This is a genomic window from Citrobacter sp. wls619, from assembly GCF_005281345.1.
Classification (GTDB): Bacteria; Pseudomonadota; Gammaproteobacteria; order Enterobacterales; family Enterobacteriaceae; genus Citrobacter.
In genome coordinates, this window is the sequence record NZ_SZXJ01000041.1 from 1 (window position 1) to 52,936 (window position 52,936).

Consider the following 52,936-nt stretch of genomic DNA (forward strand, 5'->3'; position numbering starts at 1 on the left):
GCCGGTGAACGTGTTAAGGGTGCTATCGCGCACCCTTAACAATCCCGGCTTCCGGCGGGAAAATTGCCGCTCCGCGGTTCCCTCCGCTTATTCCTCCAGGCTACCGGGCCGGGCGCGATGCAACATCCCTGTCGCACGCACCCTGAACCCGCATCCCTGCGGGTTCTCCCGGCCTTACGGAAACACGTCGGCAATTTTCAGCCGGACCAGCCACACCTGACCATCTGTATTTTTATTTGAATATATCTGAACAGCAAAACAGATTTTACTGGAAGTCAGAGCGTTGAAGCGATGACCCATGTCCGGCTGAAAATCGATGAGGCGTTGACGGCTGACCGGGTCTGCCCGCAGGGATGCGGGCAGAGGGGACGGCCTGCAGGGATGCAGGCTCGGCCCCGACCCGACAGGCAGACGGAATAAGACGAATAGCTCGCGCCAGATTTAACTGAAAGTCAGAGAGTTGAAGCGACACCCTGGTCCGGCTGAAAATCGATGAGGCGTTGACGGCTGACCGGGACTGCCCGCAGGGATGCGGGCAGAGGGGACGGCCTGCAGGGATGCAGGCTCGGCCCCGACCCGACAGGCAGACGGAATAAGACGAATAGCTCGCGCAGCGACGATTTTCCCGCCGGGAGCCTGGGATGCAAGGGAGGCTGATTCAAAGAAGTGATACCGTTGAAGTGAACGGAACCCCGTAGCGGAATAAAATGTTCTCCATACATGCTTAACTAACAGGCATTAGACATTCACCTTGCCGGGGTTTTTATTGTCCAAACTTTAGAAGTTGTATGTCAGGCCAACAGTATAGCGACGACCATCAAGCACGGTGTCATAGGTATCGTAATCAATCTGTTTATCCAGCACGTTATACACGCCCGCAGTAAGCAGCACATCTTTGGTCGCGTAGTAGCGCATACCGATATCGACCTGGGTATAGGAAGGGGTGCCTTGCGCCATAGAGGTACGACTCAGGTATTCTGATGTTTTGCCACGCAGATTCAAACGGCTCCAGAAACCGATATCCTGCGTAGCCTGCCAGTCCAGGGTGGTGTTAAACATATGCTTTGGCATTTTGTTTAACGGCTGACCCGAGAACTGGCCGCTTTTCTGTTCAGATTCGGTGTAGGTATAGTTCGCTGTCCAGTTGATGTCGGAGGTCATCTTCCAGCCGAAGGTGGATTCGACGCCGCGCATATTGGCTTTATCAACGTTAACCCGATCGCTGACAAAGTCGTAATGGGTGCTGCCAATAGTACAAGCCGGATCGGCACTGCTGTTACAGCGACGCACTTCGGTGATTTTGTTTTTGAAGTCGGTATTGAACAGCGTGACGCCCGCATTGAGGTCGTTGCCGTTATCCCACAGTAAACCGATCTCTTCGCTCAGGCTTTTTTCTGGTTTCAGATCCGGGTTGCCGACAATGATCCCGTTCAGACGACCGCCGCCGGTCACTTGCCCCCAGCTTGCGGATGACTGGCGCAGATCCGGCGCACGATAGCCCGCAGAAACACCGCCTTTTAAGGTCCATTGATCGCTCAGGTGCCATACGCCATAGCCGCGCGGCGTCCAGTTGTCACCGTAGTTTTCATCTTTATCCATACGCAGACCGCCGGTCAGCGTGAAAGTATCGGTAACCGCCCATTCATCTTCGGCAAACAGCGCCCAGCTCCAGCGGGTCAATTTGTTCAGACCGTCAGCTGCCTGCAGTTGGTTGCCGTTATCGCGCAGTTTTTCATAACGGTATTGCCCGCCAACTGTCAGGGTGTGAGCCCCGAGGAAGACCTGGTTCTGGTTATTGAAGATCGTATTGTAGGATTTCATCTGACGACCAGGGTTTTTGGTCTCTTCCTGCTGAACATAGCTGGTGCTGTTGAAATCGTCGTAATAACCGCTGTGGGTTAATGAATACGTTGTGTGTTCATAACGGTTGTAGCTTTTGCTGTTTGGCTTACAAACACCGTTACGGCAGTTTTCTGCCGCCATCGATTCGCCCGGCGTGCTGTTGCGATCCTGTAGTTCATGCGCGACATCGAAGTCGATGTCATTTTTATCATCCGGGGTGAAGTTAAGGGTGAGTCCGCCGTTGCGCAGGCGCTGTTCATTGTAACCATTGACTATCTTATCTTCTCCGCGATGGGAGAACAGCCCGGTCACTTTTGCGCCGAGTAGCCCGTCGATCAGTGGTCCGGACGCGTAGGCATTTGTCTGGTAAAGGTCACCGGAGTCCCGATCTTCCTGGAGGGTGGCGTCGCCATGTAGGGAGCCGGTCCAGGCTTTGGTATTCGAGACTTTTTTGGTGATCACGTTAATCACGCCGCCCATGGCATCAGAGCCGTACAGAGACGACATCGGGCCACGGATCACCTCGATACGCTCGATGGATTCCAGTGGCGGCAGCCAGCCTTGCTCAATACCCGCGTTGTCGCTGTTCGGGCGGGTACCGCGTGTACTGATACGTTTACCGTTAACCAGGAAGAGCGTGTATTGCGAGGCCATACCGCGGATGCTGATATCACTGCTGCTACCGCCGCCGGTCACAACAACACCTGGGACGTCTTTCAGGGCATCGGTGACATCGCGATACGCTTTATCTTCGATCTGCTGCTTGGTAATAACCGAAATGGAGGCGGGGGCATCCTGAATTTTTTGTTCAAACCCGGTGGCGGTGACGACCACGGTATCCTGGTCGGCGGCATAGACGAGTGATGGGAGACTCGCGACGCATACTGCGGCGGCTACAGCCTTAACGTGAGGTATAGTCATTTGTATCATTCCATTTAAATGAATCTAACTGCGTGTCATGTGAAAGGCCATGACAATTGTATGTATTTGTCTTTTAAGGACTCTTTTCAGTAAAGAAGCGGGGGGATTGTACAAAAGTATGAATTTTTGTAAACACAAATGATAATAGAAATCATTTGTGTTTGATATGAAATTTGGGTAAGTGTTTATAAAATCAATGAGATAGCGGCGAAATAAAAATGGATAAAAAGTGAAGAAAAGATGGAGAAGTAAAGAGGGTTGGCGGCAAACCAGCGCCTGAAGGCGCTTCGCTTATCAGGCCGACATCAAATTTACGCAACTTAGTGAGATGGGCAAACGCGTAGGCCGGGTAAGGCGTAGTCGCCACCCGGCATAAACACGCACCTGGACTTTGCCAGCAATCTGAGAAGGACTACTTCAGCAGATACTGGGCGTGGAAACGCAGGTGATCTTCAATAAACGATGCAATGAAGTAATAGCTATGATCATAGCCAGGCTGAATGCGTAATGTCATCGGCCATGCAGTCTGACGGGCGGTTTCGGCCAGGACTGCGGGTTGCAGCTGGTCGGCGAGAAACTGATCGCTATCCCCCTGATCAATAAGCGTTGGGATCGCATCTTCGGGTTTGCTGGCCAGCATCAGCGCACAGCTGTCCCATTCCGCCCACCGTGATTTATCCTCACCCAGGTAGGCGCTAAAGGCTTTCTCACCCCACGGTACGCGACATGGATTGACGATGGGGGCAAAGGCAGAAACGCTGGTGTATTTACCAGGGTTTTTCAGTGCCATGATCAGTGCACCATGCCCCCCCATTGAGTGCCCGCTGATGGCGCAGCGATCGCTGACGTTAAACTGTGACTGAATGAGTGCCGGTAGCTCATCACGCATATAGTCATACATGCGAAAATGTGAGGCCCACGGTTGTTGCGTGGCATTGAGATAAAATCCGGCGCCCTGGCCTAAATCGTAGCCTTCATCATTGGCGACTTGTTCCCCACGCGGGCTGGTATCAGGCATCACCAGAACGATGCCCAGTTCAGCCGCAATACGTTGCGCTCCGGCTTTAGTGGTGAAGTTTTCATCATTGCAGGTCAAACCTGACAGCCAGTACAGCACCGGAGGCGGGGTGTTATCCCGGGGTGGTGGAAGAAAAATACTGAAGGTCATGGTGCAATTTAGCGTGGTGGAGTCATGACGCCAGCGTTGCTGCCAGCCTTCAAAACAGCGGTGCTCTTCAAGCATTTCCATGCGTGGCTCCTTGTTGTGTTGAACCTGAATGTGTTTGCGAACTCACCATAATACAGATTATTCATTGCACTGTGAGTAACTTTCACTTCCGCATTGAGCAAACATACTTCATCATCTATATAACTTTACATTAACACTCGAATTCACCCGGTTGAACGACGTTTGAAATCTGTGTGCTAAAAGGCAGCACCAATTTCAATAATTATCGCGGCGAATACTGGATTATGTGCGCCGCCTCACGCACAATGTTCTGGCTGTGACACAGCCTAAAAACTTTGCCCCACGCAGGGCAGAGGCGCCCCACCTGCAGGAGAAAAAGAAATGTCATCACTCAGTAAAGAAGCGGCCCTGGTTCATGAAGCGCTGGTCGCGCGTGGTCTTGAAACACCGCTACGCCCGCCCGTGCAAGAGATGGATAATGAAACGCGCAAACGTCTTATCTCCGGTCATATGACCGAGATTATGCAATTGCTCAATCTTGATTTGAGCGATGACAGTCTGATGGAAACGCCACATCGCATCGCAAAAATGTATGTCGATGAGATTTTCTCCGGCCTCGATTACGCCAATTTCCCTAAAATCACCGTCATTGAAAATAAAATGAAGGTGGACGAGATGGTCACGGTTCGCGATATCACGCTGACCAGCACCTGCGAGCATCACTTCGTCACGATTGATGGCAAAGCGACGGTGGCCTATATTCCGAAAGATTCGGTCATCGGTCTGTCGAAGATTAACCGCATTGTGCAGTTCTTCGCTCAGCGCCCGCAGGTCCAGGAACGGCTGACTCAGCAAATTCTCACCGCGCTGCAAACGCTGCTCGGGACGAATAATGTGGCGGTGTCGATTGATGCGGTGCATTACTGCGTGAAAGCGCGTGGTATCCGTGATGCGACCAGCGCCACCACCACCACCTCGCTTGGCGGATTGTTTAAGTCCAGCCAGAATACGCGTCAGGAATTCCTGCGCGCCGTGCGTCACCACAACTGATCAGGGCAGGGGCCATGGAGCGTAATGTCACGCTGGATTTTATTCGTGGCGTCGCCATCCTCGGCATCCTGCTTCTCAATATTAGCGCCTTTGGTCTGCCAAAGGCGGCCTATCTGAATCCTGCCTGGTACGGCAGCATTACCCCGTCAGATGCCTGGACCTGGGCTGTGCTTGATCTCTTTGCGCAGGTGAAATTCCTCACGCTGTTTGCGCTGCTGTTTGGCGCGGGTTTGCAGATGCTGCTACCGCGAGGCAAACGTTGGATCCAGTCGCGACTCACTTTGCTGGTCCTGCTGGGGTTTATTCACGGTTTGCTGTTCTGGGATGGCGATATCCTGCTGGCGTATGGTCTCATCGGGCTGATTTGCTGGCGGTTGGTTCGCGATGCCCCTTCCGTCAAAAGTCTGTTTAATACCGGCGTGTTGCTCTATCTGGTGGGCGTTGGCGTGCTGTTGCTGCTGGGGTTTATCTCCGGAAGTGAGACCAGTCGGGCCTGGACACCGGATGCTTCTGCGTTGCTGTATGAGAAGTACTGGAAGATTAACGGCGGTATGGAAGCGGTCAGCAATCGCGTGGATATGCTGTCGAATAGCTTACTGGCGCTGGGCGCACAGTACGGCTGGCAGTTGGCGGGGATGATGCTGCTGGGCGCGGCATTGATGCGCAGCGGTTGGCTGAAAGGGCAGTACAGTTTGCAGCATTATCGACGTACCGGCGCGTTATTGGTCATTATTGGCATTGCGATTAACCTGCCTGCTATCGTTGCGCAGTGGCATCTGGATTGGGCATATCGCTGGTGCGCTTTTCTGTTGCAGGCCCCGCGTGAGCTGGGCGCGCCGTTTCAGACAATTGGCTATGCCGCATTGCTGTTTGGTTTCTGGCCGCAGCTGAGCCGCTTAAAAGGGGTTGTTGCGATAGCCTGCGTTGGGCGCATGGCGCTGACCAACTATCTGTTGCAAACCTTAATTTGCACCACGCTGTTTTATCAATTCGGCTTATTTATGAAATATGACCGACTGGCGCTGCTGTTATTTGTCATTCCGGTCTGGGCCGTTAACCTGCTTTTCTCCGTCATTTGGTTGCATTTTTACCGGCAAGGCCCGGTAGAATGGCTATGGCGTCAATTAACCCTGCGTGCGTCAGGGACATCATTACCGCGAACATCCAGATAACGATCTGGATCACATTCATTAACAAAATGGATGTAAGCGCTTTCATTCCTGTGACATCACTCACGCAGTCCGTTTCGTTGTGCTGACAAAATACCCAGCCTGGGGTGTCTGCGGGCAGCCGCAATCTAAAACAGGGCAGTGAATATGGTAACCATTCGTGATGTGGCACGGCAGTCTGGTGTTTCTGTAGCGACCGTTTCCCGCGTACTCAACAACAGTGCGCTGGTGAGTCCTGACACGCGTGAAGCGGTAATGAAAGCTGTGACTCAGCTCGGCTATCGCCCTAATGCCAATGCACAAGCGCTGGCGACGCAGGTGAGCGACACGATTGGGGGCGTGGTGATGGATGTATCAGATGCATTTTTTGGCGCGTTGGTCAAAGCCGTGGACCTGGTTGCCCAGCAGCATCAGAAGTACGTCCTGATTGGCAACAGCTACCACGAAGCTGAAAAAGAGCGTCATGCCATTGAGGTACTGATTCGTCAGCGTTGTAACGCACTGATTGTTCACTCGAAAGCGTTGAGCGATCGCGAGCTGGCGGAGTTTATGGATCAGATCCCCGGTATGGTGCTGATCAACCGCATTGTGCCGGGCTATGCGCATCGTTGCGTCTGTCTGGATAATATTAGCGGCGCCAAAATGGCAACCCGCATGCTGTTGAATAATGGGCATCAACGTATTGGTTACCTGGCATCAAGTCACCGCATTGAGGACGATGCAATGCGTAAAGAAGGATGGCTAAGTGCTCTGAAAGAACAGGGGATTACCCCGGCTGACAGTTGGATAGGTACCGGTTCACCGGATATGCAGGGCGGAGAGTCCGCCATGGTGGAACTGCTGGGACGTAACCTGCAACTGACGGCAGTCTTCGCTTACAACGACAATATGGCCGCTGGCGCGCTAACGGCGTTAAAAGACAACGGCATCGCCATTCCATTACATCTGTCTATCATTGGGTTCGACGATATTCCCATCGCACGTTACACCGACCCGCAGCTGACAACGGTGCGCTATCCCATTGCTTCTATGGCAAAAATGGCCACCGAGCTTGCGCTACAAGGTGCGGCGGGAACGCTGGATCCTGATGCAACACATTGCTTTATGCCGACGCTGGTGCGACGTCATTCTGTGGCTTTGCGGCAGAATGCGGCACCGATCACTAACTGATAATGTCAGGCTATGTAACCGCTTTCAATATGTGAGTAAATTCACAGTATCTTAACAATGCGATAGCTATGATGACACTGTTTGCTGCGCTGTAACTACTATGTAACGGTGAATAATCACTTTCATCGAGGTATAGGCGCCTTAAACAACAATTAAAGCCTGTTTTTGGAGCGTTGCCAGACACGGAAGAAATATTTTTAAAAGTGAGCTTCGGCGTTCAGTAACACTTCAGTAACGTTCTGCCTGCCGAGCATTTATCTCAAGTACTACCCTGCATAATAAAACCGGAGATACCATGAATAAGAAGGTGTTGACCCTGTCTGCTGTAATGGCAAGCATGTTATTCGGCGCGGCTGCGCACGCTGCTGATACCCGCATTGGTGTGACTATCTATAAATATGACGATAACTTTATGTCTGTGGTACGCAAGGCTATTGAAAAAGATGCCAAAGCGGCGCCGGATGTACAGTTGCTGATGAATGACTCGCAAAACGATCAGTCCAAACAGAACGATCAGATTGATGTGTTGTTGGCAAAAGGCGTTAAAGCACTGGCTATCAACCTGGTTGACCCGGCAGCGGCAGGCACGGTCATTGAAAAAGCACGCGGACAGAACGTACCGATTGTATTCTTCAACAAAGAACCTTCTCGTAAAGCGCTGGACAGCTATGACAAAGCGTATTACGTCGGTACTGACTCCAAAGAGTCCGGGATTATTCAGGGTGATTTGATTGCCAAGCACTGGGCCGCTAACCCGAACTGGGATCTGAACAAAGACGGCAAAATTCAGTTTGTTCTGCTGAAAGGCGAACCGGGACACCCGGATGCCGAAGCACGTACGACCTACGTGATTAAAGAGCTGAACGACAAAGGCATTAAAACTGAGCAGTTGCAGTTAGATACCGCAATGTGGGATACCGCTCAGGCGAAAGATAAAATGGATGCGTGGATGTCTGGTCCTAACGCAAACAAAATTGAAGTGGTTATCGCCAACAATGACGCCATGGCGATGGGCGCAGTTGAAGCGCTGAAAGCGCACAACAAAACCAGCGTCCCGGTATTTGGCGTCGATGCGCTGCCTGAAGCACTGGCTCTGGTGAAATCTGGCGCCATGGCCGGTACCGTGCTGAACGATGCAAACAACCAGGCGAAAGCGACCTTCGATCTGGCGAGAAACCTGGCTGATGGCAAAGGCGCGGCAGACGGCACCAACTGGAAAATTGAGAACAAAATTGTTCGCGTTCCATATGTCGGTGTCGATAAAGATAATCTGGCAGAGTTCACCAACAAATAAATACTCCGTCTGTGGGCGCAATTTCATTGCGCCCTTAATTGCGCACTCTGCAAGGCCAACAAGGTATAATTATGGTCAGCACTAATACTCAGTCGTCAGGCGAATACTTGTTGGAAATGAGCGGCATCAACAAGTCCTTTCCCGGCGTTAAGGCTCTTGATAATGTCAATTTAAAAGTCCGCCCACATTCTATTCATGCTCTGATGGGCGAGAATGGCGCTGGAAAGTCAACATTATTAAAATGTCTTTTTGGGATCTATCAAAAAGATTCCGGTAGTATTTTATTTCAGGGTAAAGAAATCGATTTTCATTCTGCTAAAGAAGCGCTTGAGAATGGTATTTCAATGGTACACCAGGAATTAAACCTGGTATTACAACGTTCTGTAATGGACAACATGTGGCTGGGGCGCTATCCCACCAAAGGCATGTTTGTCGATCAGGAAAAAATGTACCGCGATACCAAAGCGATATTCGATGAACTGGATATTGACATCGATCCGCGTGCGCGTGTCGGAACATTATCTGTTTCGCAAATGCAGATGATTGAAATTGCAAAAGCATTTTCGTATGACGCCAAAATCGTCATTATGGATGAACCGACCTCATCGTTAACCGAGAAAGAGGTTAATCATCTGTTTACCATCATCCGTAAGCTGAAAGAGCGTGGGTGCGGGATTGTGTATATTTCTCACAAAATGGAAGAGATCTTTCAACTGTGTGATGAAATTACCGTGCTGCGCGATGGTCAATGGATTGCGACCCAGCCGCTGGAAGGGCTGGACATGGATAAGATCATCGCCATGATGGTCGGACGTTCACTGAACCAACGTTTCCCGGACAAAGAGAACAAGCCGGGAGAAGTGATTCTGCAAGTGCGTAACCTGACTTCTCTGCGTCAGCCGTCGATTCGTGATATCTCTTTTGATCTCCATAAAGGGGAAATTCTCGGCATTGCCGGTCTGGTTGGCGCGAAACGCACCGACATCGTTGAAACGTTGTTTGGCATTCGTGAGAAATCATCGGGCACGATTACGCTCCACGGCAAAAAAATCAATAACCACAGCGCGAATGAAGCGATTAACCATGGTTTTGCGCTGGTCACCGAAGAGCGTCGCTCAACCGGGATTTATGCCTATCTGGACATTGGTTTTAACTCGTTAATCTCCAATATCCAGAACTATAAAAATAAAGTCGGCCTGCTGGATAATTCCCGCATGAAGAGCGATACCCAGTGGGTAATTGACTCGATGAGGGTAAAAACACCAGGGCACCGTACGCAAATTGGTTCGCTTTCTGGCGGTAATCAGCAAAAGGTGGTCATTGGCCGTTGGTTGTTAACGCAGCCGGAAATCCTGATGCTGGATGAACCGACACGCGGTATTGATGTTGGCGCGAAATTTGAGATTTATCAGTTGATTGCTGAACTGGCGAAAAAAGGAAAGGGGATCATTATTATTTCCTCTGAAATGCCAGAATTGCTAGGTATTACCGATCGTATTCTGGTGATGAGCAATGGCCTCGTCGCGGGAATTGTTGAAACCAAAACCACAACGCAAAACGAAATCCTCCGTCTTGCGTCTTTGCACCTTTAAGATTAGGGGCTCCTCATGAGTGCGTTAAATAAGAAAAGTTTTCTTACTTATCTGAAAGAAGGCGGAATTTACGTTGTTCTTTTGGTTTTGCTGGCAATTATTATTTTCCAGGATCCCACTTTCTTAAGTTTACTGAACCTGAGTAATATTCTAACGCAATCCTCGGTGCGTATTATTATCGCGCTGGGGGTTGCCGGGCTGATTGTTACGCAAGGGACGGACCTGTCAGCAGGGCGCCAGGTTGGCCTGGCGGCGGTCGTGGCGGCAACCTTGCTGCAGTCGATGGAGAACGCCAACAAGGTGTTCCCGGAAATGGCGACGATGCCCATTATTGTGGTCGTGCTGATTGTCTGCGTTATCGGTGCTGTCATCGGTCTGGTAAACGGTATCATCATTGCTTATCTGAATGTGACGCCCTTTATTACCACCCTCGGCACGATGATTATCGTCTACGGTATTAACTCCCTGTATTACGATTTTGTTGGGGCATCGCCAATTTCTGGCTTTGACAGCGGGTTCTCAACCTTTGCGCAGGGCTTTATTGCGCTGGGTAGTTTCCGACTCTCCTACATTACTTTCTATGCCTTGATTGCCGTGGCCTTTGTTTGGGTGCTGTGGAACAAGACCCGTTTTGGTAAAAATATTTTCGCTATCGGCGGTAACCCAGAAGCCGCGAAAGTATCCGGTGTAAACGTGGCGCTGAACCTGCTGATTATCTATGCGCTGTCTGGTGTGTTCTATGCCTTCGGTGGTTTGCTGGAAGCAGGGCGTATCGGTTCTGCAACCAACAACCTCGGCTTTATGTACGAGCTGGATGCCATTGCGGCATGCGTGGTTGGCGGCGTGTCGTTCAGCGGTGGCGTGGGGACGGTTTTCGGCGTGGTGACCGGTGTGATTATCTTCACCGTCATCAACTACGGTCTGACCTACATCGGCGTGAACCCTTACTGGCAGTACATTATTAAGGGCGGCATCATCATCTTCGCCGTCGCGCTGGATTCACTGAAATACGCACGTAAGAAGTAACGATTAGAACGCTAAAAGCCCGGTGCAGCGCAATCTGCACCGGGCTTTTTTGTGAGTGTCACAAGGTTAAAGCATGTGCTTTCTCGCCGGTTTTAAATTTCACCTCACCGAGATCGATACAGGCTACCGGGCAAACGTGACCGCACAGCAGGCAGCCCACGCATTTTTCCGTGTTGCAGTGAGGTGTACGGGTCTCCTCATTCCATTCCATTGCCTGGTGCCCACCGTCATAGCAGGAGATGTAGCAGCGGCCACAGCCCACACATTTTGCGAGATTGATATGCGGATAGACGATGTAGCTACGATCAAGTTCCTCTGCGGGGATGATATTGGCGTTAGCGAGACCAACCATCTCCTCCAGCGAGTCAAATCCTTGATCGGCGAGGTAATGCGATAGCCCGCTGGTCATGTCCTCCACGATTCGGTAGCCATACTGCATGACTCCGGTGGTGACCTGCAGCGTGGCAGCACCCAACAGCAGAAACTCGGCGGCGTCCTCCCAGGTTTCAATCCCCCCAATGCCGCTAATCGGAAAATCGCGCAGTTCAGGGTGCATACGCAGTTGCTGAATAAAGCGCAGAGCGATAGGCTTCACGGCCTTGCCGGAATAACCAGAAATACTGGATTTACCGTTGATGACCGGCATCCCGATTTTGCGCTTCAGGTCGATATTGGTGATGGATTTAACCGTATTGATGGTCGCGATACCGTCAGCACCTCCGCGTTTAGCCGCCAGAGCAACTTCACACATATCACCAATATTTGGTGTCATTTTAGCCAGCATTGGTAAGGTTGAGCCGCGTTTAACTGCCCGACAATACTTTTCGACCAGCTCAGGGCTTTGCCCGACATCGCTGCCCATGGCATGTGAGGTCATTTGCGGACACGAGAAGTTGCATTCGATCATGTCTGCACCCGCCTCTTCAACCAGGCGAGCCAGCTCCTGCCACTGTTCTTCGTTTTCACCCATGATCGACGCAATCAGGACCTTGTCAGGATAGTCCTGTTTCAGTCGGCGAATTGCGGCCAGATTCTCCTCCAGCGGGTGTTCGGCAATTTGCTCCATGTTTTTGAAGCCGATAAAGCCGGTATCTTCTTTGGTCAGATGGTCAAAGCGCGGGGAGACTTCATTGGCGATAAAGAAACCGATCGTCTTAAAAACAATACCGCCCCAGCCGGTATCATAGGCTTTGGCGCACATCTCATAGCAGTTGCCCACCGGCGAAGAAGAGAGGCAGAACGGGTTGGGAAATTTGACGCCGCAAAAAGTAATAGAAAGATCTTTCGTTAACATGAGCAAGCTCCCTCTAAATAGTGATGAATGGCCTGAGCGGCTTCTTTTCCGGTTTTCACGGCGTATACAACGGTTTTATCGCCTTTAACAATATCGCCCGCGGCAAACATAACCGGATCGGCGGTTTGGTAATTGTGCGTATCGATAAGATTGCGCTGTGGCTTTAACGCGGCGAAATCATCAAGCTGCGCATGTTGACCGACGGCAAGAATAATATGTTCGGCTTCAAGCGAGAGTTCTCCCGGCAGGCGTACGTGCTTAAAGGTGACGCGATTTCCACTAACCGCCACAGGCGTGAAACCGTCAATAATCGATACCCCTAACGCCTGGGTGCTGTTGAACTCGTTGTCGCTGGCAGGGAATTCAGCCAGTTCTTCACGTGCGACACAGGTGACGGACGGGCAGCCCAGCAGTTTCAGTGTACTGGCGACATCCATTGCCACATCGCCACCGCCGATGATCAATGCGCTTTGCGCGACGCTAATATTGCCGCCTGACTGTCGGGCCCGTTGCAGAAAGTCGACGGCAATTTCGACATTATTTGCCTGATCAAACAGAGGCAGCGTAGAACCGTAAGACATCCCTACAGTTACCAGTACGGCGCGGTATTCTGTTTTGAGTTGCTCAAGGGAAAGGGCAGTACCCACTTCACAATTGCATCTGATGGTCACGCCCATTTCTACGATACGGGCAATCTCATTATCTAAAACCGCCTGCGGCAGACGAAACTCTGGAATGCCATAACGCAACCAGCCGCCTGGCTGGGCCTGCTTTTCGAAGAGGGTGACGTCATAGCCAAGATTACTCAGCGTTACGCTGGCCTGTAATCCGGACGGACCTGCACCGATGATGGCGACCTTGCCCAGCGTTTTTGTTGCGGGCTGATAGATTTTCATTGCGGTCTGCTGTTCAAAATCGGTAATAAATCGCTGCAGACGCGCAATATCGATAGGTTTATCAATTCCTGAACGCGTACATCCGCGCTGGCATAATTTTTCGGTTGGGCATACCCGGGCGCACACCGCACCGAGCGCATTATTTTCCCGAATAGTTTCAGCCGCGCCTTTAAAATTGCGGAAATAAATGGAGCGAATAAATTTCCCTGGGTCGGTTTGTGCCGGGCAATCCTGACTACAGGGGGCATCGTGACATAATAAACAACGAGAGGCCTCTTTTATTGCTAATAATGGGGTAAAAGCCGGCGTGAGCTCATCCAGATAATTTTGTTGTGGCATATTTTCTTCCTTAATGCTTGAGTAAATTAAGGCAACCCTTTAATAACAAAATATAAAAAGTGAAAGGCTATTCTTAAGGCTAAGCACTGCAGGAAGAGTATTCTGTGAAAGGATTCACAAATAGAAGAAGGTGTGAGGGAAATGCTGACGGGCAGCATGAATCCCTTATATTGAAATGGTAACCGTTATCATAATATTAGTTATTCTCAACATCTAATATAAAGACAATATCGTTAACGATAAAATACCAAATAAACAACCATACCTAATGATAAACATCCGCATCCGGCATAAACCAGCACATAGGACCAAAATTGCAATGGCTCTTGCGAGCGATAAGCATAAACCGGTTCGCGCGCATTCTTCTTAATTTTATCTACGGCTCCGGAGCGCCATCCTTTCCAGGCTTCCCTGAAACAAAAGAGGGGAATGAGCAGAAAGGCCAATACGACGAAGAGTGTTTGTACATCCATGCTTATTTTCCTTGTTTCTTTTGTAATTCGAGTAATTGTTCAGGAGTGACTGCCGGATATCCCTGAGCATCATCGGGTACCTGATGCATGGTCGGGATGGGTACCAGCGGACCTAAAAAACGTGGCTCGCGTTTAAAAAGGTAGAGATCGGCCAGCGCACCAAAGCGAGCGCCGAATTCGCGCACCCGCACGGTAAGCATATCTTTTGGCGAGGGTACCGCATAGCACTGAGCCTGAATGCCCATATGCAGCGCAATAAACAACGCCCGCTCACAATGGAATCGCTGAGTAATGATGATGAAATCGTTGGTATCGAATACTTTGCGGGTGCGAACAATCGAATCAAGCGTACGGAACCCTGCGTAATCAAGCACGATGTCAGCGGGATCGACGCCTGCGGCAATCAAGTCTTTACGCATTGTCATCGGTTCGTTATAGCTTTGCTGCGCGTTGTCGCCGCTAAGGAGCAGATAGTTTACTTTGCCGCTGTTATACGCATTTAATGCGCCCTGAATGCGGTAGCGGTAATACTGATTGATGACACCGGTACGGTAGTATTTTGCCGTGCCCAGGACAACGCCAACCTGACGGTAGGGGAGATCCTGTAATTCGTCATAGATGTAGGGGGCCGTCTTCCAGCTCATCCATCTGTCGAGCCCAAGCACTGTCAACAGCAGCAAGCCTACCAGGACTAACAAGCTGTAAAACACACGCTTTAACATGCAGAAAACTCGATAATTGGATGGAATGTCAATCAGGCTACTGTACCCAACGGCGGAGCGCAAGAAACAGCAGTCTGATTGAGGGGATTTTAGTCACTGTTGCCCGATGACGCAGCGCCACCGGGCATCATGATTTAACCGAGTAGTACGCGCTCGATATTGTCACAGCCCAGCGCGTTCAGGGTGGCAGACGTCGCATCCCACTGGATAAGCGCCGCATCCGCTTTTTCTGCCAGCACCGCACGTTGAATGTCCGGATAGTCGTAACCGTTCAGACTCAACAGGTTTAATGCACCCTGCAACGGTGGCAGCGTTGGGTTGAAGGCGGCGTTTTCAGCATAACTACCGCTGAAAATCTGACCATCTTTACACTCCAGCGCCACGCCGCTCGGGGAGTTGCTGTAGGGCATATGGCATCTGTTTGCTGCGGCAATCGCCGCCTGGGTCAGCGCATCGCCTTGCAGCGCGAAGCCGTGATCCTGGTCGTCCATCAACAGCGTTTTGATGTCGAGATCTTTTGGCCCAAAAGCGTCCGGCAGATAGTCGCGCAGTGCGTGTGGTTCACGCCCGGGCAGGTGAATACGTAAATCCAGTCCGCTGTTCAGCTCATTCATAAACTGACGGCAGTGCCCGCAAGGGGTGTAGTTGACGGTAATCGCGGCGAGTCCTTTTTCGCCACGTAACCAGGCATGGCTAATAGCGCTCTGCTCGGCGTGAACGGTTTGCTGCATTGTGGCACCCAGAAACTCCATGTTCCCACCGAAATACCAGGTTCCGCTGATACCTCGTGAGATTGCGCCAACGTTGAAGTTGGACAGCGGGGTGCGTGCGCAGGCCGCAGCTAAAGGCAGCAGAGCGAATGCCAGCGCGTCTTCGTCCAGTCCCGATTCGCGTTTAAGCAAAGATACCTGCTCAGCCGTCAGCATGGCGGGGAAATGTACATCCGCCAGAATAGGGGCCAGGGCTGATTGCAAGTTATCCGCGAGTTGGGCAAAAGCAGTTTGAAAACGTGGATGCATGGCGTTGCCTCATAACAATGTAATGGAACCGTAGTTTACGGGCCTGACAGGGCTTTATATGTGATCCAAATCTCATTGTGTATGCAACTTATGAAACTTAAATGAAAAATGTGCAACGCATCGCAAATAAACAGCTTAAAAATGCAGATTAGCCTACCACCGCCAGGATAACCGGGAACAGGAAGGGGGCAACCAATGAGGTAATAATTCCGCAAATCACCAGCGCCAGTGAGCTAAATGCGCCTTCCTGGTAGTCCAGTTCTGCACAACGAGCCGTGCCCAGGGCGTGTGAAGCCGTACCCATTGCCAGTCCACGTGCTGCCTTGGTGCGAATGCGCATGGCATTGAGCAAGGTATGGCCAAATACGGCGCCGAGGATACCGACAAAAATGACGCACACTGCGCTGATTGCCGGAATACCACCAATACTGCCACCCACAGCCATAGCGATAGGCGTGGTGACCGATTTAGGCATAATAGAGGCGGCAATCTCTGGTGAAGCCCCCATCAGCAGGGCAATTGAGGTGCCCGTGACCATGGCCACGACACTGCCGGCAAAACAGATGGCGATAATGGATTTCCAGCGGGCACGGATTTGGTGCAGCTGTTCATATAACGGATAGGCTAGCGCGACGACGGCAGGTTGCAGTAAATCGTTCAGCACCTCGCTACCTTTGAAGTAGTGATCGTAGGGGATACCGGTCAGTATCAGAAAGGGAATAATCACCACCATTGCGACGAGCAACGGATTCAGCAACGGCAGTTTGCATCGCGCTGCCAGCTTACGTGCAGCAAAAAATACCGCCAGGGTGAGGGGTAACGACCACCAGATATACGACATCATTGTTTAGACCCTTTTTGGCCAACGATTTTGCGTTCGCCGTGAACAATGTGCGAGCTCCAGCTCACTACCAGGAATACGACCAGTGTACTGATGGTGCAGGACACCACCACCGGACCAAATTGCGCACGGAGCAGGTCAAAGTACTGCATGATCCCCACGCCAATCGGGACAAACAGCAGGGCCATGTAACGAATCAGTACGTAGCAGCCTGGGTTTACCCATTTTGCCGGTAAGATCTGTAATGCCAGTAATACAAACAGAATCAGCATGCCGATAATGCTGCCCGGAATCGTGATTGGCAGCAGTGATGCAAGAAAAATACCTGCATAGAGGCAGGCATAAATGAGGACGAATGCGCGTAAATATTGCCAGATAATGTTCAGTGACTTGCTCATATTTGAAACCCTTGACGAGACTGATTCATCATACAATTAAACTTTAAAACGTGCTACCGATCACATCATGAATTCTAAGCATAGTGGAAATAGATATCTGGAACATCAGGCAATGCCCCCAATCAGCATAACCAAACCTGCGCCCGGCGCTGAGACGCTTTAATCTCCCGCATAGAGACGTTACCATAGCGCCTCTCTTTTTTGCGGGTAACAATATGCGTGTTTTACTGGCGCCGATGGAAGGCGTGCTCGACTCACTGGTGCGCGAGCTGCTGACTGAAGTGAATGATTATGATCTCTGTATCACCGAATTTGTTCGCGTGGTGGATCAACTACTGCCGGTAAAAGTCTTTCACCGCATTTGTCCTGAACTGCTTAACGCCAGCCGCACGACATCCGGTACGCCGGTGCGTATACAACTGCTGGGGCAGTATCCGCAGTGGCTGGCAGAAAATGCAGCCCGCGCGGTTGAGCTGGGTTCGTATGGCGTCGATCTAAACTGTGGCTGTCCGTCGAAGCTGGTGAACGGCAGCGGCGGTGGCGCAACGTTACTGAAGGACCCTGAGCTGATTTACCGTGGCGCTAAGGCCATGCGTGATGCGGTTCCGGCCCATTTACCGGTGACGGTAAAAGTGCGCCTGGGCTGGGACAGCAGTGACAGGCAGTTCGAAATTGCTGATGCCGTCCAGCAGGCCGGTGCCAGTGAGTTGGTGGTGCACGGTCGAACGAAAGAGCAAGGTTATAAGGCCGAGCACATTAACTGGCAGGCTATTGGCGAGATCCGCCAGCGTCTCAATATCCCGGTTATCGCGAATGGTGAGATCTGGGACTGGCAAAGCGCACAGGACTGTATGGCTATCAGCGGATGCGATGCCGTTATGATCGGGCGCGGTGCGCTTAATATCCCGAATTTGAGTCGCGTGGTGAAATATAACGAACCGCGTATGCCATGGCCTGAAGTTGTGACGTTACTGCAAAAATATACCCGACTGGAAAAACAGGGTGATACCGGGCTGTATCATGTGGCGCGTATCAAACAGTGGCTGGGCTATCTTCGTAAAGAATATGTTGAAGCGACAGAACTGTTTCAGGAAATTAGGGCGTTGAATAATTCACCGGATATAGCCCGCGCGATTCAGGCCATCCCTATTATCGCCTGATGGCGGCGTAACCGCCTTATCCGGCCTACGGAATGGACGCGTATTTCGCAGGCCTGATAAGCGTTTGTGACATTACGCCTCCATTTATAATTCAGTGGAATTATTTTGACAGAACCATTTGCTATGTATATGTTTCTTAATTATGTGATTTTATTTCAAAAGATGTATTGCCACGCGTAACTAAAAAAGAGAATGCGGTAAGTCGTACTCTCTGTGCATCTTTTCTTACCTGTATATTCCCATGAATCGTAATTCTGTTCTTGTTGCAACGGCATGTTTGCCGCTGCTTATTTTGATGGTTGGTTGTGCACCCATGCATGACAATCGTCAATCGCTGTCACAGCAGACACCCGCAGTGAACGTGGATTCCGCGTTGCCTGCGGCATTAAAAAATGGTTGGCCGGATAGCCAATGGTGGAAGGCGTATCATGATCCACAGCTGAATGCGTTGATTGACAGCACCCTCAAGAATTCTCCAGATATGCAGGTAGCAGAACAGCGCATTCAACTGGCAGAAGCGCAGGCTAAAGCGGTCAAGGCGCAGGATGGCCCGGAGATTGATTTTTCCGCAGATGTGGAGCGTCAGAAAATGTCGGCTGAAGGGCTGATGGGACCGTTTGCTACCGATTTGGATGGAAATACGGGGCCGTGGTACACCAATGGAACCTTTGGTTTAACCGCGGGCTGGAACCTGGATCTGTGGGGTAAAAACCGGGCTGAAGTGGCGGCGCGTATTGGTGAGGTGAAAGCGCGTGAGGCTGAACGTGAGCAAACCCGCCAGTTACTGGCGAGCGGCGTATCGCGTTTGTACTGGGAGTGGCAGACACAGGCGGCGCTGAAAACCGTACTGACGCAGATTAAAAACGAGCAGCAGAACGTCATCACCGTCGATCGTCAACTGTATCAAAACGGGATTACCTCTTCTGTCGAAGGTGTTGAAACGGATATCGATTCCAGTAAAACGGAGCAGCAGCTGAACGATGTCAGCGGCAAAATGAAGGTGATAGAGGCGCGGCTGAGCGCACTGACCAACTCGCAATCTTCCGTCATGAAGCTTAAAGCAACGGCGCTACCGGCGGTAGAAAGCCAGCTACCGTCCCAGCTTGGTTATTCGCTGCTGGCCCGCCGCCCTGATTTGCAGGCCGCACACTGGTACATCGAGTCAACGCTGAGCAGCATTGATGCGGCAAAAGCGGCATTCTATCCGGACGTGAACCTGATGGCGTTTTTACAGCAGGATGCGCTACATCTGAGCGATTTGTTCCGCCATTCCGCACAGCAGATGGGCGTGACGGCTGGACTGACGCTGCCTATTTTTGATAGCGGCAGACTGAATGCGAATCTCGATATCACGAAAGCGCAGAGCAACCTGACGGTGGCAAATTACAACAAGGCCGTGGTCGATGCGGTGAATGACGTGGCGCGCGCGGCATCACAGGTAGAAACGCTGGCGCAGAAGAACCAGCATCAGCAGCAAATTGAACATGACGCACAGCGCGTCGTGGGGCTTGCGCAGGCACGATATAGCGCCGGTATCATTGCGGGTTCCCGGGTTAGCGAGGCCAAAATTCCGGCATTACGCGAACAGCTTAATGGTCTGGTTCTACAGGGGCAATGGCTGGATGCTTCTATACAGCTGACCAGCGCTCTGGGCGGCGGTTACCGCGCCTCCTGATAGTCTGACCCGGCAGAAGCCGCTGTCGGGTCAATTTGCCTGTTCTTTGCGTTTACTTCGCCGTTTCATCCACCAGCGGGCTGCCACCACAACGCCGATAACCAGAACCAACCACACGCCATGTTTAATGTGCTGGTCGAGGCTATGCAACCATGGGGCAATCACTTCACCGCCCACATAGCCGAGCGTGGTAAACAGCAAAGCCCAGACAAACGCCCCCAGGATATTCAGTGGGATGAAAATCTTCGGCGGCAGGTGGCTGGCTCCAATCAGCAACGGACCAATGACGCGAAAGCCGTACATAAAGCGCGTGCCGACCACAAACAGATAGGGACGCCGTTGGATCATCTTCTGCGCATAGTGGATTTTTGCCCGATGACGCGAGAAACGACGTAAAATTTTGCCGCCATAACGACGCCCAAGTAAAAAGAGTAACTGATCGCCAATCATCCCGCCCAACGCGACGGAGAGTACCACCAGCGGAAATTTAAGAATTCCCTGATGCGCAGCAACACCGCCTAGCAAGGTAATGGTTTCGCCTTCGGCAAGGCTGCCAATAATCAGCGCCGCATAGCCGTATTGCTCAACATAATGCGTTATATCCATACGTTGTATGACCTCCACGCTCCATAGCATACACCCAGTGAATTGTTCATGCCGGAAAAGCAGTAACTCAGCGCATCGGTATTTTTCATGTGTACATAAAATAATCAAAAGCTGAATTATACTTGAAGTGTTGAGGTCCGGAGCTGACAAGAAGGGGGCGGTATGAACCATGTCTGGGGGCTGTTTTCCCATCCCGATCGTGAAATGCACGTGATCAACAGCGAAAACGAAAGTGTTTCGCATCACTATACCCACCATGTACTGCTGATGGCGGCAATCCCGGTGATTTGTGCGTTTATTGGCACCACGCAAATTGGCTGGAATTTTGGCGACGGCAATATCCTGAAGTTATCCCTGTTTACCGGATTTGCGATGGCAATTCTGTTTTACGGTGTGATGCTGGCGGGTGTGGCCATTATGGGCAGAGTGATCTGGTGGATGGCGCGTAATTACTCGCGACGCCCGTCGCTGGCGCATTGTATGGTCTTTGCCGGATATGTTGCCACCCCGCTGTTTTTAAGCGGGCTGGTGGCACTGTATCCGCTGGTCTGGCTGTGTGCGCTCGTGGGAACCATCGCGCTGTTTTACACCGGCTATTTACTCTATCTCGGTATTCCAACGTTCCTGAATATCACGAAAGAAGAAGGGCTGAGCTTTTCCAGTTCAACGCTGGCGATCGGTGTGCTGGTGCTGGAGGTTCTGCTGGCGATTACGGTGATCCTGTGGGGCTACGGGTACCGATTGTTCTAGGTGTACAACCTGTCTGCGCTGCGTTGTTGACGTAAAAGTCAGCAACGCAGCATTTCGAGATGATTCTTCTGTAGCGGCAAACCTGCCGGATCGCTATGATGCCAGAGCTAGCCTGAGATAATCCTTATTTCAGGCGGTGTGCGTTGTGACGTGCGTGAACCATTATCAGAAACCTCATCATGCTGAAATTCCGAGTTTCATTATTAAGTCTTGCCCTGGTGCTGGCCGTTCCTTTTGCACCCCAAGCCGTAGCGAAAACGGCGACTACCGCAGCGGCATCTCAACCTGAGATTGCTTCGGGTAGTGCGATGATTGTTGATCTGAATACCAACAAAGTTATCTATTCGAACCACCCGGACCTCGTGCGTCCGATTGCGTCGATTACCAAATTAATGACGGCGATGGTAGTGCTTGACGCACGACTGCCGCTGGATGAAAAACTGAAAGTGGATATCAGCCAGACGCCGGAAATGAAAGGCATCTACTCTCGTGTGCGTCTGAACAGTGAGATCAGTCGTAAGAATATGCTACTACTGGCGCTGATGTCCTCAGAAAACCGCGCAGCGGCAAGCCTGGCGCACCACTATCCGGGCGGTTATAACGCATTTATCAAGGCGATGAATGCGAAGGCGAAGTCGTTGGGAATGACCCAGACGCGCTTTGTGGAACCGACCGGGTTATCGATTCATAACGTCTCGACGGCGCGTGATTTAACGAAACTGCTGATTGCCAGCAAGCAGTATCCGCTGATTGGTCAGTTGAGTACGACGCGTGAAGACATGGCGACCTTTGCTAATCCGGCTTATACGCTGCCGTTCCGTAACACCAACCATCTGGTGTACCGCGATAACTGGAACATTCAGCTCACCAAAACGGGGTTTACTAATGCCGCCGGTCACTGTCTGGTGATGCGTACGGTCATTAATAACAAGCCGGTAGCGCTGGTGGTCATGGATGCCTTTGGCAAATACACCCACTTTGCTGATGCCAGTCGTTTACGCACCTGGATCGAAACCGGCAAAGTGATGCCTGTTCCGGTCGCGGCGCTGAGCTATAAAAAGCAAAAAGCCGCCCAGATGGCGGCAGCGGGTTCAGCGACAGGTGAGCAAACCGCGCAAAACGATTAAACCGTAGGCCGGGCAAGCGAAGCGCCCCCGGCAACGTGCCCGATGGCGCTTACGCTTATCGGGCCTACGACTCTTTCCAGTACTTCTGCTTACTGGTTTTGCCAATACCTGGATTCATACTGTTGGTCGGGTCGTTCTCGCGATAAAAACGCGTCAATGTTTCTGGCGCTTTATACAGATGCCCTACGTTATGTTCTGCAGGGTATTGTGCCCCGCGCTCACGCAGTAACACCAGCATTTGCTCTTTCAGTTCGTGAGCATCCACACCTTTCTTCACAATGTAATCCTGATGGAAGACATAGCACATAAAGTGGCCGTAATAGAGCTTGTGAACCAGCTTGCTGTCTATTTCCGGCGGCAGGTGCTCATACCATTCGGTATCGTTACGGCGCAGCGCAATATCCAGCGCCAGAATATCTTCCACTTCATCCGCATGGACGGCCTGATATCGAATGGCCGCCCCCGCCGCGGCGAAGCGGTGCAAAAAGGCCTTGCTACCTTCTTCCGGCGTACAGGCAAAGAAATCACCTTCGGCGGTTTTGAAAAACTCAGTCAGCCAGCTCTGTGCTTCTGCTACGCCGCCACCGGCCATTTTTAACAGCAGGTGATGTTCGTATTTATCACGCCAGCTTTTCATCCGTGCCGGTAAATGGCTGGGGAATAAATGGCCAAACTTCTGCATCGCCCGGTCGGTAAAGTGCGGGCGGAAAATTTTCACTTTTTCCAGCATCGCATCGGTGCGGCCTTTCAGCGTAAAGAAAAACGGCATTTTGTCGGTGCCGAGTTTGTCGATCATCAGAAACGTATCTTTGCCATAGGTTTCGGCGATGTCATAGATATCGCGGTGCATATATTCACCCGCGACCGGCAGATGTTCAAATTTGGCCAGAATATGACGACGGATTTCTGTCAGCACTTCTGGCTGGTTGGTACCGATATAAAATACCTGCTGGTTTTTCTCCGCCTCAAAGGTATCCAGGCGCACGGCGAACACCGCAAGCTTTCCGGCGCAACCAGAAGATTCAAACAAACGCTCAGGGTCTGCGTTATAGCGTGCCGGCGTATCGGCCTCAATATCTCTGACGCGGGTGACGTAATCATGATCGTGTGCGTGACGCCCATCGTGCTGGACATCATCATCTTTGATCCGCTCGTCGTCGAGTTTACTGAGGATCTGCTCCGGCGTCTGACCCAGCTCGATACCCAGATGGTTGACCAGCTGTAACTTGCCTTGCTCATCAATACGTGCAAAGAGCGACATTTCTGTGTATGCCGGACCACGTTGTACCAGCGAGCCGCCAGAGTTGTTGCAGATACCGCCGATCACGGAAGCACCGATACAGGAAGAGCCGATCACCGAATGCGGTTCACGGCCAAAAGGTTTGAGCGCCTTTTCCAGCGAATACAGTGTCGTACCGGGATAAGCCAGCACCTGTTCACCGTTGCCGATGACGTGCAGCTTATCGAGGCGCAGAGTGCTGATGATAACGATGTCGCGATCGTAATCATTGCCGCTAGGCGTAGAGCCTTCGGTCAGACCGGTATTGGCGGCTTGCATCAGGATTATTTTGTCAGCCGAGACGCAGGCGCTGAGGACACGCCACAGTTCTAAAAGCGATCCAGGGAAAACGACGGCGAGCGCATCGCCCTGGCCCGAGCGGAAGCCTTTACGATAACGGGCCGTTTTGGCCGGTTCGGTGAGCAGGTGTGAATGGCCGACCAGTCGGGTCAATTCAGTCAGAAACGCTTTATTATCAGTTGTTGTAATGGAAGACATTCTCCACTCCTTGTGGTGGGACTCAATATCAGGAACAAGCATAGCGCTATGTATGACAATACGCTTTCTCATTCGCATTGTCTCTGTGTTGTATCCCACTGATTCATGCTGGTTTTGAAAATTCAGAGAATATCCTTAGCTTTCTTCCCCACTCCCGTTTAGGCTTACGGCAAGCTGCGGTTTTTGTTATATTTTCGCTGCCTCGTCGGGTAGAAATTAAGAGAGAATCAACATGAAATGGCTATGTTCTGTAGGTGTCGCGGTGGGCCTGGCGTTGCAACCAGCGTTGGCGGACACCTTGTTTGGTAACCATCCACTGACGCCTGAAGCGCGGGATGCGTTTGTGACCGATTTACTCAAACAGATGACCGTGGATGAGAAAATTGGGCAATTGCGCTTAATAAGCGTTGGACCTGATAACCCGAAAGAAGCCATCCGTGAGATGATCAAAGACGGGCAGGTTGGGGCGATTTTTAACACCGTCACGCGCCAGGATATCCGTAAGATGCAGGATCAGGTTATGGAACTCAGCCGCCTGAAAATCCCTCTCTTTTTCGCCTATGACGTGCTGCACGGTCAACGTACCGTGTTTCCGATAAGCCTTGGCCTGGCATCCTCTTTTAACCTTGATGCGGTCAGAACCGTTGGCCGGATTTCTGCGTATGAAGCCGCAGACGATGGTCTGAACATGACCTGGGCGCCGATGGTCGATGTCTCCCGCGATCCGCGTTGGGGCCGTGCGTCCGAAGGTTTTGGTGAAGATACGTATTTAACTGCCATCATGGGCAAAACCATGGTGGAAGCGATGCAGGGGAAAAGCCCGGCCGACAGGTATTCAGTGATGACCAGCGTCAAGCACTTCGCCGCTTATGGCGCCGTTGAGGGCGGAAAAGAGTACAACACTGTGGATATGAGTCCGCAGCGTTTATTCAACGACTATATGCCGCCGTACAAGGCCGGACTGGATGCCGGTAGCGGTGCGGTGATGGTGGGGCTTAATTCACTGAATGGGACGCCTGCCACCTCTGATGCCTGGCTGCTCAAAGACGTGCTGCGCGATAAGTGGGGCTTTAAAGGCATAACGGTTTCCGATCACGGCGCAATTAAAGAATTGATTAAGCATGGAACCGCGTCTGACCCTGAAGATGCTGTGCGCGTGGCGATCACGTCCGGTATTAACATGAGCATGAGCGATGAATACTACAGTAAGTATCTGCCGGGGCTGATTAAGTCGGGCAAGGTTTCGATGGCGGAACTCGACGATGCCGCGCGCCATGTACTGAATGTGAAATATGATATGGGTCTGTTTAACGACCCGTACAGCCACCTGGGGTCGAAAGATTCTGACCCACAGGACACCAATGCTGAAAGCCGTTTGCATCGCAAAGAAGCGCGTGACGTGGCGCGTGAAAGCCTGGTATTGCTGAAAAACCGTCTGGAAACATTGCCACTGAAAAAAACAGCCACCGTGGCAGTTGTCGGACCGTTAGCAGACAGCAAACGTGATGTCATGGGTAGCTGGTCTGCGGCGGGTGTTGCCGATCAGTCTGTCACGGTACTGACAGGCATTAAAAATGCCCTGGGTGATAAAGGTAAAGTGGTCTACGCCAAAGGGGCGAATATCACCAACGATAAAGGTATTGTTGACTTCCTTAACCTGTACGAAGAGGCGGTGAACGTTGATCCACGCTCGCCGCAGGCGATGATTGATGAAGCCGTTAACGCGGCGAAACAGTCTGACGTGGTTGTTGCGGTCGTGGGTGAAGCGCAGGGGATGGCGCATGAAGCGTCCAGTCGAACCGATATCACTATCCCGCAAAGCCAGCGTGATCTGATTGCTGCGCTGAAAGCAACCGGGAAACCGCTGGTGCTGGTGCTGATGAACGGTCGTCCACTGGCACTGGTGAAGGAAGATCAGCAGGCTGATGCGATCCTCGAGACCTGGTTTGCCGGCACCGAAGGCGGTAACGCCATTGCTGATGTGCTGTTTGGCGATTATAACCCGTCAGGTAAGCTGCCGATGTCTTTCCCACGATCGGTGGGGCAGATCCCGGTCTATTACAGCCATCTTAATACTGGTCGCCCGTATAACGCCGATAAGCCGAACAAATATACGTCGCGCTACTTTGATGAAGCGAATGGTCCGTTGTATCCCTTTGGCTATGGCCTGAGCTACACCACGTTTACCGTGTCTGATGTGAAGCTCTCTGCACCGACAATGAAACGTGACGGAACAGTGACTGCCAGCGTGCAGGTAACCAACACCGGCAAGCGTGAAGGGGCGACAGTCGTTCAGATGTATTTACAGGATGTGACGGCCTCAATGAGTCGTCCGGTAAAACAGCTGAAAGGCTTTGAGAAAGTGAACCTCAAGCCAGGTGAAACCCAGACCGTCAGTTTCCCCATTGATATTGACGCGCTGAAGTTCTGGAACCAGCAGATGAAATACGATGCGGAGCCGGGCAAATTTAACGTCTTTATCGGCGTGGACTCCGCCAGAGTGAAGCAGGGCGAGTTTGAACTGCTGTAATGGGTGAATAAAGCCAAGCACAGTGCCTGATAGCGCTACGCTTATCAGGCCTGCGAAATCCTGTCATCCGGTAAATTCACGTTGGGTTTACCGGATTTTTTTATTTTGTTCTCGTCGTACCGCTAATAACGCTCGGTGTTACCCCCCAATAGCCAGGTTAAGACTGGATTTTTCAACTATGCTTTTTCCTCAAGTCTCTGAAAAGGGCAGCAAAAGGATGAGGAGAGCAGCATGATTATCTCAAAGGTATGGGTGGGTTCGCTGGCGTTACTGGCCACGATAAGCTTGCCTTTACAGGCCGCGTCACCCGTCACGGTGGGGTCAAAAATTGATACCGAAGGGGCGCTGCTCGGCAATATTATTTTGCAGGTGCTTGAAAGCCACGGCGTGAAAACGGTCAATAAAGTGCAACTGGGCACGACGCCCGTGGTGCGTGGGGCCATCACTTCCGGTGAGCTGGATATTTATCCGGAATATACCGGCAATGGCGCGTTCTTTTTTAAAGATGAAAACGACCCCGCGTGGAAAAATGCGCAGGCAGGTTTCGAGAAAGTGAAAAAACTGGACGCTGAGCAAAATAAACTGATCTGGCTAACGCCTGCGCCGGCCAACAATACCTGGACTATTGCCGTACGTCAGGATATCGCTGAAAAAAACAAACTTGTCTCTCTGGCGGATTTAGGCCGCTACCTGAAAGAGGGGGGAACGTTCAAACTGGCGGCTTCCGCCGAGTTTATTGAACGTGCAGACGCGCTGCCCGCCTTTGAAAAAGCGTATGACTTCAAGCTCAATCAGAACCAATTGTTGTCGCTGGCAGGGGGCGATACTGCGGTGACAATTAAAGCTGCGGCGCAGCAGACCTCCGGCGTTAATGCCGCAATGGCTTACGGAACCGATGGCCCTGTTGCTGCGCTGGGGCTGCAAACATTAAGCGATCCCAAAGGGGTTCAGCCCATTTACGCACCTGCGCCCGTCGTGCGTGACGTGGTACTCAAGGAGTACCCGCAAATGGGGGAATGGCTACAGCCGGTCTTTGCCAGTCTGGATGAAAAAACGCTGCAGCAGCTCAACGCCAGTATCGCCGTTGAGGGGCTGGATGCGAAAAAAGTCGCTGCAGATTACCTGAAGCAAAAAGGATGGGTGAAGTAACAGATTTGCAGCAGGTGAGTGTTGTGTCGAAGATATCAGTTAATCGGGTGCTGTTGCTGCTGGTGGTTCTGACCGTGGCCGCAGCCGCGCTTCCTTTCATCAGCTATGCCCCTAATCGTCTGGTTTCCGGTGAAGGTCGCCAACTCTGGGAAGTCTGGCCCCACATGGCGTGGGGACTGGCGGCGACATTTTTACTGCTCGTGATTCTCTGCTTCATACCCGGTAAATCCGGCAATATATTGACGCTGGTTGTTGTCCAGTTACTGGTGATTGCGGCGTTGTTTATGGCCGGGAAAACGGCAACGCATCTGGCTCAGACGGGAACGTCTGTCGCCAGAACCAGCCTGGGGAGTGGTTTCTGGCTTGGGTCAGGGGTGCTGTTGCTGGCTGGCAGTGACGCCATTCGGCGTATCACCATTCAGCCGCTGTGGCGCTGGGTGCTGCATGCGCAAATTGTCATTGTGCCAGTGGCGCTGCTGCTGACCGGCACCCTTAACGATCTTTCTCTGCTCAAAGAATATGCCAATCGCCAGGATGTCTTTGATGATGCTCTGGCACAGCATCTGACTATTCTGTTCGGTACCGTGGTGCCTGCGCTGTGTATTGGCGTGCCGCTGGGTATCTGGTGCACCTTTTCTGCTTCGCGTCAGGGGCCAATATTTGCCGTGCTGAATATCATCCAGACGATCCCCTCCGTCGCATTGTTTGGTTTGTTGATCGCGCCGCTTGCCGGACTGGTTAAGCATTTCCCGTGGCTTAGCTCGCTCGGCGTAGCGGGAACGGGCCTGACGCCCGCGCTGATTGCGCTGGTGCTGTACGCCTTATTGCCCTTGGTTCGTGGCGTGGTGGCCGGGCTGAATCAGGTTCCGCGTGATGTGCTGGAAAGTGCGCGGGCGATGGGAATGAGCGTGCGCCAGCGTTTTATTTCGGTGCAACTTCCGTTAGCGCAACCCGTTTTCCTGCGCAGTTTGCGGGTGGTGATGGTTCAGACGGTGGGGATGGCGGTTATTGCCGCATTGATTGGGGCAGGTGGGTTTGGCGCGCTGGTCTTTCAGGGACTGCTCAGTAGCGCCGTTGATTTAGTGCTACTGGGCGTGATTCCGGTGGTGGTACTGGCAGTGCTGATTGATGCGCTGTTTGATTTAGGCTTAGCGCTGCTGAAGGTGACAAACGATGATTGAATTTAGCCATGTCAATAAAACCTATAACCAGCAACAGGCCGTGCGCGATCTCAATCTGCATTTAGGCGAAGGGAGCTTTTCGGTATTAATTGGGACCTCCGGTTCGGGGAAGTCCACCACGTTGAAAATGATCAACCGGCTGGTCGAGCATGACAGTGGGCAGATCCGTTTTGCCGGGGAAGAGATCCGCAGCCTGCCGGTGCTGGAATTAAGGCGACGTATGGGCTATGCCATCCAGTCGATTGGCTTGTTTCCGCACTGGACAGTCGCCCAGAACATTGCCACCGTACCACAGCTGCAAAAGTGGTCACGTGCGCGTATTGATGACCGAACAGAAGAGCTGATGGCGTTGCTGGGGCTGGAAGCGGATTTGCGTCACCGCTATCCGCATCAGCTTTCCGGCGGCCAACAACAGCGGGTCGGTGTGGCACGCGCGCTGGCGGCTGACCCTCAGGTACTGCTGATGGACGAGCCTTTTGGCGCGCTGGACCCGGTAACACGCAGTGCGCTACAGCAGGAGATGACCCGTATCCATCGTCTGCTGGGTCGTACCATCGTGTTGGTGACGCATGATATTGATGAAGCGCTGAGATTGGCGGAGCACCTGGTGTTAATGGATGCGGGCAAGGTGGTGCAGCAGGGCACGCCGCTGTCGATGTTGACGGCACCGGTGAATGATTTCGTGCAGACCTTTTTTGGTCACAGTGAACTGGGGGTCCGGCTGCTGTCGCTGCGTACGGTGGGGGATTTTACCCGTCGTGGTGAACAGTTGGCCGGTGAGCCGTTGGTGGACGAGATGACGTTACGTGATGCGCTATCTGTTTTTGTCGCCCGGGGTTGCGATGTGTTGCCGGTGGTGAATGCCCAGGGCGTGGCCCGCGGTACGCTGCATTTTCACGATCTGCTTTCGGAGACACCGCACAGTGAAACATCTGTTTGATCCTCTGCTGTGGCTTATTGCGCTGTTCCTGGTGTTGCTGGTGGGATTGCCTCACAGCCAGGCACTGTTCAGCGCGTTGTTTCCCCAATTGCCGCGTCCTGTTTATCAGCAAGAGAGCTTTACGGCGCTGGCGCTGGCGCATTTCACGCTGGTGGGTATTTCAAGCCTGATTGCTGTCATTATTGGGGTTGGGGCAGGTGTAGCGGTAACCCGCTCATGGGGGGGAGAATTCAGACCGTTGGTCGAAACGATTGCCGCGGTGGGGCAAACTTTTCCGCCGGTTGCGGTGCTGGCGATCGCCGTACCGGTGATGGGGTTTGGCCCGGAGCCTGCGATTATCGCGCTGATCCTGTATGGGGTGTTACCGATCTTACAGGCAACGCTGGCAGGGCTGGGAGGGATCTCTGCCAGCGTGATAGATATCGCCAGCGGGATGGGCATGAGTCATGGGCAACGGCTATGCAAAGTCGAACTTCCGCTTGCGGCGCCGGTTATTCTGGCCGGGATTCGCACGTCAGTCATTATTAATATTGGCACCGCAACGATTGCCTCTACCGTTGGTGCGAATACGCTGGGAACACCGATTATTATCGGGTTAAGCGGGTTTAATACCGCCTATGTGATCCAGGGGGCGCTGCTGGTCGCCTTGGCCGCAGTCATTGCCGATCGCGGGTTTGAGCGATTAGCGTACTACCTTACCCGGCACGTAAAATAAAGGTATAACCTGCCAGCATCACGCCGCCGATACCACCGATAGCCATCAGCAGGAAGAGGGTTATAACACCGATTTTAGCTGCGCTCATTTTGTACTCCTTATGTGAATATAAGGATTGTACACGTTTGTTAATAAAATATTAAATACCGAGTGGATAAATATCGTGACCTAACGCGCGCCACTCATCCAGTTGCTGGTGTTGTGCAGGGGTTTGGTTCTCTCCGCACCAGACGAGCAGGGTGCGCCCTTCAAACAGCTCGGGCCGTAGCTGATTGAGCGAGTGGGCCAGTACATCAACACGCCATCCTTGCTGGCTGGCGACCCAACCTTCCAGCCATAAGCGGGTGGTATCGTGGATATTCCAGCCGACCACCAGGGCATCTTTACCCTGTTTTTTACGCGCCGAGGCAAGGCAAATCGCAATATAATTGATGAGTACACCGTCAAGGATCCCCAATAGCGCCTGGAGAATGGGCTGCTGACATTGCAGACGTCGGCGTAAGGGAATGAACAAATGTGTATTGAGCGTTTGCGCAGGGTAATCCTGACCACGCTCTTTGATCCACAACCTGAGGCTGTGCAAATTGTTACTTTGCAAATAACTCAATAGCGTTTCTTGTTGCTCACGCCAGCCGTTATGCACATCAATGTTCTCATTGCTGAGTAACATTTTAACTTTACTGACCTGAACGCCATTATTTATCCAGCGTTTTATCTCACGGATCCTGTCAATGTCCGCATCGTTAAACAGGCGATGCCCCCCGTCTGTACGCTGAGGTTTTAGTAATCCGTAACGTCTCTGCCATGCACGTAAAGTGACAGGGTTGATATCACAAAGCAAAGCCACTTCACCTATCGTGTAAAGCGCCATCGTTGTCTCACTCTTGCTCGCGAGGTCCCAGTTTTACTTTAGACGCTCTTTTGCGAACCAGGTAGTTTTGTCTGTTTTTTGATCAGAAGAAGGGTGAGATTGTCGTCATTCTCGCGCTTTCGAGTGATCGTTCTCACAAATTCCTGTTTTTTTGCAACAGTTCAAAGAAAGTTACGCGCAGCCCATGTATGTTACGCGCTTTTAAGAAATGTGTGGTTGGCGGGTATGTACGAGTTTAATCTGGTGTTGCTGCTGCTTCAGCAGATGTGCGTGTTTCTCGTTATCGCGTGGCTAATGAGCAAGACGCGCCTGTTTATCCCGCTGATGCAGGTCACTATCCGACTGCCGCACAAACTTCTGTGCTACGTCACCTTCTCCATCTTTTGCATTATGGGCACCTACTTTGGGCTGCATATTGAAGACTCCATTGCGAATACTCGCGCCATCGGCGCGGTGATGGGCGGTCTGCTTGGCGGTCCTGTTGTTGGGGGACTGGTTGGCCTGACCGGCGGTCTTCATCGCTATTCGATGGGGGGCATGACGGCGCTCAGTTGCATGATTTCGACCATCGTGGAAGGCCTGCTTGGGGGACTGGTACACAGTGTCCTTACCCGACGCGGTCGTACTGATAAAGTGTTTAGTCCGCTGACGGCGGGCGCGATTACCTTTGTCGCCGAACTGGTGCAGATGCTGATCATTTTGCTGATTGCACGTCCCTTTGAGGATGCCTTGCACCTGGTCAGTAACATTGCCGCGCCGATGATGGTGACCAATACCGTTGGCGCTGCGTTGTTTATGCGCATTCTGCTCGACAAACGCGCGATGTTTGAAAAATACACATCGGCGTTTTCTGCCACTGCGCTAAAAGTTGCCGCCTCGACGGAGGGGATTCTGCGACAGGGATTTAACGAGGTTAACAGCATGAAGGTTGCTCAGGTGCTGTATGAAGAGCTGGATATCGGTGCGGTGGCGATTACTGACCGCGAGAAGTTACTGGCGTTTACCGGCATTGGTGATGACCACCACCTGCCAGGCAAGCCCATATCCTCTTCATATACCCAACGGGCGATTGAAACCGGAGAAGTCGTGTATGCCGACGGTAACGAAGTGCCTTATCGCTGTTCTCTGCATCCGCAATGCAAATTAGGGTCGACGTTGGTTATCCCTTTGCGTGGTGAAAACCAGCGGGTGATGGGGACGATTAAACTGTATGAAGCCAAAAACCGTCTCTTTAGCTCAATTAACCGCACGCTGGGGGAAGGGATCGCTCAGTTGCTTTCCGCGCAAATCCTGGCGGGCCAATACGAGCGACAAAAAGCGATGCTGACGCAGTCAGAAATCAAACTTCTGCACGCTCAGGTTAATCCCCATTTTCTGTTCAACGCGTTGAACACGATCAAAGCCGTGATCCGTCGTGACAGCGAACAGGCCAGCCAACTGGTGCAATATCTCTCGACTTTCTTTCGTAAGAATTTAAAACGCCCGTCGGAAATTGTGACGCTGGCTGATGAAATCGAACACGTAAATGCCTATCTACAAATTGAAAAGGCACGATTCCAGTCCCGTCTGCAGGTGACCTTAACGGTCCCGGAAGCGCTTGCGCATCAGCAATTGCCTGCGTTTACGCTGCAACCGATAGTCGAGAATGCGATTAAGCATGGCACTTCCCAGCTACTTGATACCGGAGAAGTCTCTATCACTGCGCGTCAGGAAGGGCAGTATCTGATGCTGGATATTGAAGATAATGCCGGACTGTATCAGCCCACGACAGAGTCCAGCGGGCTTGGAATGAGTCTGGTGGACAAACGCCTGCGGGAACGGTTTGGCGATGATTTTGGCATCAGCGTAGCCTGTGAGCCTGACCTCTTTACCCGAATTACTTTACGACTTCCCCTGGAGGAACTGGCATGATCAAAGTGCTGATTGTCGATGATGAGCCGTTAGCGCGGGAGAACCTGCGGATCCTGTTACAGGAGCAAAGCGACATCGAGATAGTCGGAGAGTGTTCGAATGCGGTAGAGGCCATTGGCGCAGTACATAAGCTGCGCCCGGATGTGCTGTTCCTCGATATTCAGATGCCGCGTATCAGCGGGCTGGAAATGGTGGGTATGCTGGATCCCGAGCATCGCCCGTATATCGTTTTTCTCACCGCTTTTGATGAATATGCAGTGAAAGCCTTTGAAGAGCATGCCTTTGATTACCTGCTTAAGCCGATTGAAGAAACGCGGCTGGAGAAAACGCTGATCCGTTTACGTCAGGAGCGCACGAAGCAGGATGTGTCGTTACTGCCGGAACATCAGCAGGCGCTTAAATTCATTCCCTGTAGCGGTCATAGCCGAATTTATCTGCTGCAAATGGATGATGTGGCGTTTGTCAGCAGTCGTATGAGTGGCGTTTATGTGACCAGTAGCGATGGCAAAGAAGGATTTACCGAGCTGACGCTCAGAACGCTGGAGAGCCGTACTCCGCTGCTACGCTGCCACCGACAATACCTGGTCAACATGGCCCATTTGCAGGAGATCCGTCTGGAAGATAACGGTCAGGCTGAGCTGATTTTACGTAACGGACTGACTGTCCCAGTGAGCCGTCGTTACCTCAAAAGTCTAAAAGAGGCGATTGGCCTGTAAAACTGGTACACTGCGCGCCATTGCATCACCGACAGTTGAAGGCTCTATGCTAAGTAACGATATTCTTCGTAGCCTGCGCTACACCCTGAAAGCGAACAATAACGATATGGTGCGCATTCTTGCGCTTGCTGAGATGGAAGCCACCTCGGCAGGTTTCGACACCTGGATGACAAAAGAGGATGAAGACGGCTTTGTTCGCTGCCCGGATATCATCCTCTCCGGTTTTCTGAACGGTCTTATCTACCATTTGCGTGGCAAAGATGATTCTGCGCCGGAGCTGGCGATTGAACGTCGTGTTAACAACAATACGGTACTGAAAAAACTGCGTATTGCGTTTTCACTGAAAACCGATGATATTCTGGCCATCATGACCGAACAGAAATTTCGCGTATCGATGCCGGAAATTACTGCGATGATGCGTGCACCGGATCATAAGAACTACCGTGAGTGTGGCGATCAATTTTTGCGCTATTTCTTACGAGGTTTAACTGCGCGGGTACATAAAGCGAAGTCGTGATTGTTGTCCAGCGGCGCTGTGCTTGCAGGACCTACGGGATTTGAAGGCCGGGTAAGGCGAAGCCGCCAGCCGGAAAAAAGCAAAGAAAGCCGGAGATTATCTCCGGCTTTTTTGTTATTTCACCTGCTGACCAGGTTTAGCTCCGTCATCCGGGCTTAACAGGAAGATGTCTTTTCCGCCAGGGCCTGCTGCCATCACCATCCCTTCAGAGATACCGAAGCGCATCTTACGTGGAGCCAGGTTCGCCACCATAATGGTCTGGCGGCCAATCAGGGCTTGCGGGTCCGGGTAGGCGGAGCGAATACCGGAGAAGACGTTACGCTTCTCACCACCGAGATCCAACGTCAGACGCAGCAGTTTGTCGGAACCTTCCACGAACTCGGCGTTTTCAATCAGCGCCACGCGCAGATCAACTTTGGCGAAATCGTCAAAGGTGATGGTGTCCTGGATAGGGTCATCCGCCAGCGGGCCGGTCACCGGAGCGGCTGCGGCTTTCACCTCTTCTTTCGACGCTTCCACCAGTGCTTCCACCTGTTTCATGTCGATACGGTTGTAGAGCGCCTTAAAGGTGTTGACCTTGTGACCGAGCAGCGGTTGCTCAATGGCATCCCAGCTCAGTTCGCTGTTCAGGAAAGCTTCCACACGTTCAGCAAGCGTTGGCAGAACCGGTTTCAGGTAAGTCATCAGCACGCGGAACAGGTTGATACCCATGGAGCAGATCGCCTGCAGGTCGGCGTCACGGCCTTCCTGTTTCGCCACTACCCATGGTGCCTGTTCGTCAACATAGCGGTTCGCCACGTCGGCCAGCGCCATAATTTCGCGGATTGCTTTACCGAATTCGCGGCTTTCCCACGCTTCGCCAATGACTGCAGCTGCGTCGGTAAAGGTTTTGTACAGTGCCGGATCGGCCAGTTCGGCGGCCAGAATGCCGTCAAAGCGTTTCGCAATAAATCCTGCGTTACGCGAAGCCAGGTTCACTACTTTGTTGACGATATCGGCGTTAACACGCTGAACAAAATCTTCCAGGTTCAGGTCGATATCATCAATGCGCGAAGAGAGCTTCGCGGTGTAGTAGTAGCGCAGGCTGTCGGCATCGAAGTGCTTCAGCCAGGTGCTGGCTTTAATGAAGGTACCGCGAGATTTGGACATCTTCGCGCCGTTCACCGTCACATAACCGTGTACAAACAGGTTGGTCGGTTTGCGGAAGTTGCTGCCTTCCAGCATGGCAGGCCAGAACAGGCTGTGGAAGTAGACGATATCTTTACCGATGAAGTGATACAGCTCAGCATCGGAGTCTTTCTTCCAGTACTCATCAAAGCTGGTGGTGTCACCACGCTTATCGCACAGGTTTTTGAACGAGCCCATATAGCCAATTGGCGCGTCCAGCCAGACATAGAAGTACTTGCCAGGCGCATTCGGGATTTCAAAACCGAAGTACGGGGAATCGCGGGAAATATCCCACTGTTGCAGGCCGGATTCGAACCATTCCTGCATTTTGTTGGCGACCTGCTCCTGTAACGCGCCGCTGCGCGTCCACGCCTGCAACATTTCGCTGAATGACGGCAGATCAAAGAAGAAGTGCTCGGAGTCACGCATTACCGGTGTGGCACCGGAAACGACGGATTTCGGCTCGATAAGTTCGGTCGGGCTGTAGGTTGCGCCGCAGACTTCACAGTTATCGCCGTATTGATCCGGAGACTTACATTTCGGGCAGGTGCCTTTAACGAAACGGTCCGGCAGGAACATGCCTTTTTCCGGATCGTAAAGCTGGGAGATTGTACGGTTCTTAATAAAACCGTTCTCCTTCAGGCGCGTATAAATCAGCTCAGACAGCTCACGGTTCTCTTCGCTGTGCGTGGAGTGGTAGTTGTCATAGCTGATATCAAAACCCGCAAAATCAGTCTGATGCTCCTGACTCATTTCACCGATCATCTGCTCTGGCGTGATCCCAAGCTGCTGTGCTTTCAGCATGATTGGCGTACCGTGTGCGTCGTCCGCGCAGATGAAGTTAACCTGGTGGCCGCGCATTCGCTGGTAACGGACCCAGACATCAGCCTGGATGTGCTCCAGCATATGGCCGAGGTGGATTGAGCCGTTGGCGTACGGCAGCGCGCACGTTACCAGAATTTTCTTCGCGACTTGAGTCATAGTGGGCAATTACTTCTTTTGTAGTGAAAAGGGCTTTGATAGTACCAAAATGGTAATTACTGCGCCAAGCGATAAGGGCATTTATCCGTAAATGAATAATTGTTGCGGTTGGAGTAAACTACCTGGTGACTATTGTATATTCAGAACAACAAAAAGGAGTCGGGATGAACGCACAATCCCAGGCCAAATCACCAGAGACCCTGCGCGCCATGGTCGCCGGGACGCTGGCGAATTTTCAGCATTCAACCCTGAAGCATAATCTGACGACGCTTAAAGCGTTGCATCATGTCGCCTGGATGGACGACACGTTGCACGTTGAGCTGGTCATGCCATTCGTCTGGCACAGCGCGTTTGAGGCATTAAAAGAGCAATGCAGTGCCGATTTACTGCGTATTACCGGTGCTAAAGCCATTGACTGGAAGCTGTCGCATAACATTGCGACGCTGAAGCGTGTGAAAAACCAGCCGGGTATTAATGGTGTGAAAAACATCATTGCCGTGAGTTCCGGCAAAGGTGGTGTGGGTAAATCCTCCACTGCGGTGAACCTGGCACTGGCGCTGGCAGCCGAAGGCGCGAAAGTAGGTATTCTGGACGCCGACATTTATGGTCCGTCCATTCCGACCATGCTCGGTGCGGAAAATCAGCGTCCAACCTCGCCAGATGGCACCCATATGGCGCCGATTATGTCTCATGGCCTGGCAACCAATTCCATTGGATATCTGGTAACCGATGACAATGCGATGGTGTGGCGTGGACCAATGGCCAGCAAGGCGTTGTTACAAATGCTGCAAGAGACCTTATGGCCGGATCTTGATTATCTGGTACTGGATATGCCGCCAGGCACCGGTGACATCCAGCTGACGCTGGCGCAGAACATTCCGGTAACGGGCGCGGTTGTTGTCACTACGCCGCAGGACATTGCGCTGATCGATGCGAAAAAAGGCATCGTGATGTTCGAAAAAGTGGAAGTACCGGTGCTGGGCATTGTTGAAAATATGAGCATGCATATTTGCAGCAACTGCGGTCATCATGAACCGATTTTCGGCACGGGTGGCGCACAAAAGCTGGCTGAGCAATATCACACCCAACTGCTGGGACAGATGCCGCTGCATATTTCCTTGCGTGAAGATCTCGACCGCGGTATGCCGACGGTTATCAGTCGTCCTGACAGTGAATTCACCGCGATTTACCGCGATCTGGCCGGCCGTGTCGCCGCCCAGCTCTACTGGCAGGGAGAGGTTATTCCAGGGGAAATTGCCTTCCGCGCGGTGTAATTTTTTCTGATGCGAAAGGTGTTGTACATATTCACCGTATTAATGATATATTGATACGGTGAATATATTGAGTGAACAAACTGCCCGATATTATTCATCATGCCACTATAATCCGTGTCCTTTTCCGAATAATTCCTCTTAATGCATCATTCAAATTGATCATACCAATCTCATCAATCTACAATTTCAATTGGTTTTAGCAGGGAAGTTATCTCATAATTCAACGGACAAGCAGCTTGCATGCTGTTTCTGACCCATTACAGGAATAATGAACACATGAAAATTAGTTTATTCTTGGGAATTATCACACTGGCTTATGGAATTAGCACGTCTGCTTTTGCTTCTGATACCGCGACCTTGACCATTACCGGCAAGATAGTTGAACCCACCTGTAGCACTGATGTCGTGGATAGTACTGTGCAACAGCGGTGTGGTCAGACTGTGCATAGTGCAGATATCAACAATGTGATGACTGCTCCAGCACAAGGCGTTGTGACCCATATCGTCGCTGTTCCTGGGGATTCTTCGAGACAGATAGTATTAAATCGCTACGATTAAAAAAGCGTACTGCATAGCAGGCCCCCATCATTTTAATGAGAGATGGGGGCTTTTTTTTGGCCTGAATAATGATATCTAACGATTAATTACGTTAATTTATTAAAGTCGATAATAATATCTATGATATTCATTTGTTGCAATTATATTGCTATTTGTAACTTGTTTTAAATCAAAAAAACAACATGTTTACATTGCGGTAACGTTTGTGCTGTGCGAATTTAATTTCAAGGGCCGACCCCTGGTAATAAATAGAAATTACTTTATTAAGGAAGATATTATGAAACGCTCAATTATTTCTGCTGCTGTACTGTCTGCTGTGTTTATGAGTGCCGGGGCTTTTGCTGCTGGGGAAGAAGGGACGTTAATTATTAATGGAGAAGTTACAGGGTCCTCTTGCTATTTTGATGGCGGCAAAGATTCTGAAACTCTTCAATTGAAAACCGTTGATGCGTCACTTTTCGCTAATAAGACTGTGGGGGAGGAGGTTGAAGGCAATGCCACGAAAACAACAAATATGAAAATAATTTGCCCTGGGAGCACACAATTAAAAAGTATAAACATCACAAATGTAACTTTTGGCGATAACGGCATTATTATACCAACAGATGGGGCGGATACTAACGTTGGTTTTAAACTTAAAATGGACGGTAAGCATATTGATAACACCGGTGTTGTTGATATTGCATCTTTAAATAAGACGCTGACGAGTAGCGGTGAGATCTATGATTTGAATTTTGATGCTGACTATTCTCGATTGAATTTAGATCCGGTTAAAAATGGTCAACTTAGCGCCACAGTCATTTTTTCTGTTTCGGCTGAATAAATTATTTTGCCGGTAATTATTACCGGCATTATTTTGGATGGCACAGTATGAAACGAATATTTATCTCAATGCTCGCGATATACTCTTTTTCTGGGCATGCTGGAGTCGTGATCTATGGCACTCGTGTTATTTACCCAGCAGAAAAGAAAGAAGTCCTGGTACAATTGATGAACCAGGGTGAACGCTCTGCACTGGTACAGTCATGGATTGATGATGGTGACAGCTCATTGCCACCGGAAAAAATTCACGTACCATTTATGCTGACTCCTCCGGTGGCTAAGATAGCTGCGGACTCTGGTCAGCAGTTGAAAATTAAAAAAATGCCGAGTATGTTGCCAAATAACAAAGAAAGTTTGTTTTATCTTAATGTACTGGATATTCCGCCGAACAATCCTGACAGTACCGGTAAAAATGTACTCAAATTCGCCATGCAAAATCGGATTAAACTATTCTATCGACCTAAAGGTATAGCGGCCGTTAATAAAAATACTTTCCATAAACTGTCGTTAACACGCAGTGGTAATGGTTATTCTATTAGAAATGATGCTGCTAACTGGGTTACGGTGACAGAAGTTAAAGCTAATAATGTCAAAATCAACAATGAAAGTATTATGCTTGCTCCGCTCTCCAGTGAAAAAGTGGCATTAAAGAATAGCAACGCCAGTCAGTATAAATTGACCATTATTGATGATCACGGCAATTATATTAGCGATAACGTCAGCCTAAAATAACAGGAGCTGATTATGTTAAGGATGACTCCGCTTGCTTCGGCAATACTGCTGTTGTTGGTTGGCATTGACGCCCAGGCCGCAGAAGAGACGTTTGACACCCACTTTATGATGGGCGGTATGAAAGGCGAAAAGGTCTCAAATTTTCGCCTCGATGATAATCAACCACTGCCAGGCCAATATGATATTGATATCTACGTCAATAAGCAGTGGCGTGGTAAATATGAAATAACCGTTAAGGATAATCCGGATGACACTTGTTTATCCCGTGACGCATTAACGCGTCTGGGGATAAATGTACAGGCGTTAGACAAGCTGAATGAATGCCCAACCTTGAAGCAGGCGGTGCAAGGGGGCAGTTATGCCTGGAATATCGGCACGTTTCGCCTGGATCTCAGCGTTCCGCAGGCGTTTGTCGACGAACTCGAGCAAGGGTATGTTCCTCCTGAGAACTGGGATCGCGGCGTCAATGCCTTCTATACCTCGTACTATGCCAGCCAGTATTACAGCGACTATAAGGATTCTGGTAACAGTAAAAGTACCTATGCTCGTTTTACCAGTGGGTTAAATCTGCTGGGCTGGCAGTTGCATTCCGATGCCAGCTATAACAAAACTGATGACAGCAGCGGTGAATGGAAAAGTAATACCCTGTATCTGGAACGTGGCATCCCGCAAATTCTGGGCACGCTGCGTGCCGGGGATATGTATACCTCATCAGATATTTTTGATGCGGTACGTTTTCGGGGCGTACGGTTGTATCGTGATATGCAGATGCTGCCGAACTCAAAGCAGAATTTTACGCCGCTGGTTCAGGGGATTGCGCAAAGCAACGCGCTGGTCACCATCGAACAGAACGGCTTTGTCGTTTATCAGAAAGAAGTCCCGCCAGGCCCGTTCTCCATTGCCGATTTACAGCTTGCTGGCGGCGGCGCGGATCTTGACGTTAGCATTAAAGAGGCTGACGGATCGGTAACAACCTATCTGGTGCCCTATGCTGCGGTGCCCAATATGTTGCAACCCGGCGTGTCAAAATATGATTTTGCCGCTGGACGTAGCCATATCGAAGGCGCCAGTAATCAGACCGACTTTGCACAAATGAGCTACCAATACGGGCTGAATAATCTGTTAACGCTGTATGGCGGCACCATGCTGGCAGATAACTACAATGCGTTTACGCTTGGTACTGGCTGGAATACGCGTATCGGTGCGATTTCCGTCGATGCGACACAATCGCACAGCAAACAGGATAATGGCGATGTGTTTGACGGGCAAAGTTACCAGATTGCTTATAACAAGTATTTGACGCAAACCGCCACGCGTTTTGGCCTGGCGGCGTATCGCTACTCATCACGGGATTATCGCACGTTTAACGATCATGTCTGGGCAAACAATAAGAACAACTATCATCGCGATGAAAATGATGTGTATGACATCGCGGATTATTACCAGAATGATTTTGGTCGTAAAAACAGCTTTTCGGCTAACGTCAGCCAGTCCTTGCCTCAAGGCTGGGGCTCGGTATCACTGAGCACGCTGTGGCGTGATTACTGGGGGCGGAGCGGTAACAGTAAAGACTATCAGGTGAGTTATTCCAATAGCTGGCAACGGATTAGCTATACCTTTTCCGCCAGCCAGACTTACGATGAAGATCATCATGAAGATAAACGTTTTAACGTCTTTATCTCTATTCCGTTTGACTGGGGTGATGATATTAGCAGTCCACGCAGACATTTGTATGTATCTAACTCAACGACCTTTGATGACGATGGCTTTGCATCCAACAATACCGGGCTTTCCGGCACCGCAGGCAGTCGCGATCAGTTTAACTATGGGGTGAATCTCAGTCATCAACGGCAGGGTAGCGAAACAACGGCAGGCGGCAATCTGACGTGGAATGCGCCAGTTGCGACGCTTAATGGCAGCTACAGCCAGTCGTCTAAATATACACAAACTGGCGGCAGTATTTCCGGGGGGCTGGTGGCCTGGTCTGGGGGCGTGAATTTAGCCAATCGGCTATCAGAAACGTTTGCCGTGATGCATGCGCCGGGTCTGGAAGGGGCATATGTGAATGGGCAGAAATACCGTACCACCAACCGCAATGGCGTGGTGGTCTACGACGGCTTAACGCCTTATCGTGAAAACCACCTGACGTTGGATGTGTCTAATGCCAAGAGTGAAACCGACCTGCAAGGTAATCGCCGTAGCGCAGCGCCGTACCGGGGAGCGGTTGTGCTGGCAACGTTTGATACCGACCAACGTAAACCCTGGTATATCCGGGCGCAGCGCCCTGATGGTTCACCACTGACGTTTGGTTACGAAATCGAAGATAGCCACGGGCACAATATCGGCGTGGTAGGCCAGGGGAGTCAGCTCTTTATTCGCACCAATGAAGTGCCATCAGAGATAAAAGTGGCGGTCAATAAACAACAGGGACTTTCATGCTCAATCACTTTCGGCAAAACGATTGATGAAAGTAAAGTTTATATTTGTCGGTGAGGTGTGAATAGTGAAAAATCTACTCTTTATGTTTTTGTTATTTGTTTCATTTGTAGCACAAAGTGCCTGCAGGATTGATGGCGATGGTAAAAATAGTGATACCATCACTTTGGATGCCACATTTGATTTGAGCAATAAGTTACTCTCTGTTTCTCAGGAACAGAATCTGGCATTTACAAAAAATTTTTCTTGCGTATTGTCTAACGATAAAATGTATTTTACTGATAACATTTCTGGCAATATATATTCCTTAGGCGCGAGTAGTGGTTTGAAATTTTCTATAAAAGGAACATCCACAAGTTTTCCTGTGAATGTTGGCAGTGGAGACAAAAACGTCAGCACTATAAACAAGCCAATCACTCTCGGTTTTGATTATATAAAAAATGGAGGGGGAGCGGTGAAGATCTTTGAAAACAATTCGTTTATAATAGATAAAGCTTTTACTGTATCCTCTCAACAATGTTTTAAGCTTTTTGGCGGGTGTATATGGGGGAGTGATGCCAGCCAGTTTTATGTGAATTTAAATGTCACTGTCATTAATAAGAAAACGACGTGTGAGTTTGTTTCTCCATCTTATGAAATAAACATGGAGAATATTACAGCTCAGGAGTTAATATCCGGTGAAAAGAAAAGAAGTTCTCTTACCAATATAGAACTTGCATGTGATGGCGTTCATAACATCGCCAGTAATCCAGTGGTGGTTAAGCTTTCATCCGGCGACTGGGATGCTGAAGGAGAAAAATTAGTTAACTCCATACAAAATGGTAGTAAAAATGTCGGGTTTAAAATTTTTAATGGATCAGGCACGACAAGTTTAAGTAAAGGGGATTCATTGTTAACTGTTGCTAAATTATCTGCTATAAGCGATAAATATATCTTTCCGTTATCAGCCGAATATACATTGATGAACAATGAAAGACCGACCCCTGGTTTGGTTTCCAGTAAAGTTATTTTAAGTGTTGATTATCAGTAAGTGGACTGGAACACGCACTCCCTCATAAGAACGAGTGCGTTTTTTTCACCGGTGATAAAAAATCTCGCCGTCGTAGGCTTTAATGATCTTAGCATCAGCATCATTGACCAGCACGTACGCGCCGCCCATGTAGGTCCAGTGGGTGCCTGCCGTCGGTGCGGGCAGGTTGCGCAGATTCCACTGCTTAATGGTGTATTCTTCGGTGAGATACAGTGGTGGAACCTTGTCACCGGGCTTGAAATGGGTAAAGTCGGCAATGAAACTGCTCAACTCATATTTATCAATACCTGTGGGGGCTGCTGTTGCAGCCGGCGCGGCCCAGACCGCACTGCTTGCGAGCAGTAGTGCACCCAGCAACATTTTCTTCTTCATACCCATCCTCTCTACCTGTTCGGGTCATCAAAATTAGCCCTGTATGATTCCTGGCTAACAGGACATCTGACAAGCACTATTTTGTGATCACGCCAGTCATTTCGTAAAAAGTGTAAATGAAAGTACAGAAATCCGGCAACCGTGAACCAGCTGTTTCACCGCCAAAGCCTGTTCCGCACCAATTTACATCGTTAATCGCAGGCAGTATCCTGTTGCCGAAACCTGAATATCATATTTGTGTTTCAACGACTCGGGGTGCCCTTCTGGTGAAGGCTGAGAAATACCCGTACCACCTGATCTGGATAATGCCAGCGTAGGGAAGTCTGACACTGCTCGTGTCCCTTCTTCACGTGGGCAGGAGTTGAACCATGCAGCCTGACCTGCACAGCCGTACCCTTGCGGCTCACACCTTACAGCAATTTAGAACGCTTTCCCCACTGACACACTGTATGACTAATGACGTTGTGCAGAGTTTTACCGCCAATACGCTACTGGCTTTGGGGGCATCCCCCGCGATGGTGATTGAACCAGAGGAAGCCAGCCAGTTTGCTGCTATTGCCCAGGCGCTGCTCATTAATGTTGGGACACTGACTCAGGCGCGAGCAACGGCAATGCGTGCCGCCGTTGAGCAGGCGCAGCAGGCGAAAACCCCCTGGACGCTGGATCCTGTTGCCGTTGGCGCACTGGATTTTCGTCGTCGCTTTTGTCTGGACATACTTGCGCTGCGCCCGGCTGCGATTCGTGGCAACGCGTCAGAAATACTCGCCCTGGCTGGAATGAATGCCGGTGGGCGTGGGGTGGATACCACCGACACAGCATTGGCTGCGATTCCGGCAGCACAAACGCTGGCACGCCAGGTTGGAACCATTGTTGCGGTTACCGGGGAAGTAGATTACGTCACGGATGGTCAGCGGACGGTGGGTATTCATGGTGGCGATCCGCTGATGACACGGGTCGTGGGCACCGGATGCGCACTGTCAGCGGTAGTCGCCGCCAGTTGCGCACTGCCCGGTGACCGGCTTGATAACGTCGCTTCCGCCTGTAGCTGGATGAAACAGGCCGGACAACGCGCCACGCAACAATCGACCGGACCGGGCAGTTTTGTCCCGGCATTTCTCGACGCCCTCTATAATATGAACCCCCAGGAGCACGCATGAAACGGATTAACGCCTTAACCATTGCCGGAACCGATCCGAGCGGTGGCGCAGGGATTCAGGCCGACTTAAAAACTTTTTCAGCACTCGGCGCTTATGGCTGTTCAGTCATCACGGCACTGGTGGCGCAAAATACGCGCGGAGTACAGTCGGTATACCGGATTGAACCCGATTTTGTGGCGGCGCAACTGGACTCGGTACTCAGCGATGTGCGCATCGATACCACCAAAATCGGCATGCTGGCAGAAACCGACATTGTTGAAGCCGTTGCCGAACGTTTACAGCGTCACCGGGTACAAAACGTCGTACTGGATACGGTAATGCTGGCAAAAAGCGGCGATCCGCTGTTGTCTTCCTCTGCCGTTGAAACGCTGCGTACCCGTCTGTTACCGCAAGTGTCGATTATTACCCCTAATCTGCCGGAGGCGGCGGCGCTGCTCGGGGCATCGCATGCCCGAACGGAGCAGGAAATGTTAGAACAGGGGCGTGCGCTGCGTGCGCTGGGCTGTGAGGCGGTGTTAATGAAAGGGGGGCATCTGGATGATGCGCAAAGCCCTGACTGGCTCTTTACCCGTGATGGCGAACAGCGTTTCACCGCGCCAAGGGTGGTGACCAAAAATACGCACGGAACGGGTTGTACGCTGTCGGCAGCGCTGGCGGCACTGCGTCCGCGTCATACTAACTGGGCTGATACGGTACAGGAGGCCAAGCTGTGGCTCTCTGCGGCGCTGGCGCAGGCGGATACGCTGGAAGTGGGTGAGGGGATTGGTCCGGTGCATCACTTCCACGCGTGGTGGTGATGAGCAGAAATGGTATACTGGCTGCAGAAACGGCTGCCAGGAAAAAGATAAATGGAACAAGCGCATACCCAGCTTATCGCGCAACTGAATGAACGTATTTCAGCGGCGGACAACACGCCGCTGTATATAAAATTCGCTCAAACGGTTAAGAACGCTGTGCGCAGTGGGATCCTGGAGCATGGTAATATCCTGCCTGGCGAGCGTGACCTCAGCCAGTTGACCGGCGTTTCACGCATTACGGTGCGAAAAGCGATGCAGGCGCTGGAAGAAGAGGGGGTGGTGACGCGTGCGCGTGGTTACGGGACGCAAATTAATAACATCTTTGAGTATTCGCTCAAGGAAGCGCGCGGTTTTTCACAACAGGTGGTATTACGCGGTAAAAAGCCAGATACGCTGTGGGTGAATAAACGCGTGGTGTCCTGCCCGGAAGAGGTGGCTCAGCAGTTGACCATTGCTGTCGGCAGTGAGGTCTTCTTGCTCAAGCGCATTCGCTATGTTGATGAAGATGCTGTGTCTATTGAAGAATCATGGGTACCCGCCCATCTTATCCATGACGTGGATGCCATTGGCGTTTCCCTGTACGACTATTTCCGCAGCCAGCATATCTTTCCACAGCGCACACGCTCACGCGTTAGCGCGCGGATGCCGGACGCCGAGTTTCAGTCACATATCCAGATGGACAGCAAAGTGCCGGTACTGGTGATCAAGCAGGTAGCGCTTGATCAGCAGCAACGGCCTATTGAATACAGTATCAGTTACTGTCGAAGCGACCTATACGTCTTTGTGTGCGAGGAGTAACGCCTCGCGTGAGGGGGCGCAGTCGCCACCGCGGTGACCCACCACCCAGGATGCTACTGCATTGCCAAGCAGGACGGCATCGCCCAGCGACCAACCGGATGCCAGCCCAGCCAGCATACCGCCTGCGTGACTGTCTCCTGCACCGATGGTATCAACGACCGTGGTCGCAAATGCCGGTACGCAACCGGATGTCTGAGCGCTGAAATACCACGCGCCGTCTTTATCGTGACGTACCACTACCGGCGCGGCGAAACGTTGTACCCATTCGGCGCCAAAACCTTCCACATCCTGACTCAATGCAAACCTCCCGGCGGCAATTTCCGCCTCCTGACGATTAAGTGACACCAGCGGACGGCAGGCCATGATCCGCGCCATCAGGACATCGGGAATATCACCAATTCGTGGGCCAAAATCGATAAACGGCGTCACCTCTTCCAGACCTTCCAGCCATTGCACCAGCAATTCACCACAGGGCGAGGCCAGCTGGTAGCCGGAAAGGTAGACGTAACTCTCGTGCGGGATATTCAGCTGTGCCAGCCAGTCAGCATTCCACTGATTTTCGACGCCGCTAAAGGACATAAAAGTGCGTTCACCGTCCGGCTCGACCAATGCCAGACACCAGCCGTTATCGCCCTCTGCATTGTCGATCAGGCTGCGCAATCCTTCTTTCGCCATACGGTTGCGGATAATGTCGGCCCACACGCCCTGACCCAGCGGTAGGGCATTACTGGCCTCGATGCCCAGACGCTTTAGGGCGACGGCAATGTTGAGCGCACAACCGCCCACGTTCACGCCCTGTTGCTTAAGCTCAATATCACAGCCGCGCCAGGGAAGAGCATACGCATCGGCAATCACATCAATAACCGCCGCACCGACTACCGTTACTGGTCGCTGGCTGTGCAACTGTGGGAGAAGCGTTTGCAGACGCGTAGCACTCATAGCGCCTCCCGTTGCTCGCGCAGCCGCACTAACGCACTGGCATAGCGGGTGAAATCGAGCTTATTCACCGCATCCAGTTCCTGTTTTAACGTCGGATTAATCGCGCTTACGCCGTGTAACGCGCCACAAATAGCGGTTGCCATTGCCCCGATGGTGTCAGTGTCGCCGCCGAGGTTCGCACACAGTACGGCACAGCGGTTAGGATCGGTTTGTGCCAGTTCGACCATCGCGATGGCGCAGGGCACGGATTCGATGGTGCTGGTCCCGGCACCAATCACCAGATACAGCTGCTCGCTGGCAGATTCCGCACCGTTGGCCTCGCGAACGATTTTCAATGCCAGTTCAAGGCGGGCGGCAAGCGATGCGCTAAACGTAGTGATCCGTTTTTGCTGAGCGTGGAGAGCAATCGCGGGAAGCACGCCGACAATCTCAGACCATGTCCTTCCGTCGATAGCACGAGACACCGCCCAGGCGATGACCACCGCGCCCGCAATTGCTAAATCAGACTTATGTGTCGGGCTGGAGGCCAGCGTGATGTCGTCAATAAACGCATCAAGATTGCCTGTCGGTAGCAGGCATCCCAACGGCGACACGCGCATAGCCGCCCCATTGGTGACACCGTTGTTTTCCAGCTCAGCAACGGGCTTACCGTCGCGGATGGCGTTGAGCGCAATCTTTGAGGTGGGACCCAGCACGTTTTTATTGAAAGCATCAAAACGTTCAGCCCAGGCGAGGATATTGCGACCAATAACGTCCGGCACAATCTCTCCGTTGCACTCGATCAGGGCATCTGCCAGACACAGCGCCATGGACGTGTCATCAGTGAACTCCGCCTGGTTGAAATAGCAGGCGGCATTATTTTCCGCAGGACCGGGCAAAAAACGGTCGATCCAACCGAAGTGAGCTTTTACCCGGGTTCGTGGCCACAGTTCCGACGGCATACCCATCGCATCCCCTAACGCCTGCCCATAAAGAGCACCGAGAACACGTTCTGCTTTCATTTAACTTCCCCTTGTTGCAATGCGATATCGCGGTCGTCCACCTTAATAGCGGTGATTTCTTTGTCTGACTCGCGAAAGAAAATCATAAACAGCACGGCGATAACGGCGATCATGATCGCGCCAAATCCCCACATGCCAGCCCAGTTAAAGGTGAGGCCATTAACCGGCTCTTTATAAGCAAACATTTTCTCCATCATCACCCCACCCAGGCGGTAGCCGAGCAGGCTGCCGAATCCCTGACAACAGAGCGTGATTAACCCCTGCGCAGCGGTGCGCATGTGCACCGGCGCTTTTTTATCGACATAGATGTAGGCCGTAACGTAGTAGAAATCGTAGCTAACGCCATGTAGCAGAATGCCGAGAAATAGCAGGGCGTAGGTGAAATATTCTTCCGCGCCGCCGTAAACAAAAAATCCGTAGCGGATCGCGGCAGTGATAAGACCAAGCAATAATACCTTTTTAATGCCAAAGCGTTTGGTGAAGAACGGCAGTGCCAGCATAAAGAAAATTTCAGAGAACTGACCCAGCGTCATCCAGCCGGTCGCATTTTTCATCCCAACTTCTGTCAGGTAGCCGTTGGCGAAGATGTAATAGAACGCCAGCGGCATGGCGAACAGAAAAGAGCAGAAGAAAAAGACCAGGAAGTTCTTATCACGCAGCAGGATCAGCGCATCCAGACCCAGCATGACTTTGAAATCCATCTTGCCGGTACTTTTCGGCGGCGTATCCGGCAAGAAGAAGGCGAAAATCCCCAGCAGCGCGGAGCTCCCGGCAGTGATCAGTAACGGGATATTGGTGGGTGAGATATCGCTGTAGCCCAGCATTTGCGGTAAGAATCCACAAGCCAGGCCGGATGCGATCCAGCCGATCGTGCCCATTACGCGAATGCGTGGAAAATCACGCTCGACATCCGGGACGTTGGCGAAGGCGATACTGTTGGTTAGTGCAATCGTCGGCATATAGGTGAGTGAATACGCCAGCAATAGCGGAAAGAATCCGCCGAACGTCGTCTGCTGCGCGGCAAAATACATCAAAATCGCGCCGACAAACATCAGCACTGCCAGTACTTTTTGCGCAGAGAAAAAGCGGTCAGTGATCGAACCGACGAAGATCGGTGAGAGGATCGCGGCAATGGCGGTACAGGCATAAGACCAGCCAATTTCACCGGCAGTAAAGCCGCTTTTACTCAGCCAGAGCCAAAGCGGCACAAACCAGGCGCCCCAGATAAACCACTCCACAAACATCATGAACGACAGCTTAACTGTAGTTTTCATCTTTAAATCCTTCATGACAGGTAAGGTACGGCTGGATAGTACCATTTGATAATACCTTTTAAATACCTTTATGGTCTAAATTTGACCGCTGTATCATTTTTTGATGCCTGAATCGAGCCAGCGGAAATCGCTGAAAAGTGCGCTAAAGATGGAAAAAATACGCAGTCAGTACCAGGCTTATTGCTGCCCGCAACCAGGCGGGTCAGGACAATCCACTTCCGAGATCAAATCGGAACTTACGGGAGCATAGCTATGACTGATATTGCGCAGTTGCTTGGCAAAGATGCCGACAACCTTTTACAGCATCGTTGTATGACCATTCCTTCTGACCAACTTTACCTGCCAGGACATGATTACGTCGACCGCGTGATGGTTGACAATAACCGTCCACCTGCCGTGCTGCGTAATATGCAGACGCTGTACAACACCGGACGGCTCGCCGGTACCGGTTATTTGTCGATTCTGCCTGTAGACCAGGGTGTGGAACATTCTGCTGGGGCATCGTTTGCCGCAAACCCGCTGTATTTTGATCCCAAAAATATTGTTGAGCTGGCGATTGAAGCGGGCTGCAACTGCGTCGCGTCAACCTATGGCGTGCTGGCGTCTGTTTCGCGTCGTTATGCGCATCGCATTCCATTCCTGGTGAAAATTAACCATAACGAAACGCTCAGCTACCCGAATACCTTTGACCAGACGCTGTATGCCAGCGTGGAGCAAGCGTTCAATATGGGCGCGGTCGCAGTGGGGGCTACCATTTATTTCGGTTCAGAGGAGTCGCGCCGCCAGATTGAAGAGATCTCTGCGGCCTTTGAGCGCGCCCACGAGTTGGGCATGGTAACGGTCCTGTGGGCCTATTTGCGTAACTCCGCGTTTAAGAAAGACGGTGTGGATTATCATGTTTCGGCTGATTTGACTGGGCAGGCAAACCATCTGGCGGCGACTATCGGCGCGGATATCGTTAAACAAAAAATGGCCGAGAATAACGGCGGGTATAAAGCGGTTAACTTCGGCTACACCGACGACCGTGTCTATAGTAAGCTGACCAGTGATAGCCCGATTGACCTGGTGCGTTATCAACTGGCGAACTGCTATATGGGACGCGCCGGACTCATTAACTCCGGTGGTGCGGCCGGCGGAGAAACCGATCTCAGCGATGCGGTGCGTACCGCGGTGATTAACAAGCGTGCCGGTGGTATGGGGTTAATTCTTGGACGTAAAGCGTTCAAGAAAACCATGGCTGACGGCGTGAAGCTGATTAACGCCGTGCAGGATGTTTATCTGGATAACAAAGTCACGATTGCCTGATGTCTGTAGAGTGCCGTCGGATTAGCGCAATAATGGGCAACCCGGTGGTAATCGGCAGCGCAGGGCTGCGGGCAGGATCTCAACATGAAACTCTTGCCCGCTAAGCGGTTCACCATCCAGATTGAAGGTAATTTCATGTGGCGCACGGATATCAAACCATGATGATGCGCCATCAATGATATTCGGATTGTCTTCGGACTGAGTTATCGCCGACAGGAGTGCCGGAATCAGCTCCTCACCGGTAAAGATTCGCAGTTGCAGCAGACCGTCGTTAATGAGTGCTGTCGGGCAAAGTTGCTGTCCGCCACCGGCCTGACGCCCGTTGCCAATACCAATCACCAGCGCATCCCCCTGCCAGTGAAAGTTTTCGCCGCGAATTTCGCAACTGTCTGGCTTCAGCGTATCCATGCGCATTAACCCGTGAATAAAGTACGACACACCGCCCAGGGCGGCTTTGAGTTTCTCCGGTGTTTCGCTGGTGATCCGCGTACCGAACCCTCCGGTCGCCATATTGATAAAGCAGGTTTTATCGTTGACCTGCGCCATATCAATCGCTACCGGGTTCCCGGCAATAGCCAGCTTTAATGCCTTGTCCAGCGCTTCAGGAATGCCAACGCTGGTAGCAAAATCATTTGCCGTTCCCAATGGCAAAATCCCGAGTGCCGGAACATTCTCCCCCTGGCAGTGGATCAGCGCTGTGGATACTTCGTTGATGGTACCGTCACCACCGCCGGCAATCACCGTTGCCACGCCCAACCGGAGCGCTTCATCAACGTAACGTTGCGCATCGCCTTTTTCCCAGGTCACGCGAACATGGATTTCGACACTCTCATTGCGCAGTTGAGCAATAGCGTCACGCAGGGGAAGGTTATCAGCACTTTTTCCATTCAGGATCAGTAAGCTGGCCGGGAATGCTATCATCCTGTTGCCTCACTTTTATCGTTTTAACTAGTGTATGTCAGGAATGCGTTTATGGCGTAGGAACTGACTGAAAGCGAAGACTCATCGACGGGTTCTGAGAGCGGTTGATAGTCTGTATGGGTCATATGCGAAAAAAAAGCCCGTACTTGCGTACGAGCTCTTTCTCGAATATGGCGGTGAGGGGGGGATTGACTCGCTTCGCTCGCCCCTTTGGGGCAGCCCGTTCGCGATGCTCCCGGTCTGTCCAGCTGGCAACGCCAGCAGTCGAACCCCGGTCGGGGCTTCTCATCCCCCCGGAGGTGTGCAATATGCGAAAAAAAAGCCCGTACTTGCGTACGAGCTCTTTCTCGAATATGGCGGTGAGGGGGGGATTGACTCGCTTTGCTCGCCCCTACGGGGCAGCCCGTTCGCGATGCTCCCGGTCTGTCCAGCTGGCAACGCCAGCAGTCGAACCCCGGTCGGGGCTTCTCATCCCCCCGGAGGTGTGCAATATGCGAAAAAAAAGCCCGTAC

General features: G+C 51.5%; 47 protein-coding genes and 1 riboswitch. Of the genes, 28 read left to right on the forward strand and 19 right to left on the reverse strand.

Going from position 1 to position 52,936, the window contains the following annotated elements:
- Positions 1-777: 777 nt before the first annotated feature.
- Positions 778-2,763 (reverse strand): ligand-gated channel protein, encoded by a 1,986-nt coding sequence (locus FDX19_RS07825; protein WP_137382282.1) that lies wholly within the window; start codon positions 2,761-2,763, stop codon positions 778-780.
- Between the two features lie 412 nt (positions 2,764-3,175).
- Positions 3,176-4,012 (reverse strand): S-formylglutathione hydrolase, encoded by an 837-nt coding sequence (fghA, locus tag FDX19_RS07830; RefSeq protein WP_137382283.1) that lies wholly within the window; start codon positions 4,010-4,012, stop codon positions 3,176-3,178.
- Positions 4,013-4,333: 321 nt separating this feature from the next.
- On the opposite strand from fghA, the gene folE reads away from it, so the two are divergent.
- From folE to mglC, 6 genes are all read left to right on the forward strand, one after another.
- The gene (gene folE / locus FDX19_RS07835) at positions 4,334-5,002 is read left to right on the forward strand and encodes a GTP cyclohydrolase I FolE (RefSeq protein ID WP_003027410.1); all 669 of its coding nucleotides are present in this window, start codon (positions 4,334-4,336) and stop codon (positions 5,000-5,002) included.
- A 14-nt stretch (positions 5,003-5,016) separates the two neighbouring features.
- On the forward strand, positions 5,017-6,174 hold the full coding sequence (yeiB, locus tag FDX19_RS07840) for a DUF418 domain-containing protein YeiB (RefSeq protein WP_137382284.1): 1,158 nt from the start codon (positions 5,017-5,019) through the stop codon (positions 6,172-6,174).
- 144 nt (positions 6,175-6,318) lie between these two features.
- A complete protein-coding gene (galS, locus tag FDX19_RS07845; RefSeq protein ID WP_137382285.1) occupies positions 6,319-7,341 on the forward strand; it encodes an HTH-type transcriptional regulator GalS in 1,023 nt (340 codons plus the stop codon).
- A 295-nt stretch (positions 7,342-7,636) separates the two neighbouring features.
- On the forward strand, positions 7,637-8,635 hold the full coding sequence (mglB, locus tag FDX19_RS07850) for a galactose/glucose ABC transporter substrate-binding protein MglB (RefSeq protein WP_043016958.1): 999 nt from the start codon (positions 7,637-7,639) through the stop codon (positions 8,633-8,635).
- A 71-nt stretch (positions 8,636-8,706) separates the two neighbouring features.
- Positions 8,707-10,227, forward strand: coding sequence for a galactose/methyl galactoside ABC transporter ATP-binding protein MglA (gene mglA / locus FDX19_RS07855; protein WP_137382286.1), 1,521 nt, complete (start codon positions 8,707-8,709; stop codon positions 10,225-10,227).
- A gap of 15 nt (positions 10,228-10,242) precedes the next feature.
- Entirely contained in the window at positions 10,243-11,253 is a 1,011-nt protein-coding gene (gene mglC, locus FDX19_RS07860) for a galactose/methyl galactoside ABC transporter permease MglC (RefSeq protein WP_005129205.1), read from the forward strand.
- Positions 11,254-11,311: 58 nt separating this feature from the next.
- Here mglC and preA read toward each other — a convergent pair whose 3' ends face one another.
- The 7 genes from preA to FDX19_RS07895 all read right to left on the reverse strand — a co-directional run bounded on the left by preA (position 11,312) and on the right by FDX19_RS07895 (position 17,235).
- Positions 11,312-12,547 (reverse strand): NAD-dependent dihydropyrimidine dehydrogenase subunit PreA, encoded by a 1,236-nt coding sequence (gene preA, locus FDX19_RS07865; protein ID WP_137382287.1) that lies wholly within the window; start codon positions 12,545-12,547, stop codon positions 11,312-11,314.
- Positions 12,541-13,782 (reverse strand): NAD(P)-dependent oxidoreductase, encoded by a 1,242-nt coding sequence (locus FDX19_RS07870; protein ID WP_137382288.1) that lies wholly within the window; start codon positions 13,780-13,782, stop codon positions 12,541-12,543. The genes preA and FDX19_RS07870 overlap by 7 nt, the downstream gene beginning before the upstream one ends.
- Before the next feature lie 233 nt (positions 13,783-14,015).
- Positions 14,016-14,255 (reverse strand): DUF2542 family protein, encoded by a 240-nt coding sequence (locus tag FDX19_RS07875; protein ID WP_137382289.1) that lies wholly within the window; start codon positions 14,253-14,255, stop codon positions 14,016-14,018.
- A 2-nt stretch (positions 14,256-14,257) separates the two neighbouring features.
- Positions 14,258-14,977 (reverse strand): outer membrane permeability protein SanA, encoded by a 720-nt coding sequence (gene sanA / locus FDX19_RS07880; protein WP_137382290.1) that lies wholly within the window; start codon positions 14,975-14,977, stop codon positions 14,258-14,260.
- Positions 14,978-15,111: 134 nt separating this feature from the next.
- The gene (cdd, locus tag FDX19_RS07885; protein WP_137382291.1) at positions 15,112-15,996 is read right to left on the reverse strand and encodes a cytidine deaminase; all 885 of its coding nucleotides are present in this window, start codon (positions 15,994-15,996) and stop codon (positions 15,112-15,114) included.
- Between the two features lie 148 nt (positions 15,997-16,144).
- Positions 16,145-16,840, reverse strand: coding sequence for a CidB/LrgB family autolysis modulator (locus FDX19_RS07890; RefSeq protein WP_137382292.1), 696 nt, complete (start codon positions 16,838-16,840; stop codon positions 16,145-16,147).
- Positions 16,837-17,235 carry a CidA/LrgA family protein gene (locus tag FDX19_RS07895; RefSeq protein ID WP_005129194.1) on the reverse strand — a complete coding sequence of 133 codons (399 nt, stop codon included), beginning with the start codon at positions 17,233-17,235 and terminating at the stop codon, positions 16,837-16,839. Before FDX19_RS07895 ends, FDX19_RS07890 begins: the two co-directional genes overlap by 4 nt.
- 215 nt (positions 17,236-17,450) lie before the next feature.
- Here FDX19_RS07895 and dusC point away from each other — a divergent pair, with 215 nt between their 5' ends.
- Both dusC and mdtQ read left to right on the forward strand, forming a co-directional pair.
- Positions 17,451-18,395, forward strand: a complete 945-nt coding sequence (dusC, locus tag FDX19_RS07900) for a tRNA dihydrouridine(16) synthase DusC (protein WP_137382293.1) — start codon at positions 17,451-17,453, stop codon at positions 18,393-18,395.
- 241 nt (positions 18,396-18,636) lie between these two features.
- Positions 18,637-20,070: a multidrug resistance outer membrane protein MdtQ gene (gene mdtQ / locus FDX19_RS07905; protein ID WP_137382294.1), complete on the forward strand. Its 1,434-nt coding sequence runs from the start codon at positions 18,637-18,639 to the stop codon at positions 20,068-20,070.
- A gap of 30 nt (positions 20,071-20,100) precedes the next feature.
- On the opposite strand, the gene FDX19_RS07910 is transcribed toward mdtQ, so the two are convergent.
- Positions 20,101-20,676, reverse strand: a complete 576-nt coding sequence (locus FDX19_RS07910; protein ID WP_137382295.1) for a DedA family protein — start codon at positions 20,674-20,676, stop codon at positions 20,101-20,103.
- A gap of 162 nt (positions 20,677-20,838) precedes the next feature.
- Between FDX19_RS07910 and FDX19_RS07915 the strand changes: the two genes are divergently transcribed.
- Positions 20,839-21,426, forward strand: coding sequence for a Yip1 family protein (locus tag FDX19_RS07915; protein ID WP_005129189.1), 588 nt, complete (start codon positions 20,839-20,841; stop codon positions 21,424-21,426).
- Positions 21,427-21,605: 179 nt separating this feature from the next.
- Positions 21,606-22,553, forward strand: a complete 948-nt coding sequence (gene pbpG / locus FDX19_RS07920) for a D-alanyl-D-alanine endopeptidase (RefSeq protein ID WP_137382296.1) — start codon at positions 21,606-21,608, stop codon at positions 22,551-22,553.
- Positions 22,554-22,617: 64 nt separating this feature from the next.
- On the opposite strand, the gene dld is transcribed toward pbpG, so the two are convergent.
- Complete coding sequence (gene dld, locus FDX19_RS07925; RefSeq protein WP_137382297.1) at positions 22,618-24,330, reverse strand: D-lactate dehydrogenase; 1,713 nt, start codon at positions 24,328-24,330, stop codon at positions 22,618-22,620.
- A gap of 232 nt (positions 24,331-24,562) precedes the next feature.
- Between dld and bglX the strand changes: the two genes are divergently transcribed.
- The 5 genes from bglX (at position 24,563) to FDX19_RS07950 (ending at position 30,845) form a co-directional block, all read left to right on the forward strand.
- Positions 24,563-26,860, forward strand: coding sequence for a beta-glucosidase BglX (gene bglX, locus FDX19_RS07930; RefSeq protein WP_137382298.1), 2,298 nt, complete (start codon positions 24,563-24,565; stop codon positions 26,858-26,860).
- Positions 26,861-27,091: 231 nt separating this feature from the next.
- Complete coding sequence (locus FDX19_RS07935) at positions 27,092-28,009, forward strand: ABC transporter substrate-binding protein (RefSeq protein ID WP_137382299.1); 918 nt, start codon at positions 27,092-27,094, stop codon at positions 28,007-28,009.
- Complete coding sequence (locus tag FDX19_RS07940; protein ID WP_170974362.1) at positions 27,997-29,190, forward strand: ABC transporter permease; 1,194 nt, start codon at positions 27,997-27,999, stop codon at positions 29,188-29,190. The genes FDX19_RS07935 and FDX19_RS07940 overlap by 13 nt, the downstream gene beginning before the upstream one ends.
- Entirely contained in the window at positions 29,183-30,130 is a 948-nt protein-coding gene (locus tag FDX19_RS07945; protein WP_137382301.1) for an ABC transporter ATP-binding protein, read from the forward strand. Before FDX19_RS07940 ends, FDX19_RS07945 begins: the two co-directional genes overlap by 8 nt.
- Positions 30,114-30,845, forward strand: a complete 732-nt coding sequence (locus tag FDX19_RS07950; RefSeq protein WP_137382302.1) for an ABC transporter permease — start codon at positions 30,114-30,116, stop codon at positions 30,843-30,845. Before FDX19_RS07945 ends, FDX19_RS07950 begins: the two co-directional genes overlap by 17 nt.
- On the opposite strand, the gene FDX19_RS07955 is transcribed toward FDX19_RS07950, so the two are convergent.
- Entirely contained in the window at positions 30,826-30,933 is a 108-nt protein-coding gene (locus FDX19_RS07955; RefSeq protein WP_003027354.1) for a protein YohO, read from the reverse strand. The genes FDX19_RS07950 and FDX19_RS07955 overlap by 20 nt on opposite strands.
- Before the next feature lie 51 nt (positions 30,934-30,984).
- Complete coding sequence (mlrA, locus tag FDX19_RS07960) at positions 30,985-31,716, reverse strand: HTH-type transcriptional regulator MlrA (protein WP_048211186.1); 732 nt, start codon at positions 31,714-31,716, stop codon at positions 30,985-30,987.
- A gap of 225 nt (positions 31,717-31,941) precedes the next feature.
- Between mlrA and FDX19_RS07965 the strand changes: the two genes are divergently transcribed.
- From FDX19_RS07965 to FDX19_RS07975, 3 genes are read left to right on the forward strand one after another with little or no spacing between them, the layout of a single operon-like run.
- A complete protein-coding gene (locus tag FDX19_RS07965; RefSeq protein ID WP_137382303.1) occupies positions 31,942-33,627 on the forward strand; it encodes a sensor histidine kinase in 1,686 nt (561 codons plus the stop codon).
- On the forward strand, positions 33,624-34,343 hold the full coding sequence (btsR, locus tag FDX19_RS07970) for a two-component system response regulator BtsR (protein WP_005129174.1): 720 nt from the start codon (positions 33,624-33,626) through the stop codon (positions 34,341-34,343). Before FDX19_RS07965 ends, btsR begins: the two co-directional genes overlap by 4 nt.
- Positions 34,344-34,389: 46 nt before the next feature.
- The gene (locus FDX19_RS07975; RefSeq protein ID WP_137382304.1) at positions 34,390-34,860 is read left to right on the forward strand and encodes a DUF1456 family protein; all 471 of its coding nucleotides are present in this window, start codon (positions 34,390-34,392) and stop codon (positions 34,858-34,860) included.
- 114 nt (positions 34,861-34,974) lie between these two features.
- Here FDX19_RS07975 and metG read toward each other — a convergent pair whose 3' ends face one another.
- On the reverse strand, positions 34,975-37,008 hold the full coding sequence (metG, locus tag FDX19_RS07980) for a methionine--tRNA ligase (RefSeq protein WP_137382305.1): 2,034 nt from the start codon (positions 37,006-37,008) through the stop codon (positions 34,975-34,977).
- 164 nt (positions 37,009-37,172) lie between these two features.
- Between metG and apbC the strand changes: the two genes are divergently transcribed.
- The 6 genes from apbC to FDX19_RS08010 all read left to right on the forward strand — a co-directional run bounded on the left by apbC (position 37,173) and on the right by FDX19_RS08010 (position 43,860).
- Positions 37,173-38,282 (forward strand): iron-sulfur cluster carrier protein ApbC, encoded by a 1,110-nt coding sequence (apbC, locus tag FDX19_RS07985; RefSeq protein ID WP_040230634.1) that lies wholly within the window; start codon positions 37,173-37,175, stop codon positions 38,280-38,282.
- Positions 38,283-38,558: 276 nt separating this feature from the next.
- Entirely contained in the window at positions 38,559-38,840 is a 282-nt protein-coding gene (locus FDX19_RS07990; RefSeq protein WP_137382306.1) for a DUF2574 family protein, read from the forward strand.
- 277 nt (positions 38,841-39,117) lie between these two features.
- Entirely contained in the window at positions 39,118-39,663 is a 546-nt protein-coding gene (locus FDX19_RS07995; protein ID WP_137382307.1) for a fimbrial protein, read from the forward strand.
- 47 nt (positions 39,664-39,710) lie between these two features.
- Entirely contained in the window at positions 39,711-40,394 is a 684-nt protein-coding gene (locus tag FDX19_RS08000; protein ID WP_137382308.1) for a fimbria/pilus periplasmic chaperone, read from the forward strand.
- Positions 40,395-40,406: 12 nt separating this feature from the next.
- On the forward strand, positions 40,407-42,887 hold the full coding sequence (locus tag FDX19_RS08005; RefSeq protein ID WP_137382309.1) for a fimbrial biogenesis outer membrane usher protein: 2,481 nt from the start codon (positions 40,407-40,409) through the stop codon (positions 42,885-42,887).
- Positions 42,888-42,897: 10 nt separating this feature from the next.
- Positions 42,898-43,860 carry a fimbrial protein gene (locus tag FDX19_RS08010; RefSeq protein WP_137382310.1) on the forward strand — a complete coding sequence of 321 codons (963 nt, stop codon included), beginning with the start codon at positions 42,898-42,900 and terminating at the stop codon, positions 43,858-43,860.
- A 45-nt stretch (positions 43,861-43,905) separates the two neighbouring features.
- Here the strand turns inward: FDX19_RS08010 and FDX19_RS08015 are convergent, their stop codons facing one another.
- Positions 43,906-44,238 carry an RcnB family protein gene (locus FDX19_RS08015; protein WP_137382311.1) on the reverse strand — a complete coding sequence of 111 codons (333 nt, stop codon included), beginning with the start codon at positions 44,236-44,238 and terminating at the stop codon, positions 43,906-43,908.
- A gap of 235 nt (positions 44,239-44,473) precedes the next feature.
- A riboswitch (TPP riboswitch) is annotated at positions 44,474-44,569 on the forward strand.
- 31 nt (positions 44,570-44,600) lie between these two features.
- Between FDX19_RS08015 and thiM the strand changes: the two genes are divergently transcribed.
- Genes thiM through FDX19_RS08030 form a run of 3 tightly spaced genes read left to right on the forward strand, consistent with a single transcriptional unit; the run spans position 44,601 to position 46,984 of the window.
- Positions 44,601-45,389, forward strand: a complete 789-nt coding sequence (gene thiM, locus FDX19_RS08020) for a hydroxyethylthiazole kinase (RefSeq protein WP_137382312.1) — start codon at positions 44,601-44,603, stop codon at positions 45,387-45,389.
- On the forward strand, positions 45,386-46,186 hold the full coding sequence (thiD, locus tag FDX19_RS08025) for a bifunctional hydroxymethylpyrimidine kinase/phosphomethylpyrimidine kinase (RefSeq protein ID WP_137382313.1): 801 nt from the start codon (positions 45,386-45,388) through the stop codon (positions 46,184-46,186). Before thiM ends, thiD begins: the two co-directional genes overlap by 4 nt.
- A 51-nt stretch (positions 46,187-46,237) precedes the next feature.
- On the forward strand, positions 46,238-46,984 hold the full coding sequence (locus FDX19_RS08030) for a GntR family transcriptional regulator (RefSeq protein WP_137382314.1): 747 nt from the start codon (positions 46,238-46,240) through the stop codon (positions 46,982-46,984).
- Here FDX19_RS08030 and FDX19_RS08035 read toward each other — a convergent pair.
- From FDX19_RS08035 to FDX19_RS08045, 3 genes are read right to left on the reverse strand one after another with little or no spacing between them, the layout of a single operon-like run.
- Positions 46,958-47,923, reverse strand: a complete 966-nt coding sequence (locus tag FDX19_RS08035; protein ID WP_137382315.1) for a PfkB family carbohydrate kinase — start codon at positions 47,921-47,923, stop codon at positions 46,958-46,960. The two genes, FDX19_RS08030 and FDX19_RS08035, sit on opposite strands and share 27 nt — an antisense overlap.
- Positions 47,920-48,924 carry an ADP-ribosylglycohydrolase family protein gene (locus FDX19_RS08040; protein WP_137382316.1) on the reverse strand — a complete coding sequence of 335 codons (1,005 nt, stop codon included), beginning with the start codon at positions 48,922-48,924 and terminating at the stop codon, positions 47,920-47,922. The genes FDX19_RS08035 and FDX19_RS08040 overlap by 4 nt, the downstream gene beginning before the upstream one ends.
- Positions 48,921-50,198 carry a nucleoside permease gene (locus FDX19_RS08045; protein ID WP_137382317.1) on the reverse strand — a complete coding sequence of 426 codons (1,278 nt, stop codon included), beginning with the start codon at positions 50,196-50,198 and terminating at the stop codon, positions 48,921-48,923. The genes FDX19_RS08040 and FDX19_RS08045 overlap by 4 nt, the downstream gene beginning before the upstream one ends.
- Positions 50,199-50,450: 252 nt before the next feature.
- Here FDX19_RS08045 and fbaB point away from each other — a divergent pair, with 252 nt between their 5' ends.
- Positions 50,451-51,503, forward strand: a complete 1,053-nt coding sequence (gene fbaB / locus FDX19_RS08050; RefSeq protein ID WP_137382318.1) for a class I fructose-bisphosphate aldolase — start codon at positions 50,451-50,453, stop codon at positions 51,501-51,503.
- 21 nt (positions 51,504-51,524) lie between these two features.
- Here fbaB and yegS read toward each other — a convergent pair whose 3' ends face one another.
- On the reverse strand, positions 51,525-52,424 hold the full coding sequence (gene yegS / locus FDX19_RS08055; RefSeq protein WP_137382319.1) for a lipid kinase YegS: 900 nt from the start codon (positions 52,422-52,424) through the stop codon (positions 51,525-51,527).
- Positions 52,425-52,936: the final 512 nt, after the last annotated feature.

Coding starts and splice junctions, on each gene's coding strand:
- FDX19_RS07825 (WP_137382282.1), bottom strand. CDS start 2,763: ATGACTATACCTCACGTTAAGGCTGTAGCCGCCGCAGTATGCGTCGCG.
- fghA (WP_137382283.1), bottom strand. CDS start 4,012: ATGGAAATGCTTGAAGAGCACCGCTGTTTTGAAGGCTGGCAGCAACGC.
- folE (WP_003027410.1), top strand. CDS start 4,334: ATGTCATCACTCAGTAAAGAAGCGGCCCTGGTTCATGAAGCGCTGGTC.
- yeiB (WP_137382284.1), top strand. CDS start 5,017: ATGGAGCGTAATGTCACGCTGGATTTTATTCGTGGCGTCGCCATCCTC.
- galS (WP_137382285.1), top strand. CDS start 6,319: ATGGTAACCATTCGTGATGTGGCACGGCAGTCTGGTGTTTCTGTAGCG.
- mglB (WP_043016958.1), top strand. CDS start 7,637: ATGAATAAGAAGGTGTTGACCCTGTCTGCTGTAATGGCAAGCATGTTA.
- mglA (WP_137382286.1), top strand. CDS start 8,707: ATGGTCAGCACTAATACTCAGTCGTCAGGCGAATACTTGTTGGAAATG.
- mglC (WP_005129205.1), top strand. CDS start 10,243: ATGAGTGCGTTAAATAAGAAAAGTTTTCTTACTTATCTGAAAGAAGGC.
- preA (WP_137382287.1), bottom strand. CDS start 12,547: ATGTTAACGAAAGATCTTTCTATTACTTTTTGCGGCGTCAAATTTCCC.
- FDX19_RS07870 (WP_137382288.1), bottom strand. CDS start 13,782: ATGCCACAACAAAATTATCTGGATGAGCTCACGCCGGCTTTTACCCCA.
- FDX19_RS07875 (WP_137382289.1), bottom strand. CDS start 14,255: ATGGATGTACAAACACTCTTCGTCGTATTGGCCTTTCTGCTCATTCCC.
- sanA (WP_137382290.1), bottom strand. CDS start 14,977: ATGTTAAAGCGTGTGTTTTACAGCTTGTTAGTCCTGGTAGGCTTGCTG.
- cdd (WP_137382291.1), bottom strand. CDS start 15,996: ATGCATCCACGTTTTCAAACTGCTTTTGCCCAACTCGCGGATAACTTG.
- FDX19_RS07890 (WP_137382292.1), bottom strand. CDS start 16,840: ATGATGTCGTATATCTGGTGGTCGTTACCCCTCACCCTGGCGGTATTT.
- FDX19_RS07895 (WP_005129194.1), bottom strand. CDS start 17,235: ATGAGCAAGTCACTGAACATTATCTGGCAATATTTACGCGCATTCGTC.
- dusC (WP_137382293.1), top strand. CDS start 17,451: ATGCGTGTTTTACTGGCGCCGATGGAAGGCGTGCTCGACTCACTGGTG.
- mdtQ (WP_137382294.1), top strand. CDS start 18,637: ATGAATCGTAATTCTGTTCTTGTTGCAACGGCATGTTTGCCGCTGCTT.
- FDX19_RS07910 (WP_137382295.1), bottom strand. CDS start 20,676: ATGGATATAACGCATTATGTTGAGCAATACGGCTATGCGGCGCTGATT.
- FDX19_RS07915 (WP_005129189.1), top strand. CDS start 20,839: ATGAACCATGTCTGGGGGCTGTTTTCCCATCCCGATCGTGAAATGCAC.
- pbpG (WP_137382296.1), top strand. CDS start 21,606: ATGCTGAAATTCCGAGTTTCATTATTAAGTCTTGCCCTGGTGCTGGCC.
- dld (WP_137382297.1), bottom strand. CDS start 24,330: ATGTCTTCCATTACAACAACTGATAATAAAGCGTTTCTGACTGAATTG.
- bglX (WP_137382298.1), top strand. CDS start 24,563: ATGAAATGGCTATGTTCTGTAGGTGTCGCGGTGGGCCTGGCGTTGCAA.
- FDX19_RS07935 (WP_137382299.1), top strand. CDS start 27,092: ATGATTATCTCAAAGGTATGGGTGGGTTCGCTGGCGTTACTGGCCACG.
- FDX19_RS07940 (WP_170974362.1), top strand. CDS start 27,997: ATGGGTGAAGTAACAGATTTGCAGCAGGTGAGTGTTGTGTCGAAGATA.
- FDX19_RS07945 (WP_137382301.1), top strand. CDS start 29,183: ATGATTGAATTTAGCCATGTCAATAAAACCTATAACCAGCAACAGGCC.
- FDX19_RS07955 (WP_003027354.1), bottom strand. CDS start 30,933: ATGAGCGCAGCTAAAATCGGTGTTATAACCCTCTTCCTGCTGATGGCT.
- mlrA (WP_048211186.1), bottom strand. CDS start 31,716: ATGGCGCTTTACACGATAGGTGAAGTGGCTTTGCTTTGTGATATCAAC.
- FDX19_RS07965 (WP_137382303.1), top strand. CDS start 31,942: ATGTACGAGTTTAATCTGGTGTTGCTGCTGCTTCAGCAGATGTGCGTG.
- btsR (WP_005129174.1), top strand. CDS start 33,624: ATGATCAAAGTGCTGATTGTCGATGATGAGCCGTTAGCGCGGGAGAAC.
- FDX19_RS07975 (WP_137382304.1), top strand. CDS start 34,390: ATGCTAAGTAACGATATTCTTCGTAGCCTGCGCTACACCCTGAAAGCG.
- metG (WP_137382305.1), bottom strand. CDS start 37,008: ATGACTCAAGTCGCGAAGAAAATTCTGGTAACGTGCGCGCTGCCGTAC.
- apbC (WP_040230634.1), top strand. CDS start 37,173: ATGAACGCACAATCCCAGGCCAAATCACCAGAGACCCTGCGCGCCATG.
- FDX19_RS07990 (WP_137382306.1), top strand. CDS start 38,559: ATGAAAATTAGTTTATTCTTGGGAATTATCACACTGGCTTATGGAATT.
- FDX19_RS07995 (WP_137382307.1), top strand. CDS start 39,118: ATGAAACGCTCAATTATTTCTGCTGCTGTACTGTCTGCTGTGTTTATG.
- FDX19_RS08000 (WP_137382308.1), top strand. CDS start 39,711: ATGAAACGAATATTTATCTCAATGCTCGCGATATACTCTTTTTCTGGG.
- FDX19_RS08005 (WP_137382309.1), top strand. CDS start 40,407: ATGTTAAGGATGACTCCGCTTGCTTCGGCAATACTGCTGTTGTTGGTT.
- FDX19_RS08015 (WP_137382311.1), bottom strand. CDS start 44,238: ATGGGTATGAAGAAGAAAATGTTGCTGGGTGCACTACTGCTCGCAAGC.
- thiM (WP_137382312.1), top strand. CDS start 44,601: ATGCAGCCTGACCTGCACAGCCGTACCCTTGCGGCTCACACCTTACAG.
- thiD (WP_137382313.1), top strand. CDS start 45,386: ATGAAACGGATTAACGCCTTAACCATTGCCGGAACCGATCCGAGCGGT.
- FDX19_RS08030 (WP_137382314.1), top strand. CDS start 46,238: ATGGAACAAGCGCATACCCAGCTTATCGCGCAACTGAATGAACGTATT.
- FDX19_RS08035 (WP_137382315.1), bottom strand. CDS start 47,923: ATGAGTGCTACGCGTCTGCAAACGCTTCTCCCACAGTTGCACAGCCAG.
- FDX19_RS08040 (WP_137382316.1), bottom strand. CDS start 48,924: ATGAAAGCAGAACGTGTTCTCGGTGCTCTTTATGGGCAGGCGTTAGGG.
- FDX19_RS08045 (WP_137382317.1), bottom strand. CDS start 50,198: ATGAAAACTACAGTTAAGCTGTCGTTCATGATGTTTGTGGAGTGGTTT.
- fbaB (WP_137382318.1), top strand. CDS start 50,451: ATGACTGATATTGCGCAGTTGCTTGGCAAAGATGCCGACAACCTTTTA.
- yegS (WP_137382319.1), bottom strand. CDS start 52,424: ATGATAGCATTCCCGGCCAGCTTACTGATCCTGAATGGAAAAAGTGCT.